The 57,327-nt window shown below is 70.4% G+C and carries 46 protein-coding genes and 1 riboswitch (2 of these 47 only partly in view); of the genes, 12 read left to right on the plus strand and 34 right to left on the minus strand.

Annotation, left to right across the window (positions count from 1 at the left end; all coding sequences use genetic code 11):
- The 3 genes in view from ACIRRS_RS04840 to ACIRRS_RS04850 are tightly spaced (at most 13 nt apart) and all read left to right on the plus strand, a layout consistent with a single transcriptional unit that may run on beyond the window.
- Positions 1 to 486: the 3' portion of a transcriptional regulator gene (locus tag ACIRRS_RS04840; protein WP_402965060.1), read on the plus strand. Its footprint begins 111 nt before the window's first position; only the last 486 of its 597 coding nucleotides appear in the window; its start codon lies off the left edge, out of view; its stop codon occupies positions 484 to 486.
- On the plus strand, positions 483 to 1,985 hold the full coding sequence (locus ACIRRS_RS04845; RefSeq protein WP_402965063.1) for a pyruvate, phosphate dikinase: 1,503 nt from the start codon (positions 483 to 485) through the stop codon (positions 1,983 to 1,985). Before ACIRRS_RS04840 ends, ACIRRS_RS04845 begins: the two co-directional genes overlap by 4 nt.
- A gap of 13 nt (positions 1,986 to 1,998) precedes the next feature.
- Positions 1,999 to 2,586 (plus strand): histidine phosphatase family protein, encoded by a 588-nt coding sequence (locus tag ACIRRS_RS04850; RefSeq protein WP_402965065.1) that lies wholly within the window; start codon positions 1,999 to 2,001, stop codon positions 2,584 to 2,586.
- A 13-nt stretch (positions 2,587 to 2,599) separates the two neighbouring features.
- On the opposite strand, the gene ACIRRS_RS04855 is transcribed toward ACIRRS_RS04850, so the two are convergent.
- From ACIRRS_RS04855 to ACIRRS_RS04870, 4 genes are read right to left on the minus strand one after another with little or no spacing between them, the layout of a single operon-like run.
- Complete coding sequence (locus ACIRRS_RS04855) at positions 2,600 to 3,310, minus strand: (2Fe-2S) ferredoxin domain-containing protein (RefSeq protein ID WP_402965068.1); 711 nt, start codon at positions 3,308 to 3,310, stop codon at positions 2,600 to 2,602.
- On the minus strand, positions 3,307 to 4,128 hold the full coding sequence (locus ACIRRS_RS04860; protein WP_402965070.1) for an ABC transporter ATP-binding protein: 822 nt from the start codon (positions 4,126 to 4,128) through the stop codon (positions 3,307 to 3,309). The genes ACIRRS_RS04855 and ACIRRS_RS04860 overlap by 4 nt, the downstream gene beginning before the upstream one ends.
- A complete protein-coding gene (locus ACIRRS_RS04865) occupies positions 4,125 to 5,204 on the minus strand; it encodes a FecCD family ABC transporter permease (protein WP_402965073.1) in 1,080 nt (359 codons plus the stop codon). The genes ACIRRS_RS04860 and ACIRRS_RS04865 overlap by 4 nt, the downstream gene beginning before the upstream one ends.
- The gene (locus ACIRRS_RS04870; protein ID WP_402965076.1) at positions 5,201 to 6,214 is read right to left on the minus strand and encodes an ABC transporter substrate-binding protein; all 1,014 of its coding nucleotides are present in this window, start codon (positions 6,212 to 6,214) and stop codon (positions 5,201 to 5,203) included. Before ACIRRS_RS04870 ends, ACIRRS_RS04865 begins: the two co-directional genes overlap by 4 nt.
- A gap of 88 nt (positions 6,215 to 6,302) precedes the next feature.
- Positions 6,303 to 6,508, minus strand: a riboswitch (cobalamin riboswitch).
- Between the two features lie 81 nt (positions 6,509 to 6,589).
- Between ACIRRS_RS04870 and ACIRRS_RS04875 the strand changes: the two genes are divergently transcribed.
- Positions 6,590 to 7,114: a GNAT family N-acetyltransferase gene (locus tag ACIRRS_RS04875; protein ID WP_402965079.1), complete on the plus strand. Its 525-nt coding sequence runs from the start codon at positions 6,590 to 6,592 to the stop codon at positions 7,112 to 7,114.
- On the opposite strand, the gene ACIRRS_RS04880 is transcribed toward ACIRRS_RS04875, so the two are convergent.
- From ACIRRS_RS04880 to ACIRRS_RS04940, 13 genes are read right to left on the minus strand one after another with little or no spacing between them, the layout of a single operon-like run.
- The gene (locus ACIRRS_RS04880) at positions 7,111 to 8,454 is read right to left on the minus strand and encodes a S8 family serine peptidase (protein ID WP_402965081.1); all 1,344 of its coding nucleotides are present in this window, start codon (positions 8,452 to 8,454) and stop codon (positions 7,111 to 7,113) included. The two genes, ACIRRS_RS04875 and ACIRRS_RS04880, sit on opposite strands and share 4 nt — an antisense overlap.
- Complete coding sequence (locus ACIRRS_RS04885) at positions 8,451 to 10,025, minus strand: amino acid adenylation domain-containing protein (protein WP_402965084.1); 1,575 nt, start codon at positions 10,023 to 10,025, stop codon at positions 8,451 to 8,453. Before ACIRRS_RS04885 ends, ACIRRS_RS04880 begins: the two co-directional genes overlap by 4 nt.
- Positions 10,012 to 10,617 carry an RBBP9/YdeN family alpha/beta hydrolase gene (locus ACIRRS_RS04890; RefSeq protein ID WP_402965087.1) on the minus strand — a complete coding sequence of 202 codons (606 nt, stop codon included), beginning with the start codon at positions 10,615 to 10,617 and terminating at the stop codon, positions 10,012 to 10,014. The genes ACIRRS_RS04885 and ACIRRS_RS04890 overlap by 14 nt, the downstream gene beginning before the upstream one ends.
- A gap of 6 nt (positions 10,618 to 10,623) precedes the next feature.
- Positions 10,624 to 10,914 carry an acyl carrier protein gene (locus tag ACIRRS_RS04895; RefSeq protein WP_402965089.1) on the minus strand — a complete coding sequence of 97 codons (291 nt, stop codon included), beginning with the start codon at positions 10,912 to 10,914 and terminating at the stop codon, positions 10,624 to 10,626.
- 1 nt (position 10,915) lies between these two features.
- Positions 10,916 to 12,454 (minus strand): coproporphyrinogen-III oxidase family protein, encoded by a 1,539-nt coding sequence (locus tag ACIRRS_RS04900; protein ID WP_402965092.1) that lies wholly within the window; start codon positions 12,452 to 12,454, stop codon positions 10,916 to 10,918.
- A gap of 32 nt (positions 12,455 to 12,486) precedes the next feature.
- Positions 12,487 to 12,792, minus strand: a complete 306-nt coding sequence (locus ACIRRS_RS04905) for a ferredoxin family protein (protein ID WP_402965095.1) — start codon at positions 12,790 to 12,792, stop codon at positions 12,487 to 12,489.
- A gap of 44 nt (positions 12,793 to 12,836) precedes the next feature.
- A complete protein-coding gene (locus tag ACIRRS_RS04910) occupies positions 12,837 to 13,922 on the minus strand; it encodes an aminotransferase class IV (RefSeq protein ID WP_402965098.1) in 1,086 nt (361 codons plus the stop codon).
- The gene (locus ACIRRS_RS04915; protein ID WP_402965099.1) at positions 13,919 to 15,148 is read right to left on the minus strand and encodes an acetyl-CoA carboxylase biotin carboxylase subunit family protein; all 1,230 of its coding nucleotides are present in this window, start codon (positions 15,146 to 15,148) and stop codon (positions 13,919 to 13,921) included. The genes ACIRRS_RS04910 and ACIRRS_RS04915 overlap by 4 nt, the downstream gene beginning before the upstream one ends.
- Complete coding sequence (locus tag ACIRRS_RS04920; protein ID WP_402965101.1) at positions 15,142 to 16,308, minus strand: GNAT family N-acetyltransferase; 1,167 nt, start codon at positions 16,306 to 16,308, stop codon at positions 15,142 to 15,144. The genes ACIRRS_RS04915 and ACIRRS_RS04920 overlap by 7 nt, the downstream gene beginning before the upstream one ends.
- Positions 16,305 to 17,543 carry an MFS transporter gene (locus ACIRRS_RS04925; RefSeq protein WP_402965103.1) on the minus strand — a complete coding sequence of 413 codons (1,239 nt, stop codon included), beginning with the start codon at positions 17,541 to 17,543 and terminating at the stop codon, positions 16,305 to 16,307. The genes ACIRRS_RS04920 and ACIRRS_RS04925 overlap by 4 nt, the downstream gene beginning before the upstream one ends.
- Positions 17,540 to 18,163, minus strand: coding sequence for a bacilysin biosynthesis protein BacA (locus tag ACIRRS_RS04930; RefSeq protein ID WP_402965105.1), 624 nt, complete (start codon positions 18,161 to 18,163; stop codon positions 17,540 to 17,542). The genes ACIRRS_RS04925 and ACIRRS_RS04930 overlap by 4 nt, the downstream gene beginning before the upstream one ends.
- Positions 18,163 to 19,281: a branched-chain amino acid aminotransferase gene (locus ACIRRS_RS04935; protein ID WP_402965108.1), complete on the minus strand. Its 1,119-nt coding sequence runs from the start codon at positions 19,279 to 19,281 to the stop codon at positions 18,163 to 18,165. The genes ACIRRS_RS04930 and ACIRRS_RS04935 overlap by 1 nt, the downstream gene beginning before the upstream one ends.
- A complete protein-coding gene (locus ACIRRS_RS04940) occupies positions 19,274 to 20,482 on the minus strand; it encodes a DUF6421 family protein (protein WP_402965111.1) in 1,209 nt (402 codons plus the stop codon). The genes ACIRRS_RS04935 and ACIRRS_RS04940 overlap by 8 nt, the downstream gene beginning before the upstream one ends.
- 420 nt (positions 20,483 to 20,902) lie before the next feature.
- Between ACIRRS_RS04940 and ACIRRS_RS04945 the strand changes: the two genes are divergently transcribed.
- Complete coding sequence (locus tag ACIRRS_RS04945; protein ID WP_402965113.1) at positions 20,903 to 21,988, plus strand: branched-chain amino acid aminotransferase; 1,086 nt, start codon at positions 20,903 to 20,905, stop codon at positions 21,986 to 21,988.
- Between the two features lie 79 nt (positions 21,989 to 22,067).
- Here ACIRRS_RS04945 and ACIRRS_RS04950 read toward each other — a convergent pair whose 3' ends face one another.
- Genes ACIRRS_RS04950 through ACIRRS_RS04960 form a run of 3 tightly spaced genes read right to left on the minus strand, consistent with a single transcriptional unit; the run spans position 22,068 to position 26,608 of the window.
- Positions 22,068 to 24,617, minus strand: coding sequence for a beta-glucosidase (locus ACIRRS_RS04950; protein WP_402965116.1), 2,550 nt, complete (start codon positions 24,615 to 24,617; stop codon positions 22,068 to 22,070).
- Between the two features lie 3 nt (positions 24,618 to 24,620).
- Entirely contained in the window at positions 24,621 to 25,325 is a 705-nt protein-coding gene (locus ACIRRS_RS04955; protein ID WP_402965119.1) for an alpha/beta fold hydrolase, read from the minus strand.
- A gap of 41 nt (positions 25,326 to 25,366) precedes the next feature.
- A complete protein-coding gene (locus ACIRRS_RS04960; RefSeq protein WP_402965122.1) occupies positions 25,367 to 26,608 on the minus strand; it encodes an MFS transporter in 1,242 nt (413 codons plus the stop codon).
- 167 nt (positions 26,609 to 26,775) lie between these two features.
- Between ACIRRS_RS04960 and ACIRRS_RS04965 the strand changes: the two genes are divergently transcribed.
- Both ACIRRS_RS04965 and ACIRRS_RS04970 read left to right on the plus strand, forming a co-directional pair.
- A complete protein-coding gene (locus ACIRRS_RS04965; protein ID WP_402965124.1) occupies positions 26,776 to 27,813 on the plus strand; it encodes a LacI family DNA-binding transcriptional regulator in 1,038 nt (345 codons plus the stop codon).
- A gap of 225 nt (positions 27,814 to 28,038) precedes the next feature.
- Entirely contained in the window at positions 28,039 to 30,585 is a 2,547-nt protein-coding gene (locus ACIRRS_RS04970) for a collagenase (protein WP_402965127.1), read from the plus strand.
- Between the two features lie 54 nt (positions 30,586 to 30,639).
- On the opposite strand, the gene ACIRRS_RS04975 is transcribed toward ACIRRS_RS04970, so the two are convergent.
- Complete coding sequence (locus ACIRRS_RS04975; protein WP_402965129.1) at positions 30,640 to 31,626, minus strand: Lrp/AsnC family transcriptional regulator; 987 nt, start codon at positions 31,624 to 31,626, stop codon at positions 30,640 to 30,642.
- A 206-nt stretch (positions 31,627 to 31,832) separates the two neighbouring features.
- Between ACIRRS_RS04975 and ACIRRS_RS04980 the strand changes: the two genes are divergently transcribed.
- On the plus strand, positions 31,833 to 33,353 hold the full coding sequence (locus tag ACIRRS_RS04980; RefSeq protein WP_402965491.1) for an MFS transporter: 1,521 nt from the start codon (positions 31,833 to 31,835) through the stop codon (positions 33,351 to 33,353).
- Between the two features lie 240 nt (positions 33,354 to 33,593).
- On the opposite strand, the gene ACIRRS_RS04985 is transcribed toward ACIRRS_RS04980, so the two are convergent.
- The 9 genes from ACIRRS_RS04985 to dndB form a co-directional block, all read right to left on the minus strand.
- Positions 33,594 to 34,061, minus strand: coding sequence for a DNA phosphorothioation-associated protein 4 (locus ACIRRS_RS04985; protein ID WP_402965130.1), 468 nt, complete (start codon positions 34,059 to 34,061; stop codon positions 33,594 to 33,596).
- Positions 34,061 to 36,118, minus strand: coding sequence for an AAA family ATPase (locus ACIRRS_RS04990; RefSeq protein WP_402965133.1), 2,058 nt, complete (start codon positions 36,116 to 36,118; stop codon positions 34,061 to 34,063). The genes ACIRRS_RS04985 and ACIRRS_RS04990 overlap by 1 nt, the downstream gene beginning before the upstream one ends.
- The gene (locus ACIRRS_RS04995; protein ID WP_402965135.1) at positions 36,115 to 36,291 is read right to left on the minus strand and encodes a hypothetical protein; all 177 of its coding nucleotides are present in this window, start codon (positions 36,289 to 36,291) and stop codon (positions 36,115 to 36,117) included. The genes ACIRRS_RS04990 and ACIRRS_RS04995 overlap by 4 nt, the downstream gene beginning before the upstream one ends.
- Positions 36,292 to 36,337: 46 nt before the next feature.
- Positions 36,338 to 38,485, minus strand: coding sequence for a DEAD/DEAH box helicase family protein (locus tag ACIRRS_RS05000; RefSeq protein ID WP_402965138.1), 2,148 nt, complete (start codon positions 38,483 to 38,485; stop codon positions 36,338 to 36,340).
- Positions 38,485 to 40,131 (minus strand): hypothetical protein, encoded by a 1,647-nt coding sequence (locus tag ACIRRS_RS05005; protein WP_402965141.1) that lies wholly within the window; start codon positions 40,129 to 40,131, stop codon positions 38,485 to 38,487. Before ACIRRS_RS05005 ends, ACIRRS_RS05000 begins: the two co-directional genes overlap by 1 nt.
- 226 nt (positions 40,132 to 40,357) lie before the next feature.
- Complete coding sequence (gene dndE / locus ACIRRS_RS05010; RefSeq protein WP_402965144.1) at positions 40,358 to 40,738, minus strand: DNA sulfur modification protein DndE; 381 nt, start codon at positions 40,736 to 40,738, stop codon at positions 40,358 to 40,360.
- Positions 40,728 to 42,755 (minus strand): DNA sulfur modification protein DndD, encoded by a 2,028-nt coding sequence (dndD, locus tag ACIRRS_RS05015; protein ID WP_402965149.1) that lies wholly within the window; start codon positions 42,753 to 42,755, stop codon positions 40,728 to 40,730. The genes dndE and dndD overlap by 11 nt, the downstream gene beginning before the upstream one ends.
- A gap of 4 nt (positions 42,756 to 42,759) precedes the next feature.
- Positions 42,760 to 44,322, minus strand: a complete 1,563-nt coding sequence (dndC, locus tag ACIRRS_RS05020; protein WP_402965152.1) for a DNA phosphorothioation system sulfurtransferase DndC — start codon at positions 44,320 to 44,322, stop codon at positions 42,760 to 42,762.
- Positions 44,319 to 45,500 (minus strand): DNA sulfur modification protein DndB, encoded by a 1,182-nt coding sequence (dndB, locus tag ACIRRS_RS05025; protein ID WP_402965154.1) that lies wholly within the window; start codon positions 45,498 to 45,500, stop codon positions 44,319 to 44,321. Before dndB ends, dndC begins: the two co-directional genes overlap by 4 nt.
- Before the next feature lie 182 nt (positions 45,501 to 45,682).
- Here dndB and dndA point away from each other — a divergent pair, with 182 nt between their 5' ends.
- Positions 45,683 to 46,876, plus strand: coding sequence for a cysteine desulfurase DndA (gene dndA, locus ACIRRS_RS05030; protein WP_402965156.1), 1,194 nt, complete (start codon positions 45,683 to 45,685; stop codon positions 46,874 to 46,876).
- Between the two features lie 43 nt (positions 46,877 to 46,919).
- Here the strand turns inward: dndA and ACIRRS_RS05035 are convergent, their stop codons facing one another.
- The 4 genes from ACIRRS_RS05035 to ACIRRS_RS05050 all read right to left on the minus strand — a co-directional run bounded on the left by ACIRRS_RS05035 (position 46,920) and on the right by ACIRRS_RS05050 (position 53,810).
- Positions 46,920 to 48,359 carry a DNA phosphorothioation-associated putative methyltransferase gene (locus tag ACIRRS_RS05035; RefSeq protein WP_402965159.1) on the minus strand — a complete coding sequence of 480 codons (1,440 nt, stop codon included), beginning with the start codon at positions 48,357 to 48,359 and terminating at the stop codon, positions 46,920 to 46,922.
- Between the two features lie 21 nt (positions 48,360 to 48,380).
- Entirely contained in the window at positions 48,381 to 50,096 is a 1,716-nt protein-coding gene (locus ACIRRS_RS05040) for a DUF262 domain-containing protein (RefSeq protein WP_402965162.1), read from the minus strand.
- A gap of 258 nt (positions 50,097 to 50,354) precedes the next feature.
- Positions 50,355 to 50,585, minus strand: coding sequence for a hypothetical protein (locus ACIRRS_RS05045; protein ID WP_402965164.1), 231 nt, complete (start codon positions 50,583 to 50,585; stop codon positions 50,355 to 50,357).
- 969 nt (positions 50,586 to 51,554) lie between these two features.
- Positions 51,555 to 53,810, minus strand: a complete 2,256-nt coding sequence (locus tag ACIRRS_RS05050; RefSeq protein WP_402965167.1) for an MMPL family transporter — start codon at positions 53,808 to 53,810, stop codon at positions 51,555 to 51,557.
- A gap of 364 nt (positions 53,811 to 54,174) precedes the next feature.
- Between ACIRRS_RS05050 and ACIRRS_RS05055 the strand changes: the two genes are divergently transcribed.
- From ACIRRS_RS05055 to ACIRRS_RS05065, 3 genes are all read left to right on the plus strand, one after another.
- A complete protein-coding gene (locus tag ACIRRS_RS05055; RefSeq protein WP_402965169.1) occupies positions 54,175 to 54,567 on the plus strand; it encodes a hypothetical protein in 393 nt (130 codons plus the stop codon).
- Between the two features lie 2 nt (positions 54,568 to 54,569).
- The gene (locus tag ACIRRS_RS05060) at positions 54,570 to 57,023 is read left to right on the plus strand and encodes a DUF4132 domain-containing protein (protein ID WP_402965171.1); all 2,454 of its coding nucleotides are present in this window, start codon (positions 54,570 to 54,572) and stop codon (positions 57,021 to 57,023) included.
- Positions 57,024 to 57,138: 115 nt separating this feature from the next.
- On the plus strand, positions 57,139 to 57,327 hold the beginning of the coding sequence (locus tag ACIRRS_RS05065) for an ABC transporter ATP-binding protein (RefSeq protein WP_402965174.1). Its footprint extends 582 nt past the window's final position; only the first 189 of its 771 coding nucleotides appear in the window; its start codon is at positions 57,139 to 57,141; the stop codon falls past the right edge of the window.

The raw sequence follows: 57,327 nt of genomic DNA on the forward strand, positions 1-57,327 counted from the left end.
CTCGGGGCCGGTGGCCTGGTCACCCGGCTGTCCGGCGGGATGCCGGTGTGGGGCCTGACGGAGGCCGGGCGTGCGGCGGACGCCGAACGGATCGCGGCCGAGCTGGAGTCGGCCGGGGCCCGTGGGCGGGTGACGGCGGCGTACGAGCGGTTCCTCGTCCTCAACCCGGAGCTGCTCGACCTCTGCACGGCCTGGCAACTGCGGTCCGTGGGCGGGGTGTTGAGCGTGAACGACCACGGTGACCCCGGCTACGACGCGCAGGTGCTCGCCCGGTTCGCGGACCTGGACGGGCGTGCCGCCGTGGTCTGCGCCGAGCTGTCCGCCGCCCTGCCCCGGTTCGGCCGCTACCGGGTCCGCCTCGCCGGGGCCCTGGAGCGGGCGGCGGCAGGGGAGTTGGCGTATGTGGCCGACGGCACCGGCTCGTACCACGTGGTGTGGGCGGAGCTGCACGAGGACCTGCTGGCCACGCTCGGGCTGGCGCGATGAGGTGGATTCGGAGGGTCTGCGCCGCGACGGAGGGGACGGCGCAGACCCTGGGCGGCAAGGCGCTCGGCCTGGTCGAACTGCACCGCCTCGGGCTGCCGGTGCCGGAGGGGTTCGTGGTCACGGCGGAGGCCTGCCGCGCGTTCCTGCGGGAGGGGCGCCTCCCCGAGGGGCTGGGGGAGGAGCTGGCGTCGGCCGTGGCCGACCTGGAGCGCTCGACCGGGCGGGTCTTCGGGGGGCCGGACAGGCCGTTGGCGGTGTCCGTGCGCTCCGGGGCGGGCGTCTCGATGCCCGGCATGATGACCACGGTCCTCAATCTGGGCCTCACGGCCGGGGCGACCGAGGGTCTGGCCGCTGAGACCGGCGACCGCCGGTTCGCGCTGGACGCGCGGCGGGGCTTCCTGGCGAGCTTCGCCTCCGCGACTGCTCAAGCGTCCGTCCCGGAGGACGCCGCCGGGCAGCTCGTGCGGGCGGTCGAGGCCGTCTTCTCCTCCTGGGAGACGCCCCGGGCGCACGCCTACCGGGAGTTGAACGGCATCCCGCACGACCTGGGCACGGCCGTGGTCGTTCAGCGCATGGTCTTCGGCAACCGCGACGAACGCAGCGGCAGCGGCGTCGCGTTCAGTCGCAACCCCAACACCGGCGAACAACTCCCGTACGGTGACGTCCTGTTCGGCCACCAGGGCGAGGACGTCGTCTCAGGGCGGGCGACGACCCGCCCCCTGCGCGAACTCGCCCAACGCGAGCCGGAGGTGTGGGCCGGACTGGTCGACGCGCTGCGGCGGATCGAGGGGCATCTTCGTGACGCCTGCTACGTCGAATTCACCGTCGAGTCCGGGGAGTTGTGGCTCCTCCAGGTCCGGCCCGGCCGGTTCACGGGGGGCGCGGCCGTGCGCGTCGCCGTCGAACTCGTCGACGAGGGGCTCATCGGACGGGAGGAGGCGCTGCTGCGGGTCTCTCCCGCCCACCTGCGGCTCGTCCGCACCCCGCGCATCGCCTCCACGGTGGAGGCCGACCACCTGGCGCGGGGGATCGGCGCGTGCCCCGGGGTGGCCACGGGCAGGATCGCGACCACGGCGGACGGCGCGGTGTGGATGGCCCGGTCCGGGCCGGTCGTCCTGGTCCGGCCGGAGACCTCGCCGGGCGACCTGCGCGGCCTCGCCGCCGCCACCGGCATCGTCACCGCGCGCGGCGGGCCCGCCAGCCACGCGGCGGTCGTCGCCCGCGCCATGGGCAAGCCCGCCGTCGTGGGCGTCGCCGGGCTCACCGTCGACACCGGCTCGGTGACGGCCGGGGGCCGCACCCTCCCCGAGGGCACGCTCGTCACCCTCGACGGCACCAGCGGCGACGTCGTCCTCGGCAGCCCACACACCGTCACCGACGCCGCCGACGAACACCTCCACCGCCTGCTCGCCTGGGCCGACGACGCCTCCGGCGACCCCTCCGCCCGCGACGAGGCCGGGCGCCTCGAAGCGGCCCACACCGCCCTGCGCATCCGCTGAACGGAGACCGACCATGGCGACTCGGCACGTGTACCTCGTACGGCACGGGGCGGCCGACCCCGTCGGCACCCTGACCGAGGCCGGGGAGCAGCAGTCGGAGCTGGTCGGCGAGCGCCTGGCCGGGCTCCCGATCGACACGGTCTGGCACTCGCCCCTGCCCCGGGCCGTGTACTGCGCGCGGATCGTGGGCACCCGCCTGCCGGACGCCGCCGTGCGCGAAGCACCCGAGCTGGTTGACCACATCCCGCACGTACCGGCCGACGTGCCGCCGCCCTGGGCCGCGTTCTTCGACGGCTACGGCGCCGAGGAGGCCGAGCAGGCGAGCCGCGCCGCCGACGCCCTGACCGCCAGGTTCGCGCGCCCCGCCGAGACCGAGACCCACGAGGTCCTGGTCACCCACGCCTACCAGGTGGCCTGGCTCGTCCGCGACGCCCTCGGCGCGCCGCCGGCGCGCTGGCTCGGGCTGAACTGCGGGAACGCGGCGCTCACCGTGATCGAGTACCGCGACGGCGACTTCCCGACGGTCCTGCTGTACAACGACATGGGCCACCTCCCCGCCGACCTGCGCTGGACGGGCTTCGGAGCCGGTACCCGGCCCTAAGGCCCGTCCGGCCCTAGCGGGCCCTCCGGTGGCGGGGGAGCCGGTGGGACTCGACCGGGCGGCCGCCGATGAGGTGCTCGGTGACGATGCGGTCGGCGGTGGCCGCGTCGATCCCTCCGTACCAGACGTCGTCCGGCTGCACGCTGGCGACGGGGGCCTGGTTGCAGGGGAACTGGCAGCCCGTCTGGGTGACGAGGACGTCGTCGTCGCCGAGGCCCTGCTCGGACAGCGTCCGGGCCAGGGCGCGCGCGCCCTCCTCCGCGCCCAGGGCCGCGCAGCGCGGGCCGCGGCACACCAGGACCTGGTGCCGGTGGCCGGGCACCTCCTCCCAGGCCGCCGAGGTGAGGCCGGGCTCCGCGCCGGCGATGGCCTTCGTCACTGCGGCCACCACGGGGACGGCCTCCGGGGAGTCGGCGAGGCGGGTCGCGACGAGGAGTTCGGGGCGGTGGCCGGTGCGCTCGCGCCACCAGTGCGCGGCGATCCGCCGCAGCCAGGAGTGGGCCGGGCCGGTGGCCGCGAGGCGCAGGCCGATCACGGTCACCGCCTCGACCCCCGTGTCGGCCAGCCTGGTCAGCTCGGTGGAGAGCGACGGGTCCGCCATCTGCAGGAAGGCGATCGAGGCGCGGTGGGAGGCCGCCGCGCGGAGGAGTTCGTCGCGGCGGACGGCCTCCTCGGCGGACATGCCCACCAGGAGCACGGCGCCGCCGGGGTCGGGCGAGGTCATGGCGAAGTCCCTTCGGGGAGCAGTCCGTTCCAGCGGATGTGCGGCCTGTCGTGGAGGGGGTGCCGCTCCACGGTGGCGTCGACGCCGTAGACGTCCGCGATCATCGGTGAGGTGAGCACCTCGGAGCTGCGCCCGTGGGCGACGAGCCGGCCGTCGAGCAGGACGGCGGCCTCGTCGCAGTAGGCGGCGGCGAGTTCGAGGTCGTGCAGCGCGGCGACGGTGGTGATGCCCAGCCCCCGTACGGTGGCGAGGAAGCCGAGCTGGTGGCGCAGGTCGAGGTGGTTGGTGGGCTCGTCGAGCAGGAGCACGTCCGGCTCCTGCACCAGCGCCCGCGCGAGCTGGACCCGCTGGCGCTCGCCGCCCGACAGCGTCGGCCAGGAGCGGTCGAGCAGGTGGCCGATGTCGGCCGCGGCGACGGCTTCGGCGATCACGGACCGCTCGTGGGCGTCGGCGGCGGAGTTCGGCGGCACGGGCCAGCGGCCCCGGTGCGGCGTGCGTCCGAGTTCGACGACCTGATGGACCGTCAGTGACAGCCGGGTGTCCGCCTGTTGCTCCATGAAGGCGACCCGGCGCGCCCGCCGGCGGGCGGTGAGCGCGTGGAGGTCCTCGCCGTCGAGGAGGACGCGGCCCGCGCTCGGCCGGGTCAGTCCGGCGACGGCGCGCAGCAGGGTGGTCTTCCCGGCGCCGTTGGGCCCGAGCAGGCCCGTGATGCGGCCGGGGGCGAAGGCGAGCGAGACCGAGTCGAGCAGGGTCGCCGCGCCGATGCGCACGCCGAGCCCCTCGGCGCGCAGGTCGACCGGTGGTGGCGTCCCCGTCACTGCGTCCTCCCGTCGGCCCGGCCCTGGCGCCACAGCAGCCAGGCGAAGAAGGGCGCTCCGAGCCCGGCGGTGACGACGCCCACGGGGATCTCCCGGTCGGTGAGGAGTGAGCGCGCCAGGATGTCGCTGCCGACCAGGAGGGACGCGCCCACCAGGGCCGACACGGGCAGCAGCAGGGCGTGGCGCGGGCCGCAGAGGAGGCGGACCACGTGCGGGACGACCAGGCCGAGGAAGCCGATGACGCCCGTGTGGGCGACCAGGCAGGCCGTCACCAGGGCGGCGGTGGCGACGAGGAGCCAGCGGGTGCGGTCGACGTGGACGCCGAGGGAGCGGGCGGCGGTCTCGCCGAAGGCGAAGGCGTCCAGGTCGCGGGCCGAGGAGGCCAGGACGGTGACGCCGGCCACCGCGACCGCGACCAGGAAGAGGGCGGTGGGCCACCGCACCCCGGCGACCGAGCCGAGCGTCCACTCCATGACGCCGCGCGCCGCGTCGCGGTCCCCGAGGACCATCACCACGAAGGAGGTGAAGGCGCCGCACATCTGCCCCACGGCGATGCCGGCGAGCACCGTCCGCGCGGTGGGCAGCGACCGGGTGCGCGCGCCGGCCAGCACCAGGACGACGACGGCGGCGAGCAGGGCCCCGGCGAAGGCCGCCGTCGCCACCGCGCCGGTGCCCACGGCGCCGGTCACGCCGACGCCGAGGACGATCACGGTGACGGCTCCGGCGGCGGCGCCGTCCGAGATGCCGAGGAGGAAGGGGTCGGCCAGGTCGTTGCCGGTCAGCGTCTGGAGCACCGCTCCGCAGACCGCGAGGCCCGCGCCGGTGGCGGCCGCCCCCAGGACGCGGGGCAGGCGCAGCTGCCAGACGATCTGGTCGTCCAGCAGCGTCACGTGCGGGTCGCCCAGCCCGAGGCGGCGCGCCACGACGTCGATCACCGTCCCGAGGGGCTCGTCCTGCGAGCCCACGGCCAGGCCGAGGAGGACCGTGGCCAGCAGCAGGGCCGCGCCGACGGCCAGGGCCGCCACCGCGCGGCCCGGACCGGGGCGCCGCACGGCGGGGCGGGGCACGGTGCTCATGACCCCGGGTGCAGTCGGCCCAGCCCGTCGGACACCCGGGCGCCGCCGTCGGCGAGCAGCACCCCGGGGGTCGACTCCGAGAAGGGCACGACCACGAAGGCCTTGCGCTGCACGGCGCCGAGCCTGCTCATCACCGGGTCGTTCTGCAGGTACTCGATCTTGGACTGTGCCGTGTCCCAGCCGGCGTCCGCGAGCACGATGACGTCCGGGTCCGCCGCGACGACCTTCTCCCAGCTGGTGTTCTGCCAGCCGCCGGGCAGGTCCGCGAAGACGTTGCGGGCGCCGACGGCGTCGAGCACGAGCTGGGGGCCGCCGTGGCCGGCGCCGACGAACGGGGTCTTGGTGTCCGAGTCGTACCAGAGGACCTTCAGGTCCTTGCCCGCGGCCTTCGCCTTGAACCCGGCGAGCTGCTGCTCCTGCTGCTGCTGGATCGCGGCGGCCCGGTCGGGGACGCCGAAGGCCTTGGCGACGTCGTTCAGCTCGCCCCAGACGGACTGCCAGGTGGTGGGCGCCGCCTTGCTCTTGTCCGAGCAGCCGAAGGGGGAGACGTACGACGGGATGCCCTGGCCGAGCAGCTCCTCCCGGGTGCCCGCGACCTTGTCGGTGAAGGCGCTGGCGTAGGAGGCGTACAGGAAGTCGGGGCGGGCGGAGAGGAGTTGCTCCTTCGTCGGGTACTTCTTGGAGAGCACCGGGACGGAGTCGTAGGCCGTCTTCCACTTCTCCGGGACGGCGTCGTCGAGGTAGGCGGTGCCGGCCATGCGGGACTGCAGGCCGAGGGCCAGGGCGACCTCGGTGGCGCCCTGGTTGAGGGTCACCAGCCGGGCGGGCGGCGCGGCGACCGTCACCGTCGTCCCGCAGTTCTCCACGCTGACCGGGGCGGCGCTGCCGGTCGCCCCGGCGGGCGCGTCGGGCGCGGGGGCGCTGGTGCAGGCTCCGAGCAGGCCGACGAGCAGGAACGCGGCCGTCGCCCGGCCGGCGCGGGCCGGGCTCGTGGGACGTACAGGACGCACAGGACGTATGGGACGGACGGGACGCGCGGAACGCATGGGTGCATGCGGGCGCGGCGATGCGCTGGGCACGTGTTCTCCAAAACCCTCGTGGAACATGTCGCGCCGTGGCCGGTCTCCTGGCTTCCGCATCGACGCGCCGCGGCCGACCTTCCCGGGCGGCTCTACCAGCCCGCCCAGTGGCCCTGACGGCTGGAACAGCCGGTCAGCGAGGGCCGCGGAACTCCGCGGCAACAGTGGCGAGGGCCGCACCGGAATCAGACCGGTTTCCCGAACACCACGGCCAGGGCAACGTATCAGGCGTGGTCAAGGGGGGTGGCGTCCGGCTCCGGGGAAAACCGCTGGCCGAGGACCCCTGCCGCACGCTAGCAATGTGACATGCTACTCGGCGAACACATCACCCTGAGGGCCCGGCACGAGGCCGATGTCCCCGTGCTCCAGGCGCAGTTGTACGAGGACGTCGCGACGCGCTCGCGCGCCGACTCGCGCCCCTGGCGGCCGATCCCACCGGACCCGGCCCTGTCCCCGTACGCGGTCACGGGGCCCTCCGAGGAGGCGGCCTGCTTCTCCGTGGTCGAGACCGCCACCGGCGAACTGGCCGGCGAGGCCCTGCTGTGGGGGATCGACGCCCACAACCGCAGCGCCCACCTGGGGCTGGCCCTGCTGCCGGGCCACCGGGGGCGCGGATTCGCGGCGGACGTCGTCGGAGCGCTGTGCCGGTACGGCTTCCTGGTGCTGGGCCTCAACCGGCTCCAGTTGGAGACGCTCGCGGAGAACACGCCGATGGTCCGCGCGGCCGTCAGGGCGGGCTTCACGGTGGAGGGGACGCTGCGCCGATCGGCCTGGGCGGACGGGGAGTTCAGGGACCAGGTCGTGCTCGGGCTGCTGGCCGGAGAAGCCTAGACGGGGGCGGCCGTGAGGAGGCCGTGGCCGACGGCCGGGGGGCAGGGGTCGCCGGTGATGGAGCGGCCCTCGGTGACGGGGAGGCAGTAGGGGGCCAGCGCGGCGGGGGTGGGGCGCAGGCCGCGCTGGAGGGCGAGGGCGGCGAGGCCGGCGGCGTAGGCGGTGGCGCCGGAGGTGCCGCTGGAGACGAGCCAGCCGTCGTCGGGGGCGGTGCCGTCGTAGGCGCTGTTGCGGCGGTCGAAGAGGCAGCCGGGCTGGGTGGGGAAGACGACGTAGTTGCCGTTGGGCAGCATCCCGCAGGGGCCGGAGAGGTCGGGGACCGCGCGGCCGGGGAAGACGGCGGAGCGGTAGCTGGAGGCGAGGTCGGCCGCGCGCAGCCCGCCCTCCGGGCCCTGGTGGACGCCGCCGACGGTGATGGTGCCGGGGGTGGCGACGGACTGGAACATGGCGGTGGGGCGGTCGGTGGAGCCGTTGCCGGCCGCGAACAGGACGGTGGTGCCCAGGCGCAGGGCGTTGGCCACCTCCAGGTGGAGGTGCGGTTCGGCGCGCAGGGTGCCCCAGCTGCAGGAGATCACCTCGGGCCGGAGGGAGACGGCCCGTTGGAAGGCGGCCACGGGGAAGGAGAAGCCCTCGTTGGCCATCTTCACCATGGTCAGGTCGACGTCGGGGGCGACGGCGAGGAGCAGGGCCGACATGGCGGTGCCGTGGCCGCGTTCGTCGACGGCCGGGTCGAGGGCGGAGAGCGCCGGGACGACCCGGGTGCGGTAGCCGTGGCGGCGGTGGTGGGGGTGGTCGTACAGGCCGGTGTCCACCATGACGACGCGGACGCCGGCACCCCGGTGGCCGGCCGCGTGGACCTCCTCGGCCCGGGCCAGCCGGACGGCGCCCTCGGGCAGCAGCAGGTGCCGGGCCGGATCGACGGGCGGCGGGGTGGGGCTGGGCGCGCCGAGCTCGAACCCCGAGCGCGGGGGCGCCAGTTGGGCGATCAGCCCGGGGTGGATCCGGGAGCGCAGCGGCCCCTGGGCGACGGGCTCGAACCGCCGGGTCTCGCGGATGTACCGGTTGCGCACCGGCAGCACGGCGCTGCCGAACACCTCGGCGAGCAGCTCGTTGCCGCCGCTGACGGTGAGCCCGACCTCGGTACGGGCCTCGACGAGCAGCCCCTCCCGGGTGAAGGCCTCGGCCAGGGTGTCGACGGTGGCCGGCGCCGGGAGGAACTCCTCGACGGGGTGGCGCAGCAGGGCCGCCGGGTCCTCGCCCAGGGCGCGGCCGGAGGCCGAGCGCGGGACCACCGTCAGCACGCCGCGCCGGGTGAACGCCTCGACCTCGTCCTCGATCACCGCTCCCCCCGCTCCGCCGCGAGCGCGCGCAGGTGCTCGCGGTCGAGCTTGCCGGTGGGCGTCAGCCCCACCTCGCCGTCCGCCAGCACGACCACCTGGGCCGGGACCATGTACGGGGGCAGGGTGGCGCTCAGCTCCCGGTGCAGCCGGGCCCGGACCTTCGGTTCCTCCTGGGCGCAGCGGACGAACAGGGTGATCGCCCGCCCGGTGAGCGGGTGTTCGGTCGGGACGGCGCAGCAGTCGTCGATCCCGTCCAGGGCGAGGGCGGCCGTCTCGACCTCGGAGAGGTGGACGAGGTTCCCGTTGATCTTCATGGCGTCGTCCCCCCGGCCGAGGAAGACCAGCTGCCCGTCGGCCCGGCGGCGCACCAGGTCCCCGGAACGGTAGTACCGGGTGCCGTCCCGTTCGACCAGCACCTGGGCCGTCCGCCCGGGGTCGTCGCGGTAGCCGTGCATCACCTGGGGCCCGCCGATGAGCAGTTCGCCGGCCGCGCCCTCGGGCACCGGCCGCAGCAGCTCGTCCACCACCTGGACCGTGACGGCGGGCAGCGGGGTGCCGATGGGCAGGAACTCCTCCTGCTGGGCGGCCAGGTCGGAGGTGAGGAAGAGGGTGGCGCTGTGGGTGGTCTCGGTCGGGCCGTACCCGTGCACGTACGTCAGCCCGGGCACCTGCTTGTCGAGGGCGCGCAGCAGGGGGACGGGGCAGGACTCGCCGCCGAACCAGATCCGGCGCCAGGCGCCGACGTCGCGCCGGCCCAGGTCGCCGAAGCGGCCGACCAGCATCCGGATCACGGAGGGGACCAGCAGGGTGTCGGTGATCCGCCACTGCTCCAGGGCCTGGGTGATCTGGGTGGCCATCCGCAGCCGGGGCAGCAGGTGGACGCTGCCGCCGACCAGGAAGGTGGAGTAGAGGTCGACCACCGAGGCGTCGAAGAAGAGCGGCGCCACGTTGAGGTAGCGCATGCCCTCCTCGAAGCCGACGACCTGCTGCACGCCGTCGAGCAGGGCGCAGACGTTGCGGTGGCTGATCTCCACGCCCTTGGGGCCGCCGGTGGAGCCCGAGGTGAAGATCGTGTACGCGTGGTCCTCGGGGCTTCGCTCGCCGTACCCCTCGGCGCGGTGCTCCGCCTCCGCCCGGACGTCCCAGCACGTACCGGTGTCGGACTCCCCGGCGCGGACGGCCGTGAGCACCGTGCCGGCCGGGGCGCCCGCGAGCAGCTCCCGGTACGGCGGGTGCACCACGGTGACGTCCGGGCGGCAGCGGTCGAGGACCAGGGCCACCCGGGCCGGCGGGAGGGACTCGTCGATCGGGACGTACCGCGCGCCGGCCCGCAGCGCGGCCAGCATGCAGACCACCGCGTCCACGGACTTGTCCAGCACCATGGCCACGGTGCCGTGCCGCCGGACGCCGTGGTGGCGCAGCAGGTCGGCCAGGGCCTGGACGCGCCGGGTCAGGGCGCGGTAGTCGACCTGCTCGCCGGTGGCCAGGTCGACCACGGCGGTGGCCCCGCTGTCGGCCCGGCCGTCCAGGACCTGGTCGACCAGTGCGAGCCCGGGCTCACTGCCCGTCATCGGCGCCTCCGTGCGCGGCCAGCTCCCGGCGGACGGCCGCCAGCAGCTCGGGGAAGGTGTCCATCTGCTGCTCGTAGGAGCCAAAGTGGCCCATGCCGTCCATGAGCGTGAAGTCGCTGCCGGTGAGCCGGTGCAGCTCCTCGGCGACGTCCACCGGCACCCACGGGTCGTCCTTGGAGTGGAACTGGACGATGAAGCGCTGGTTGCGCCGGATCGCCTCCCAGTCCCACGGCCGGTCGAAGAACCCGCTGCGGCGCTCGAGTTCGAAGCCGCAGTCGGTGTGGTGCCCGGCCACGGCGAAGGTGCCGAGCAGGGGGGCCGTCTCGGCGTAGCGCAGGGCCGCCAGGGCGCCGGAGGAGTGCCCGACGATGACGGTCCGCTCGTCGGGCCGGATCTCCTCGGTGAGGTACGGCAGCCAGTACCGCATCCGGCCCTTGATCGGGTCGGGGAACGTCCGGGCCACCACCTGGTGGCCCAGACGCTCCAACTCCCGTTTCAGGTACGGGAACCAGATGCCCTCCACGCTGGCGCCGGCGTTGCCGTGGATCAGCACGATCCGGATCGGCGGTCGGGTCGGCGGTCGAGTGGTCATCGCGGCTCAGACGTCCTGGTCCTCGTCGGCGAGCTGCTCCTCCAGCAGGGCGGCCAGCGCGCCGAGGGTGGCGAAGTTCTCCACCGTGAGCAGCTCCGGCTCCAGCTCGATGTCGTAGTACGTCTCGAAGGCCAGGGTGAGTTCGATCATCTGGGTCGAGTTGAGCGACAGCCCGCCGTTGAACAGCGGGGTGTCGGTGGTGAGTTCGACGTTCTGGTGCGGGAAGATCTGCGCCACGACGGAGCGCAGGTCGTCCTCGATCTGGGCCCGCGTCAGGGGCCCGGCCTGGGTGCTCACCTCAGTTGCCACCCTCCGACGCGGCCTTCGCCGTCTCGGGGGCCGCGGCGGCCGGCTCGGGCCGGCGCAGCTGGAGGTAGACGGGGGTGCGCGGGATGTTCATCTCGTCCTGGTGGAACGGGTTGCGCTTGTTCTTCAGCGACAGGTACATCGTCCGGCGGGCCCGGGCCTTCTCCTCGTCGGAGTAGAAGAGGAAGGCGATGTTCCCGGCGTTCTCCCGGCCGACCTCGGTCAGGGTGATCTCCTCGTCCGTCTCGACCGCGTAGCCGCCGCGGACCAGCCAGTCGATCTCCCGCCGGTACTTCTCCAGGTTGGCGACCTTCGCCTTCTTCACGCTCCCGAAGACGGGGAAGAAGACCATCACCCGGTTCTCGACCTCGTCCTCGCTGCAGATCCGGCCCTGCTCGATCGGGATGATCCCCTCCTCCACCTCCTTCATCCAGCGCTCGACGTCGGTGTGGTTGCGGAAGCTGCGCTCGCCCATGTAGTTCTCGGCGGCCGGCCCGATGCCCAGGGTGTAGCTGGCGCGGTAGCCGTTGCCGCCGCAGGCGTGGTCGAGGCCGATCTCGCCCGCGTCGTCCAGGTGGGTGAAGAAGTTGATCAGGAGCTGCTTGTCGTAGCCGTACGCGGCCAGGCTGTCCTTGATCTGCACGTACTGGTCGCGCTCGATGGAGCCCGAGGGCTTGACCTCGCTCACCTTGCCGGCCCGGATCTGCTGGTCGAGCCGGGTGCCCTCCCACTGGTTGAACCGGTAGGTCTGGACGAAGCTGGGGCGCAGCTCCGCGCAGATGCCCTCGACGTCGCGGGCCAGCACCGCCTCGTCCTGGGCGGGGAGGTTGTACATCAGGTCCAGCGCGAAGGTGCGGATGCCGGCCTTACGGATGTTCTCGGCCGTCTGGTACACCTGCTCGACGCTGGCCTTGATGGTGAGCTTGCGCCGGATGTCCTCGTTCAGCGTCTGCACGCCGAAGGAGATCCGGGTGATGCCCTGCGCCTTGAGCATCTCCACGTAGCCGTCCTGGCAGAGCCCCAGCGGGCTGCCCTCCAGGGAGATGCCGCTGACCTCGCTGAGGTCGAACTCGCGGTGCACGGCCTCCAGGATGGTGGCCATCGAGTCCTGCTCCAGCGCGGACGGCGTGCCGCCGCCGAACTGGACGTACTTGATCTTCGTGCCCTGGAAGTACTTCGACCGCGCGTTGCGCTCGATCTCCTTCACCATGGCCCGGACGAACCGCTTCTGGCGCTCGCCCTGGTACTTCGCCGCCGACTCCTTGAAGCAGGCGCAGAAGTTGCAGAACGCCTCGCAGAACGGGATGTGGAAGTAGAGCAGGATGTCGGTCTGCTCGGGGTGGCTCTGCCTGTCCAGGAAGGAGAAGTACTCGGCCTTCTGCGCCTCGTCGGTCAGCGCGTCCTGGAAACCGCAGATCTTGGGGTAGAACCAGGTGACGTTGGTGCGCTTCTCGGGGCTCTCGAAGTCGTCCTTCAGGTAGAAGTTCGAGTCCAGGCCCAGCATGAAGGCGTTCTCGATCTCGATGGTCATCTCTCGGCTCCCGCCTCGGTCGAACGGATCGGTCAGTCGGACTCGGCGGCGCCCTCGGTGGAGGGCTCGCCCTTGGTACCCCTGCTCTCGTAGATCACCGGGAACTGCTGGCTCATGTCCCCGTTGATCTGGATCCAGCCGAGCTTGTCCTCCGGCAGGTCGACGTCCGCCCAGATCGCCTCGGGCGGGCACTCGGAGACGCAGGCGTTGCAGTCGATGCACTCCTCGGGGTCTATGTAGAGCATGTCCGGGCCCTCGTGGAAGCAGGTCACCGGGCAGACGTCCACGCAGTCCGTGTACTTGCAGCCGATGCACTCGTCGGTGACGACATAGGCCATGGGTGTTGACTCCTTCCGCTGTCGTGTCGGTGTGCGGGGCCGGATCAGGCGCGGACGGCGGACACCTCGGTCAGCCGCCGCATCCAGCCGAACCGGTCGGTCTCCTCGCCGCGGCGGATGCCGTCCACCAGGGCGGCGTAGCGCCGCGTGACCGGGCCCGGGCCGTCGCCGAGCCGGTGCTCGACGCCCTGGTGGAGCAGGGCGCCGACCGGCAGGACGCCGGTCTCGTCGGAGGTGGCGAAGCACTCGGTGACCTGGCCGTCGGCGGCGCCCTTGAGCACCTCGGCCAGCTCCACGGCCCGCTCGACGACGGTGGCGCCGCCGTCCCGGGCCAGCTTGATCACCGAGTCCCTCAGGACGCCGGGAAGGACGCTGCGGTCCAGTGCCGGGGTGGTCAGCACGCCGTCGACGACGAGGAAGACGTTCATCCCGTCGATCTGCTCGATCGTGCGGTGCTGCGCCGCGTCCAGCCAGAGCACGTGCCCGCAGCCGTAGTTGGCGGCGATCTCGCCCGGCACCACGCAGCCGCCCCGGGTGCCGGCGGCGTTGACGTCGCCGAGGCCGCCGGGCCAGGCCCGGGCGTACTCCTCGCTCACCATCGCCCGCACCGCAGCGGCGGGGCCGCCGACGGCCAGGGGCGAGGCCACCACCTGGAGCAGTGCCGCCTCGGCGGGCGCCGGACGGGAGGCGGCGGCGTCGCCGTCCGCCGTCAGCACGCAGCGCAGCTGCAGCGCCGAACCGGGGGCCTCGGGCAGCCAGTTCGCGTCCAGCTCGACCAACTGCCGTACGGCGGCCCACAGCTGGTCGAAGTCGACCAGCGGCAGGGCCATCCGGCGGGCCCCGTTGTTGAGCCGCTTGACGTGGCTGTCGGGCCGGAAGACCGCGATCGAGCCGTCGTTCATCCGGTGGGCGTTGAACTCGTCGACCACGGTCTGCCCGAACCTGACGCCCGGGGCGGTGGGCCGCACCCGGGGCAGGTCGTCGCGGTCGGCGACGGTCAGCGCGTGCCAGGAGCGGCGCTTCGTCCAGCGCATGGACAGCGCGTGGTCGGTGAGGGCGGCCTCGCCCTCGGCCGGCTTCGGGCGGGGCTCGGCGGTCGGCCTGACGACCAGTTCGTTGTTCTTGCTCACGCGTGGATGCCTTCCTTGTCGGTGATGTCGACGCGGGCGTCCCTCAGGACGCCGGAGACCAGCCGCTGGACCTGTGCGAGGTCGCCCCGGAAGTGCACTTGGGCGACGCGGTTGTGGAAGATGTCGTCGGGGTCGAGCACCTCGGAGGCCTCGGCCTCCCAGACCAGGCGCTCGAACTCCGGTGCCCCGACGTAGGGTTCGAGACCGGAGACGGTGCCGGCGAAGACCCCGGGACGGTCGGTGGTGACGAAGGCCAGGCCGGCGCTGCGCCCGTCGGGGCCCGGCTCGGGGTGGCGGCGGCCGCAGGCGGCGTCCACCGCCGCGAGGCCGAGGTCGACGCCGGGGCCGGCCAGCACCAGCTCGGGGATGCTGTCCCCGGCGAGGCGGGCGCCGATCTCGATCAGCACCGGACGGCCGGAGGCGTCCACCCGGGCCTCCAGGTGGAAGGGCCCGGCCGTGAGCTCGAAGGCCGCCACCACCCGCTCGGTGAAGCCGGTCAGCAGCTCCCCGTACGGGGACTGCCCGGGCGGTGTGGCGATGTGGCCCGTCTCGAAGAACCAGGGCGGGGCGGAGACGTACTTGGTGGTGACGCTGGCGACGTGCGTGCCGCCCCCGTCCACCCAGCCCTCCACGGAGAACTCCGGCCCCTCCACGTACTCCTCGACCAGGGCCACCCGGCGCGGGTTGGGGTGGAACTTGACCTGGTCGGCGCCCGCGCCGTGGATCTCGGCGCAGGCGGCGGCGTACTCGGCGTCGCCGCGGGCCAGCCGCACCATCAGGCTGCCGCCGCAGTCCACCGGCTTGACCACCACGGGGTAGCGGAACGGCGCCGCGCCCACCGGCCCGGGTGGCACGGCCACCGAGCCGGGGACGGCGATGCCGCGCTCGGTGCACCGGGCCCGCATCAGGTCCTTCTGCCGTACGGCCTCGGCGCTGGCCCGGCTGAGCCCGGGCAGCCCGAGGGCGCGGGCCAGTTCGGCCGCCTCGGGCACCACGTACTCGAACCCGGCGATCACCCCGGCGGGCGCGGCCCCGGCCCGCTCGACCAGCTCCAGCAGCGCGGGCACGCCCGCCCCGGGCCGCCAGTCGACGACCTCGGCGCCCGCGTGGACCTCGGGCGGCAGCAGCTCCGGGAACTCGGTGGGTATCAGGCACGGATGGCCGGCCAGGACCGCCTGCCGGGCCAGGGCCACGCCGGCGGAGAGCGGTTGGACGATGACTAGCACGGGACGGCCTCCAGGGCGGGACGGGTGAGGAACCGCGCGTCGTCCCCGAGGAAGCCCCAGTCGGGGGCGAGCGCCGGCAGGCGGTCCGGCGAGGCGGCGACCAGGACCACCCGGCGGTTCAGCAGCCGGGCGCCGCGCAGCGACTTCGCGCGGTAGGAGGTGACGCCGAGGTGCAGCTCGGACAGGCCGAGCGCGAGCGCGTACCGGGCGGGGCCGTGAAGGGTGGCCTCGAAGTACTCGCCCGAGGCGCCGTGCCCGCCCGCGTAGTCGCAGCCGAAGACCCGCATGTACAGCGCGCGGCCGTGCCGGATGCCCAGGCTGAACGCGGCCAGGGCGCCGTCGGCGGCCAGCACCTCGGTGATGACCGCGTCCGGGCCGAGGCCGGAGCCCAGGCAGCGGCGCAGGTACCGTACGGCGCCCTCCTCGCTGAGGTCCTCGCCGTGGCGGCGCTGCACCTGGCAGACCAGCGGGGCGTACTGCTCGACGGTGGCCGGGTCGGCCGGGGCGGTGTGCGCGGTGTACCCGCCGGAGGCGACCCGGCGCAGGTCGCGGCGGACGAGGGCGCGGCGGGCGGCGGGCAGCCCGGCCAGGTGGTCCTCGAAGCCGCCCGGGGAGAGCGGGATCACGGCACTGGGCAGGCAGGGGGTGCTCGCGGTGGCGAAGCCCGTGAGCGCGGCCAGTTCCTCGGCCTCGGCGGCCGGCAGGTACCACCAGGAGACGTGGTCCGCCCCCGCCTCGCGGGCCCGGTCGAGGAGGTGGGCGGTGACGGCGGTGAGCAGGTCGGCGCGTTCGGCGGGGGAGCAGCCGGGGTGCAGCAGGATCCGGTTGTCGTAGCCCGTCCGGGAGCCGGCCAGGACCTGCACGCCGGGGTTGTCGGCGAGCACGGTGGTCTCGTTGTACAGCGGGTTGCTGTCCCCGCCGGCCAGGCGGTGGAAGGGGACCAGGGCGCGCAGTTCGCCGCCCGGGCCGCCGTGGCAGGCCAGGTAGCGGGTGTCGAAGCCGCGGTCGCCCTCCTGGGAGCGCGTCCAGCGCCGGGAGCTGTAGAAGCCAGGGCGGTCCAGCCAGGCGTCGGCCTCGCCCGCCTCGCCTCTACCGCCGGGCGCGTCCAGGGCGTCGATCGCCCGCTCCTCCCGGATCACGGGCACGGTGGTTCTGTTCATTCTGCGTTCCCCGTCGTGTAGGTGCCGCGGGCCAGGATCGCGGTGGCGAGCAGGCTGAGGGGGGCGGCGACGGCGGCCGCCACGGGTGCGGTGGTGACGGTGACCAGCAGGGCGGCCAGCGCGGAGCCGACCGGGATGCTGCCGTAGGCGAGGGTCCGGTAGACGGCGTTGACGCGGCCCAGCATCCCCTCCGGCGCCAGCTTCTGACGCCTCGTCAGCGAGTGGACGTTGTAGAAGGCGATGGCCAGTCCGTACACCAGCATGGTGGCGAGGAACAGCGGCTCGCCGTGGCGCACCCAGGTGAAGGACCACAGGGCCGCCAGCAGCGCCGCCTGGGAGAGGGCGAGCGCCCAGACCCAGGACCGGTCGCCGTCCCCGCCGCCGAAGCGGCGCGAGGCCCAGGCGCCGGCCACGCTGCCCAGGCCGGCGGCGCTGAAGCCGAAGCCGATCAGCGCGACCGAGCGGTCCGCCTCCCGCACCACGGCGACGAACAGCACGCTCAGCGCGACCTGTTCGGCCAGGTTGAAGAGCGTTCCGGCGGAGACCAGGCGGCGCAGCGGGTCGTTGCGCAGCACCTCGGTGAAGCCGTCCCGGATGCGGGCCGCGCCCCGGGCGGCCTTGTGCCGGGCGGGCCGCCGGCGCAGCCGCAGGGCCGCGCCGCCGCCCGCGTACGAGAGGGCGTCCACGCCCAGGGCCAGCACCGGGCCGAGGCCGGAGACCAGCAGGCCGCCGGCGGCCGGACCGGCCGACTGGGCCACCGCGTAGACCACGGCCAACTGGCCGTTGGCCTTGGTCAGTTCGGCGGGCTCGACGGTGTCGGGGACGTAGGCGAGCAGGGCGGTGTCGAACAGAGCGGTGCCCGCGCCCAGCAGCATGGAGGCGGCGAACAGCGTCCAGTAGTCGAGCCCGCCGAGCTCGGCCAGCACGATCACCGCGACCAGCAGCGCGAAGCGCGCCAGGTGCGAGAGGTAGAGCAGCGGCGCCCGGTCGTGCAGGTCGGCGAGCTTCCCGGCGATCGGGGTGACCAGCAGTGCCGGGAGGAACTGGGCGCCGCTGAGGAGCGCCAGTTGGGAGGCGCTGGCGTCCAGCTCCGTCGCGGCCAGGAAGGGCACCGCGATCAGGGTGAACTGCGAACCGGCGGCCGAGACGGCCTCGCCCGCGAGCAGGGTGCGGAAGGCGGAGGGGAGGTGCGGGACGGTGGGGGTGTGGGGGTGGGGCGGTGCGGTCTGCGTCATGCCTCGTCCCGGTCGGCGGCGGCCCGGCTGCGGTGCGGGGGTGCGGTTCGCGGGGCCTCGCCGTACGGGATGCCGAGGTGCAGGGTGAAGACCATGGGCACCGGTCCGAAGTCCTCGACCACGGTCAGTCCGGCCGCGCGGGCGGCCGGGCCGGTGGTCACGCAGGCGTCGTACCGCCCGGCGGCGCAGAGCGCGGCCGCCTGGGAGTTGCTGCTGGCGTAGCTGATCGGGCCGCGCGCGGAGACCAGGCAGCTGGGGGCGGGGTGGGTGACGATGGCGGACAGCGGGGTGTCGGCGGTGCGGCCGGCCAGCACCATGTGGTGGGTGTCCAGCAGGAAGCTGTCCACCATGACGAGCCGGTGCAGGTTGGAGAACACCAGGTCGTGCAGGCGCGGGTAGACGGCGCAGGCGAGGATCGCCTCGCTGCCGTCGAAGCGCATCGCGTCGAGGCCGTGCTCGACCTCGGCGTGCAGCACCACCGCGCCGGGCCGGTCGCGCTCGGCGAACCAGTGGTGCGCGGCCTTCTCCAGGTTGGTCCCGGTGGGCCCCAGGGTGTGGATGGCCGTCAGGCGTGACAGGTCCTCGGTCCCCACCGTCGCCCGGCCGTGGGCGGTAGTCATCACGAGCTCCCTCGTCGTCCTTCGGTCGTCGCTTCTCCGGTGGGAACGTTCGGTACGGGCCACAGCCAGCCGTGGGTGTCGGGCCGCAGCCCGTGCTGGTGCTCGATGAGCCTGCGCCGCAGCCGGGCGGTGACCGGGCCCTCGCCGCCGTCGCCGACGGTGTGCCGCCGGTCGGCCACGGTGAGGTCGCCGACGGGCACCACCACGGCGGCGGTGCCGCAGGCCAGCATCTCCGTCAGGCGGCCGGTGCGGACGCCCTCCACCACCTCGTCGACCGAGGTGGGCCGCTCCTCGGCCCGCAGGCCGAGGTCCCCGGCGAGGGTGAGCAGCGAGTCGCGGGTGATGCCGCGCATGATCGCGCCGGTGCAGGGCGGGGTGGTGAGCAGCGCCTCGCCGTCGGGCTCGCGCCAGACGAAGAACACGTTCATGGTGCTGAGCTCCTCGACCCAGCGCCGTTCCACGCCGTCCAGCCAGAGCACCTCGTGGAAGCCGGCGGCCATCGCCCTGTCGCGGGCCCGCAGGCTGGCCGCGTAGTTGCCGGCGCACTTGGCCTCGCCGGTGCCGCCGCGCACCGCGCGCACGTCCTCGTCGACGGCCAGCACCGACAGGGGCCGGAAGTCGCGCCCGTAGCAGGGGTCGGCGGGGGAGGCGAGGACGGTGCAGCGGTAGTGGTGCGAGGCGCGCAGGCCCAGTTCGGCCTCGGTGGCGAGCAGGATCGGGCGCAGGTAGAGGCCCTGCCCGGGCTCGCCGGGGATCCAGCGGTCCTCGGCCGAGGTCAGCTCGGCGCAGGCGCGGGTGAAGAGGTCGGCGGGCGGCTCGGCCATGGCCAGCCGGGCGGCGGAGGCGCGCAGGCGCCGGGCGTGGTCGGCGGGGCGGAAGAGGGCGGCGCCGCCGTCGGGCCGCCGGAAGGCCTTGAGGCCCTCGAAGACGGCCTGGCCGTAGTGCAGCACCATGGCGGTGGGGTCGAGGTCGAGGGCGGCGTACGGGCCGACGCCCGGGCCGGACCAGCCGGTGGCCGCGTCCCAGGCGAAGCCGCCCACGTGGTCGGTGCGCATCCGGCAGAAGCCCGGGTCCTTGAGGGCGGTGGCCAGTTCCTCGTCGGTGAGGCGCTCAGACATGGACCTCGCCTCCCCACAGGGAGAGCGGGGCGAGCGGGCCGCCGTAGCGCTGCTTCTTGCTGTCGGGCCTGGTCAGCAGCCTGCTGAACAGGAAATCCTCGGCCCCGGCGCGGTAGTCCTCGTCCTCCTCGCGGGTCTCGATCTCCTCGACGAGGGCGATGAGTTCGCGGGCGGAGGCGACGATCTCGGCCTTGCTCCCGAGCCGGCGCCGCCCCTGGCCGTCCACCCTGAACAGGCCCTGCTCGGACAGCCAGGTGCCGAGGGCGAATCCGGTGCCGGAGTCGAAGTTGCGCAGGGGGTCGGGCTGGGCCGGGTAGCGGAACAGGCGCTCCAGGACGACGTACTCGAAGACGATGTCGCCGTACGGGACCTGTTCCTCGGCGCAGGCCACGGCCGTCTTGAGGTCGACCTTGAGTTCTTCGAGGAGGCCGGGCCGCCAGGTGGTCTTCAGCGAGAGGTGCTGGTCCAGCGGGCGCGGGCCGGTGTGGTGGAAGTAGTCGTGCAGGTAGCCCCAGATACATCGGGCCTGGTAGACGGTCTCGGGGTCGACGCCCTCGGAGACCAGCCGCTGCTCACCGGTGAACGGCGAGCCGGGGCCGCAGAGTCGGGACACGATGCCGAGCGTGTCGGCGTAGATCCGCACGTGCCGGTTGAAGAAGAACCAGGCGAAGCCCTGGTCTACGCAGCGCTTCGCGGCGGGGATGTTCTCCGGGAAGAAGACCACGCAGTTGCCCTCGCGGAGCCCCTGCGAGGCCGAGAGTAACCGGGTCGACTGGAAGACGGCCTTGGGGTGCGGGTAGGTCCGCTGCAACTCGGCGGTGCAGTCGGGGTCCTGGCGCACCACGGTGAAGGCCTCCAGGGCCGCGCCGCGCCGGTCGCTGTTGGGCAGGGTGACCGGGCCGACGTAGGCGGCGGCCTCGCGGTCGCGCGGCGCGGGAACGGTGTCCCTGGTCGCGTCGAATCGGGGCGGCTCGGTGAAGTCGGTTCGCGCCCATTCGGTCAAATCGGCGACGGTGGCCTCGATCTGACGGTTCGTCATGAGACCGGAACCGTCGAGACGGCGCAGCTCCGCATGGAGCTCCTCGACCAGATTTCTCAACTCTTCGGGCTGGTCGGCGACTTGGTATCCCCGGATACGGTCGACCAGCGGAACGATACGGCGCTCGAATTCCACGATGCTTGCAAGAGTGCGCGGATGCACACATCCTCCCCCGCCCGCGGCACACCCGAAGGCCGCGGATTCTTGAGATGTTCACATCTAAAGCCCTGCCACGGCGGAGCCTAACACCCGATTCCACCGCAGATCGAGAGCGAATTTTCTCCCCGGAGCGGGGGAGTCAGGAGTGCCCGACCAGGGCGTTTCCGGCCACGGACGCGTGATCAGAATCCGCGCGGTGGCCGAGAGTTATCGGCCACGCGTCGATCCGGGCCGCACTTCCAGCTTGCCCCCACGCCACCGTCCGCTGTCAAGGGGTCCCGTCAAATGTCAAGCGCCGCGCACGAGTCGGACACGCGACGCCGCCCGGTCGTTGCCGCCCGGTGGCCCCGCCGTTAGGTTGGCCGCCCCGACCAGGACGGCCCGAGCCGCCGGCGCCGCCGTCAGCGAGAGGAAGCCACCGCGATGAGCCTGCAGTTCCCGATCGAGCTCAACCCGCGCCCCGTGACCCCGGAGCGCCGGGCCGAGATCCTCGCCGACCCCGGCTTCGGCAAGCACTTCACCGACCACATGGCCCGCGCGGTGTGGACCCGTACGGACGGCTGGCAGCAGGCCGCGGTGGTCCCGTACGGGGACATCTCGCTCAGCCCCGCCGCGGCCGTCCTGCACTACGCGCAGGAGATCTTCGAGGGGATGAAGGCCTACCGCCACGCGGACGGCTCGATCTGGACCTTCCGGCCGGAAGCCAACGGCGAGCGCTTCATCCGCTCCGCCCGCCGCCTGGCCCTGCCCGAACTGCCCGTGGCCGATTTCACCGCCTCCATGACCGCGCTGCTCCGGGCCGACGCGGCCTGGGTGCCCGGCGGGCAGGAGCAGAGCCTCTACCTGCGGCCGTTCATGTTCGCCTCCGAGGCCTTCCTCGGCGTGCGCCCCGCCGACGAGGTCACCTACCTGCTGATCGCCTGCCCCGTCGGCCCGTACTTCTCCGGCGGGGTCAAGCCCGTGTCGATCTGGCTCTCCACCGACTACACCCGCGCCGCGCGCGGCGGCACCGGCGCGGCCAAGTGCGGCGGCAACTACGCGAGCAGCCTCGCCCCGATGCAGGAGGCCGCCGCGCACGGCTGCGAGCAGGTCTGCTTCCTCGACGCGGCCGAAAACCGCTACGTCGAGGAACTCGGCGGCATGAACCTCTACTTCGTCACCGCCGACGGAAAACTCGTCACCCCCGAACTGGGCACCATCCTGGAGGGCGTCACCCGCGCCTCGATCCTCACCCTGGCCAAGGAGCTGGGCCTGGACGTGGAGGAGCGGCCGGTCGACATCGCCGAATGGCAGCAGGGCGTCCCCGCCGGCCGGATCACCGAGATCTTCGCCTGCGGCACCGGCGCCGTCGTCACCCCGGTCGGCCGCCTCGCCTGGGCCGACGGCGAGGCCGTCACCCCGAACGCCGGGGGCGAGGACACCGTCACCATGCGCCTGCGCCGCCGCCTCGTCGACATCCAGTACGGCCGCGCCGAGGACCCGCACGGCTGGATGCGCCGCCTGGCCTGACCCGGGCCCCCGTCCCCGCACGCCGGGCCACCCCGGGCGCGGGTGGGCGGCCGGGGTGGCGGGGGTGCGGAACGGGCGGTCAGGGGTGGGGGATGACGAGGGCCATGGTGAGGGGGCGGTGCGCGGCGTCGGGGCCGACTTCGAGGGTGTGGGTGCCGGGGTTGAGGCGCCAGGAGCGGGTGGTGGTGTCCCAGGTCTCGGCCGCGCGGCGGGGGAGGGTGATCCGGGCGGTGGCGACGGCGCCGGGGGCGGCCTCCACCACGGCGAAGCCCGCGAGTTGGCGGTCGGGGCGGGTGCGGTCGGAGCCGTCGGTGGCCAGGTAGAGCTGGACGGTCTCCCGGCCGGGGCGCCCGCCGGTGTTGCGCACCCGGACGACGACCTCGGCGAGCGCGTCGTCGGAGCCGGAGCCGGAGCCGGAGCTGAAACCGGAACTGGAACCTGAGCCGTCCGTCAGGCGCGCCTCCAGGCCCTCGTACGACCAGCGGGTGTAGCCCCGCCCGGTGCCGAACCAGTAGGCGGGTTCGGTCGTGGCGCGGCGCTGCCAGGCGCGGTAGCCGATGAACAGGCCCTCGGAGTAGTCGAGCCGTCCGTCCGTCGGCTCCACCTCCCAGACCGGGGAGTCCGCCTCCTCGGCGGGCCAGGTGGTGGGCAGCCGGCCGCCCGGTTCGACGGTGCCGAGCAGGACGTCGGCGAGGGCCTCGCCCGCCTGCTGCCCGGGGAACCAGGCGAGGAGGACGGCGGCGACGGATTCGCGCCAGGGCATCAGCACCGGGGCGCCCGCGTTGACCACCACGACCGTCCGGGGGTTGGCGGCGGCGACCCTGGCGACCAGCTCGTCCTGACGGCCCGGCAGGCGCAGGCCCGCCCGGTCGACGCCCTCGCTCTCCACCTCCTCGGTGGTGCCGACCACGACCACCGCGACCTCGGCGGCCCGGGCGGCGGCCACGGCCCGCTCGATCAGCTCGTCGGGGGAGGCGGTCGGCGCGGCGTGGCCGAGGGTGAAGGAGACCATGCCGAAGCCGGCGAGGTCGCCCGCCTCCGGGAGGGTGTGCGTCAGGGTGACGACGGTCTCGCGGCCCTCGGCGAGGTCGAGGTCGAAGCGGCGCTCCGGCGGGTTGAGGAAGGCGGCGGCCGGGTCCTCGCCCTCGGGCAGCAACCGGCCGTCGAAGAGCACCTCGCCGTCCGCCTCCAGGGCGAACCGGCCGACGCCCCGGACGGCCACCCGGTGCCGCCCGCCGGTGGTGGCCGTCAGGGCGCCGGTCATCCGGACGCGCCGGAGGTCGCCGAAGGCGACGCCGCCGGGCAGCGCGCCCAGCCAGCGCACGCTGCCGTCGGCGAGGGCGGCCGTGCCGAGCACCGACCCGTCGGCGCCGAGGAGTTCGGCGGTGCAGGGGACGGCGGCCGGGGGCAGGACGGTGCGCGGGTCGGCGCCGATCTCGTGGACGAGCGCGGTGTCCGGGCCGAGCGCGGCCCGCAGGCCGTCCAGCGGGGTGACGACCCGGGTCGGGAAGACCTGGGCGCTGCCGCCCCCGCCGATCCGGGCGTCGGCCGCCGCCGCGCCGATCAGCGCCACGGAGGCGGGCACCGGGCCGAGCGGCAGCACCTCGCCCTCGTTGCGCAGCAGGACGAAGGAGCGGGCGGCGAGTTCGCGCACCAGCGCCTCGCCGTCGATCGCGGCGGGCAGGTCCTCGGCCGGGACGGCGGCGGGCGCCCCGGCGAGCAGGCCGACCCGGGCGGCCAGCCGCAGGACGCGGCGGGCCAGGTCGTCCACCGCCGCTTCGGGCACCAGCCCTTCGCGCACGGCCCTGACCAGGTGCTCCCCGTAGACGGTGGCCGGGCCGGGCATCGCCACGTCGAGGCCGCCGAGGGCCGCCCGGACGGTGTCGCGTGCGCCCGTCCAGTCGGAGACGAGGACGCCGTCGAAGCCCCACTCCTCGCGCAGCACCGCGTTGTTGAGCTCCTCGTGCTCGCTCATGGTCGGGCCGTTGACGCCGTTGTAGGCGGCCATCAGGCCCCAGGGGCGGGCCTTGCGGACGATCGCCTCGAAGGGCGCCAGGTACAGCTCGCGCAGGGTGCGCTCGTCCACCCGGACGTCGACGGTGTAGCGGTCGGTCTCCGAGTCGTTGGCGACGAAGTGCTTGGGCGTGGTGCCGACCCCGCCGTCCTGGACGCCGGAGACCAGGGCGGCCCCGATCCCGCCGGTGAGCAGGGGGTCCTCCGCGTAGCACTCGAAGTGGCGCCCGCCGCGCGGGCTGCGGTGCAGGTTGACGGTCGGGGCGAGCACCACGTGGGCGCCCTTGCGGCGGGCCTCCTGGGCGAGGAGGCGGCCGGCGCGGCGGACGAGGTCGACGTCCCAGGTGGCGGCCAGGGCGGTCGGCGAGGGCAGGGCCACGGACGGGTCGTCCGCCGTCCAGTGCTCGCCGCGCACGCCCGCGGGGCCGTCGGACATCACCAGGCGGCCGAGGCCGATCTCCTCGTTCGCGGGCAGCGACCACATGTCGGCGCCGGCGAGCAGGGCGACCTTGGCGGGCAGGTCCAGCCGGACGAGGGCGAGGTCGACGGCGGCCTCGCGGCGGGCGTCGGCGGTGACGGAGGTGTCCTTGAGGTGGTGGTTCTCGCGGGGGGTCATGGCTCAGATCCACCCTTCGAGCGCGCTCAGGAAGCCGTCGTGGTCGTCCCGGTGGACGGTGTGGCCGGCGCCCGGGACGGTGCGCACCTCGAAGCCGCGCCCGCGCAGCAGGGCGGCGTCCTCGGGGCCGACCAGGAAGCTCCCGTCGGCGAGGACGACCAGGGAGGGCACGGCGGGGGAGGCCGGCAGGCCGCCCTCCTGTCCGGGCAGGGCGAGGGCGGTGTCCGGGTCCCAGAGGGCGAGGGTGGCCAGTTCGACCTCGACGTCGGCCTCCTCCCAGCGCGGGTTGAGGCCGACGACCTGCTCGCGGGTGGCGTGGCGGAACTCCACGAAGTTCGACGGCTCGACCCCGGCCCGCGCGAACTCCCAGGCGGGGTCGACGTAGACGGCGCGGGCGGGCTTCAGCCGTTCGACGGCGCGCAGCAGGGTGATGCCGCCGAGGGAGTGGCCGATGGCCAGTTCGGCGCCGACGGGCAGGGTCTCGACGAGGTCCTCGGCGTACGCGTCCAGGGCGTACGCCTCCTGCGGGGTGGCGCCGGTGCCGCGCGGGCTCAGGCCGTGGCCGCGCTGGTCGACGGCGATGACGCGGTAGCCGCGCTCGGCCAGGGCCGGGCCGATCCGGCGCCAGGTGCGGTGGTCGGACATGATGCCGTGGACGAGGAGGGCGACGCGGTCGCCGGTGCCCCACTCTCGGGTGTGCAGCTTCATCGCGGGGAGGCCTTTCCAACGGGGGAGGGGGGTTCGGGTGTTCAGCGGACGCCGCGGATGGGGCGGACCGCGAGGGCGCCGGCCGCCGCGAGTGCGGCGGCGAGCAGGAACAGGGGGGTGTAGCCGCCGAGGCCGACCACGGCGGAGGCCACGAAGGGCGCGACGATCTGCGGCCCGGCGTTGGCGATGTTGAGGACGCCCATGTCGCGGGCGGCGTCCTCGGCCCGGGGCAGCACCATCGTGACCAGGGCGGTGTCGACGGCCATGAAGCAGCCGAAGGCGAGGCCGTTGACCGCCGAGAAGACGATCATGGCGGGCCAGGTCGGGCTGATCACCGGGATCAGGAGGGAGACCCCGGAGAGCGCCGCCGAGAGCGAGACGAACAGCTTGCGGCGGTCCATCCGGTCCGAGAGCACCCCGCCGACGACGGTGGAGAGGGCCATCGCCACGGAGGAGACGGGGGTCAGGATCGCGATCGCGTGCTCGGGGGAGAGGCCGGAGGGCAGGCGGACGTGGTCCTGGAGGATGTAGAGCTGGTAGCCGACGACGGCGAAGTAGCCCAGCACCAGCAGCGCCCGGCCGATGAACGCCCAGCGGAAGTCCGGTACGCGCAGCACGCCGAGGAAGGCCGCGGCCTGCTCGCGCAGCGGCGCGGGCCGTTTGGGGGGCATGCGGCGCTCGCGGGCGAGGCCGCTGAACAGCGCGCCGGCGAGGGCGACCAGCAGGCCGAGCACCAGGTACCCGGTGCGGAGGTGCTCGGAGAAGGCGGAGGCCACCAGGACGCCGAGAGTGGAGCCGACCGGCAGGCCGAGCCCGACGGCGGCGGAGGCGGTGCCCCGGCGCTCGACGGGGACGCGGTCGGGGACGACCGAGGTGAGGGCGGCCTGGTAGAAGTTCATCGCCGCCTGGCCGAGGCACCAGGCGATGCAGACCAGCAGGACGGAGTTCACGCTGCCGAGCAGGGCCATGGCGGCCACGGCGGCGATGCCGCCGCCCAGGATCCAGGGGTTGCGGCGGCCGGAGCGGTCGGAGAGGGCACCCGCGAAGGGGTTGAAGAAGGTGGCGAAGATCGCGGCGACGCCGCTGACGATGCCGAGGTTGGCCACCTTGGCGGCCGGGTCGAGGTGCTCGACCTGGAGCGGGAGCAGGACGCCGCCGACACCGAGGTAGAGCGCGTACATGGCGGTGTTGCCGGCGAGGAGCAGGGGGAGCAGGCCGCGGGTGGCGGGAGGCCGCGTGCTCGTACGGTCGGTCGGCAGATCACGGGTGGGGGAAAGGGCCACATTGCCCTCCAGGGGGAGTGCCCGGCGGTCGGGTGGGGGACCGGGCGGCGGGTCGGGAATCAGGTTACACGTGTAACGGTTACTCGTGTAACCACGTGTTTAACAGGGGACTCCGCCCCACGGCCAGACCCGGCCGTGAAACGATTCGAACCGTTATGAACAGCGCCATGAGCAGTGACACGAGCAGTGACCGCCCCGAGACCGGCACCGGCGTCCAGCCGTGCACCAGCGCCGACGTCGCCCGGCTGGCCGGCGTCTCGCGCGCCACGGTGTCCTTCGTGCTCAACGACACGGCCGGCGGCCGGGTCAGCGAGCGGACCAGGGCCAAGGTCCGTGCCGCCGCCGACCAGCTCGGCTATGTCCGCCATGCCGCCGCCCGCTCGCTGCGGGCCGGCCACACCGGTCTGGTGCTGCTCGTCGGCTCCACCGCGCCGATCGGCCCGCTGTTCAGCGGCTTCCACCGCGAGCTCCAGGAGGCCCTGAGTCGCCGCGGCTACACCGGCGTCCTGCTCGGCCCAACCCCCGGCGGCGGGGACGCCGCCCGCGCCTGGGCGGAGCTCCGGCCCACGGCCGTGCTCTGCCTCACCCCCGGGCTCACCCCCGAGGGCGTACGGATGCTGCGCCGCTCGGGCACCCGGGCGGTGTTCGTGCTCGGTGCGCCGCCGGTGGACGGCGCGCACGAGCTGGCCATGGACCAGCACAAGGTCGGCGCCCTCGCCGCCGCCCACCTGCTCGAACGGGGCCGCCGCCGGATCGGCGTCCTCATGCCCGCCGACCCGTCGCTCGCCCCGTTCAGCGCGCCCCGGCTGGAGGGTGTTCGGGAGGCTGCCGCCTCGGCGGGGTCGGGTGTCCTGGTCGAGCCGCTTCCGGTGGAGTACACCGAGGAGTCGGCCGCCGAACTGGCCTCGCTTTGCCGGGGCTTGGGGCTGGACGGTCTGTTCGGCTACAACGACGAGTACGCGATGCTCGCGCTGCGCGCCCTCCAGGACGCCGGACTGGACGTCCCCGGTGAGGTGGCCCTCGTCGGCGCCGACGACCTGCTCCTCGGTCGGCTGCTGCGGCCCCGGCTGAGTACGGTCCGGATGCGGCTGCCCTCCGGGGAGGAGCTGGCCGAGCTGGTCGACCGCGTGGTGGCGGAGCCGGACGCGCCCTTGGTCAGCCGGGACACGATGAGCGTCGAGCTGGTCGCCCGCGACTCCTCGTAGGGTCACCCTTTCGCGTAAGAGTGTTGACGGACCGTCGGCGGGCGGTCGCTGAGGGCTCGCTGCCGCCCGGGAGTGTGACCGGAGACACATCGGTGACATGTCACACCCTATTGATGGGTTCATTCATCACATGAAACGGTTCGTCACGCGCACGGACGCCTCCACTCCCCCTTCACGGCGCGTTCACTCGCTTTCCCCCCACCCTCACCCCCTCAAGGAGCGACGTTGCGTCAGCTTCCTCGCCTGCCCGGACTGCTCGCCGCAGTCACCGCGGCGGGCGCCCTGCTGCTCGGTGTGTGCACCACGCCGAGCCTGGCCGCGGCCCCCACGCCTGCGGCCGCCGCCCCCGCCCCCGCCCCCGTCCCCGCGCACGGGGACCGCCTGCCTCCCGCAGGTGCCGCCGACGCGGACCCGGAGAGCCCGGCCGCGCCGCTGGACCACCGGCTGACGGCGGCCCAACTGCCTCCGCTCAGCCCGTCCGTGGCACCGACGGACACCCCGTCCGCGAAGACCCCGAAGTCGCGGGCCCTGGCCCTGGCGGCCCCGGCCGCCGCCGCCTCGTGCGCGGCGGGCGACTTCAGCAGCCGCTCCGGCGCGAGCCTGGTCGCCTTCATCAGGGCCTCGACGGTCGATTGCATCAACTCGCTGTTCACCAAAGGCAGTTCACAGGCCTACTGGACGTTCCGCCAGGCCCAGATGGTCACGGTCGCCGACGCCCTGCGGACCACCGCCGCCACGTACCCCGGTGACAACTCGACCGGCGTCCAGCAGCTCGTCCTGTTCCTGCGCGCGGGCTACTACGTGCACTACCTGTACCCCGACACCGTCGGGAAGTACGACGCCTCGCTCACCGACGCGGTGGCGCGCGGCCTCGACGCCTTCGTGGCCTCCCCGCACTTCGCGGACGCCACCGACGCCAACGCCCCGGTCGCCTCCGAGGCACTGGTCCTGACCGACAGCGCCGACCTCCAGGGCCGCTACCTCGCCACCTACCGGCAGGTGCTGAACGGCTACACCAGCGCCTACGACTCCTCCCGGCCGCTGGTGAAATCCGTCAACGACGTGTTCACCCCGCTGTTCCGGGGCCACCAGAACCCGGCCTTCGTCTCCGCCGTCACCGCGGACCCGGGCATCATCGACACCCTCGATGCCTTCGCCCTCAACCACCGGGACCTGCTGGGCGGCGCCAACTCCTTCCTCGCGTCCAACGCGGGTGTGGCGATGTCCCGCTTCGTCCAGTACCCGGCCCTCCAGGCCAAGGTCCGCCCCCTGATCAAGGGCCTGCTCGACGTCTCGGCGATGACCGGCCCGACCGCCCCGCTCTGGGTCGGCGCCGCCAACTCGGCCGCGTTCTACGACAAGGGGCAGTGCTCGTACTACGGCGTCTGCGACCTGTCGAAGCGGCTGATCAAGGCCGTGTTCCCGACCGGCCACACCTGTGACACCCGGACGATCCTCTCCCAGGACCTGACCGAGGCCGAGCTCGCCGCCGTGTGCGAGGACCTCAAGGGCGAGGACGCGTACTACCACCGCCTCGTCGGCGACAACGGCCCCATCCCCGGCCAGTACGAGTCGACCGTGCAGGTCGTGGTGTTCGCGAGCCGCGAGGACTACCAGACCTACGCCGGGGCGATGTACAACGTCCCCACCGACAACGGCGGCATCACCCTGAACGGCGACAACCCGGCGGACCCGGCCAACCAGCCCGTCACCCTGATGTACCGCCACCCCCAGGACAACGGCTTCACCGCCCGGATCTGGAACCTCAACCACGAGTACGCCCACGTGCTGGACTCGCGCTACGACATGAAGGGCAAGTTCTCCCAGCAGGTCGGCTACCCCGCCCTGTGGTGGATCGAGGGCTCCGCCGAGTACGCCTCGTACACCTATCGCAACGCCACCGACACCCAGGCGATGGCCGAGGCGGCCAAGCACCGCTACACGCTCAGCAGCCTGTTCCAGAGCACGTACAACAACAGCGACACCAACCGGACGTACATGTGGGGCTACCTCGCGGCCCGCTACATGATCGAGCACTACCCGACCACCGTGCAGACGGTGCTCTCGAAGTACCGCACGGGTGACTACGCGGGCGCCTACGACTACGTCAACTCGATCGGCACCCTCTACGACAGCGCCTTCGACAGCTGGCTCAACAACTGCGCGGCCGGCGACTGCCTGGCCGACGGCACGCCGACGGCCGACTTCGGCACGGCGGTCTCGGGCCTGAGCGTGCAGTTGACCGACGCGTCCACGCAGACCGGCAACGGCTCGATCGCCTCCCGCGCCTGGGACTTCGGCGACGGCACCGCCTCCACGGAGGCGAGCCCCTCGAAGACCTACGCCAACGCCGGGACGTACAAGGTCGCCCTGACCGTCACCAGCAGCACCGGGAAGACGGCCACCGCGAAGAAGTACGTCACCGTCGCCGTTCCCGTCCCGCAGCCCTGCACCGGCAGCAGCCGGCAGGAGATGGGGCAGAACTGCTACCGCACCGGCCGCTCGGCCCCCGCAGGTCAGCTGGACTACCTCTACGTCTACCTGCCGGCCGGCACCACGACCCTCGGCGTCACGACCACCGGGGGCACCGGCACCGCGTACCTGTACTACAACCCCGGCACCTGGGCGACGGGCGCCAACGCCACCGCGTCCTCGACGGCCGCCGGAACCGCCCAGAGCCTGACCGTCACCAACACGACGGCCGGGTACCGGTTCATCAGCCTCTACGGCGCCACGGCGTTCAGCGGGGTCACCGTCACCACGCAGTACTGATCCGCTCTCCCGTGCGGCCCGACCGGCTCCGGCCGGTCGGGCCGTCTCGTCGGGTCAGCCCGGGTGGATCAGGCGGCCGTGGTGGATGAGGGAGACGGACTGCTTGAGGCGGCGGACGCGGACGCTGATCTCGTAGCCCCGGACGCCGGGGATGCCGGCCAGGCGGGTGCTGAGGTAGCGGTAGAAGTCCGGGGTGTCCCGGCAGACGATCACGGCCATGAGGTTGTGGCGGCCGCTGGTCGCGGCCGTGAAGGCGCACTCGTCGTGGCGGCCGATCTCCTCGCCGATGCGGTGGAGCTCGGGCAGGTCGACCTGGAGCCAGAGGACGGCGTTGAGCTCGTAGCCGAGGCGCTCGGGCAGGATGTCGACGCCGTACGCGAGGGAGCCGCCCGCCTCCAGGGCCTCCAGGCGGCGGGCGACCCGGGCGGTGGACCAGCCGGTGGCCCCGGCCAGGTGGGTGTGGGAGGCGCGGCCGTCCTCCGCGAGGGCCTCGAAGAGCGGGAGGTCCTCCTCGGTGGGGGCGAGCGGTGGGCCGGTGGGCGCGGGGCGCTCCGCCGTCAGCCGTTGGACCTGCTCGTCGGTCAGGGAGGGCTCGCCGCCGGACCAGCCGACCGTGTCCGGGGTGCCGAAGGCGTGGATGAGGAGGTCGACGCTCATGTCCAGGACGGAGGCGGCGCGCGGGAGTTGGCGCAGCAGGACGTCGTCGCGCACCGTCCCGGCGGAGGAGCGGATCGTGCAGATGATCTCCGAGCCGCCGGAGGCGATGCTGGCGTAGCCGACCTCGGGCCTGCGGGCGAGGGACTCGGCGACGGGGCCGACGGCGTCCGGGCGGCACCGCAGCCGGGCGATCCACTCCGCCTGCCCGTGGGCGGCCGGGTTGCGCTGCCCGACCACGCGCAGGATGCCGCCGCGCCGCAGCGCGTTGTAGCGGCGGGCCACGGTCTGCTCGGAGGCGCCGACGGCCTCGCCGAGGTGGCGGAAGGAGGCGCGGGGGTTGCAGTGGAGTCCGTGGATGATTCCGCGGTCGATGGCGTCCGGCATGGAGGAATTCTCACATGGACAGCGATGCGGGTGAGGGTTTCCACGCCCTGGGGCGAACGGCCTGGGGATTTCGGGATCGCGGGGGCGAAGCTGGTCGCTGCTTGACCGGCCACCGGTGCCCGCGCGGCACCCCGCAGTCGAAGGAACCACTCGTGAACTCCGCAACGGTGCAGCGCCCCGGGGCCGGACGAGGCGTCACGCTCGTCATGGCCTGCCTGGGCGTCTTCGTCGCCTACCTGCCCGTGACCACCGTGTCGGTGAGCCTCCCGGCGATCCAGCGCGTCCTGGGCGCCTCGACCTCCCAGCTGTCCTGGGTGTCCGACGCGTTCGTGCTGCCGATGGCCGCGCTGATCCTCACCACCGGGGTGTGGGGCGACGTCCACGGCCGCAAGCGGGTCTTCCAGGCGGGCATGGCGTTCTGCGCGCTCGGCGCGGCCGTCTCCCTGACGGCCGACTCGGTGCAGCAGCTGTGGGTCGGGCAGGCCGCGTCCGGGCTGGGCGCGGCGGCGCTGCTGCCCACCACGCTGGCGCTGATCAGCCACGCCGTGCCCGACCACCGGGAGCGCGGGCGGTTCATCGGCCTGTGGGCGATGTCCATGCTGGCCTCGCTGGCCATGGGCCCGCTGATCGCCGGGCTGCTCCAGGAGCACGTGGCGGTGCGGTGGATCTTCCTGCTGCCGATACCCGTCTCCCTGGTCGTGCTGGCCGTCGCGGCCTTCCTGCTGCCCGACTCCCGGGCCCCGTACGGCCGTCGGCTCGACTGGCCCGGGCAGATCAGCGCGGCGCTCGCCGTCACGGCCGTCGTGTACGGCGTGATCGAGGGCGGCGCGAACGGCTTCGGGGAGCCCGCCGTGGTGGTGGCCCTGGTGCTCGCGGCGGTGAGCGCCGTCGCGTTCGTGGTGGTGGAGCGGCGCAGCGACAGCCCGATGCTCGACCTGGCGCTGTTCCGCAGCCCCGCCTTCACGGCGACCTCGCTGGTCGCGATGATCAGCTTCCTGGGGCTGATCGGCTTCTTCTTCGTGCTGAGCCTGTACTTCGGCCTGGTGCAGCACCTGAGCACCCTGGACGCCGGGCTGCGGATGGTCCTGGTCTCCGGGACGTCCCTGGTCGTGGGCGTGCCCGTCGGGCGGCTGATGCACCGGGTGTCGGCCCGGGTCATGATCACCGTCGGGCTGGTGGTGATGGCGGGCGCGCTGCTGTCGCTGACCGGGATCGACGCCGACACCTCGTACGGGTCGATCGCCTGGCGGCTGGTCCTGCTCGGCATCGGCATCGGCGGCGTCCTCACCCCGATGACGGCCGCGGCCGTCTCCTCCGTGCCGCACCACCTGGCGGGCATGGCCGCCGCCGGGAACAACGCCTTCCGTCAGCTGGGCGGGGCCCTCGGCCCCGCCGTGCTCGGCGCCCTGCTCACCACCCGCGCCGTCGACGCCCTGCCCGGCCACCTCGCCGACGCCGGTGTCCCGGCGGAGGCGGGCGGCCGCGTCCTGGCCGCCGCCCGCGAGCAGGGCCTCGGCGCGGTGGCCGGCCTCGACCTCGGCCCGGCCACGCGCCCGGCCCTGACGGCGCTGGGCGGCTCGTTCCTCGACGGGCTCCAGCTCTGCCTGATCGTCTCGGCCTCCCTCGCGCTCCTCGCCGCCCTCGCCTGCGCCCTCCTCCTCCGCCCGACCGCCACCGCCCCGCGCCCCGCCCCGGCCCCCGCCCCCGAACTCGTGCGCACCTCCTGACGGCCGGACCTGCCGGACCGCCCCTCGCGACCACGCGAGGGGCGGTCCGTGCTTGGAGGCCTCGGGCGGAGTAGCGGCCAGGGTGTGGAGGCCTCGATCATTGCGTTGTCCAAGGAGCACATCAGAAGCTTGAAACCCGACAGCCCCGTAATCAATGAACAGGAAATATCACCTGTCCACTGACCACGGGGTTCGGTCGATGATTCTGCCGAACGGTTCAGGTTCTTCCCTGAATCGTTGCTACCAATCCAGATCTGCTGAAGACATCAGATCACCGACTTCGTCGGTTTCCTTCGGCGTAGATGTCAAGGACTCGAGCACAAGACTTCCGATGACCTGGTCGAGGTCGCCCGATGTATTGGCATTGAGCATGCCGCGAATGTAGCTCAGTCCGCCATTGGCGTAGTTCTCGAAGATTCGAACGCGCTCGTCGAGCCGATCGTCTGCCAGGATTTTTGGATCATCCTGGACCTCTACTGCGGCGAGCATATCGATGAGGACATCGCCATACTGGCGGCCTTCCATCAATGCCAGCCGGATCGGCTCCCCGGCCTTTTCGAATTCTTCCTTCCGCCCCTTTCGCTGGCCGAGTGCGGCGGCGAACATCAGACATTCCACCAGAGTGCGGAACGGGGCGTTCTTGCCGTGGAGCTGGTTGAGGAGCTCATCATGCTGAGCGGGCCGCCGGAAGCGGTCGACGGAGGGCATCAGAACTTCACCTTCTCCAGAATGGTGTGCTCGAAATCCCCGTGGGAGACGTACGGGATCGCTCGGTTCTTGATCTCGATCGTCTCTTCCTTAGCCTGCCGGTTGGGGGTGATGGAGTGCAGGACGTACATGCTGGTCGCAGATTCCTGGAGGTTCTCCATGACCTTGCCGCGGGCCTGGGACTGCGACAGAAGTGTGACGATCTGCGAGGTGAGTTCGGGCAGGGCCCGGGAGATCTCCTCCTGGTAGGTCAGATCGAGACTCCCAAACGGGGCGTCCATGACCACGGGGTAGACGCTTCCCTTGCTGGAGAGCACCTCGTCCGTACCGTTCCGGCGGTCATGAAGATTCTTGGCGACTTCTGACACCGCCCCGACGAAGGAGAGGCCGAGGATCTGGTTCTCCCCGGTGGAGCGGATTGCGGCGCCGGCAGGCGACTTTAGCTGGAGGCCGAAAGCATCATCGATTTCGGGAGTGTAGGACTTGATGAAGATTCGCGAGAACACCTCCTTGATCTTTTGATCGAGCTGCTCGCGGACCTCCTCCGTCTTCAGGGCGAGGACCTCAGTGAACGCCTCCCTCACCTCTTCGACGAGGTTGATCTGCCGCTGGACCTTCCGGGACTTCTCGCTCACCCCCTCCTGCGTCTTGAAGTTGCGCCTGGTGTTGTCTATTTCCTTCTCGAGCCTGGCCTGCAGATCCTTGCTTTGTTGGTGCTCGACCAGTGCCTGCATTTTTTTATCGGCGTACGTCTTCCGGCGTTCCTCAAGGCGTTGGACGTCCTGGATGTCGACACCCTTGAGCTGGCGTTCGATCTCGCTCCGCTCGGCGTTGAGCCGATTGATACTCTCGTTCGCGAGTAGGACATCCTGGGCGTTCTGCTGGAGATCCGCGAGGAGGCTCGCGCGTTCGTCCCGAAGGTTCCGCATCTGCCCGTCGACGTAGAGCCAACGGGCTTCCACGTCCGCCAGGCCGGCGTTGTAACGCCGCTGCTCCAGCTCCGCGAACTCCGGAGTGCCTGCGTGGAGCGTTCGCCCGCACATGCACTTGCCGTCCTCCAAGAGCCCGTCGATGAAGCTCCGCTGGATGCCGGCGGGCAGCTCGCGTCGTTGGCGCATGCCTTCCGCGAGCTTCATTACGGTCTCGTCCGTGCCCTGGGTGAAGGCGATGAACCCGCTTCGGGAAAGCCGTTCGCGCTTGCGGACCTTCAGCTCTTCGACCTTCGCGTGCTCCTCTGTGATACTCCGGTTCAGACGAGCCCGCTGATCCTGAAGCGGGGCAGCTTGACTGTTGGCGCGCAGCGCACGTTCGGCCTCCTCGACCTCGCGCTGATAACTGCTGGCGTCCTTCGACAGCTGTAGACTCCTCGCATCCGCTTCGGCCGCCTGCCGCTCGAGACGCTCGATGGCTTCGGTGAGTTCACTCAGTCGGGCATCGCTCTTCTTGTCGATGTCGCGTGCCAGCTGCTTGGTGACCTTGGGGAGGTGCTGGTGGATGGCGCGTTCGATCGCTTCGAGGTTGAGGAGCGTTTTGATGGCACGCTTGACCTCGTCGTTGTTCTCCTCGCCGGTGAACATCTTCTCCATGCGCTCGCCATTGAAGAAGAAGAAGCGGCGCAGTCCCTCGGGGAGGATCTTCTCGATGCGGTCCTGCCCGTTGGTGACAGGTTTGCTCTCACCGTCAGCCGAGATCTCCGCAACTGTCAGCTCCGGAGCGGTGGTCGTCTGCTCGTCGGACTTCTTGGTGACCGTGACGTCCCGGGTGACGGAGAAGTGTGTTCCTTCGTGTTCGAAGTCGAGCCGGACGGAGGCGTTGATCGGCTCACCGAAGCCGGCGTCCGCCCACACCTTGTCGTGGATGATGCGGTGTTGCTGTTCCACGTCGTCGGAGAAGGTTCCGTACAAGGCCCAGGTGAAGGCGTTGAGAAGCGTGGTCTTGCCCGCGCCGTTGTTGCCGAAGATCAGCACCGCGGGCTTTTCTTCGTCGATTGTCAGGTCCAGGACCTGTTCGCCGTAGAACGTCCGGAAGTTCTTGAGGCTGAGCCTGCGCAACTTCACTTGACCAGCCTCTTCACCGCTTCGACGATGCCGGGAACGACCTGGGACGGGTTACTGATGTGCAGGTACTCCCGCTCCAGCTGCGTGACCGTTTGAGCGAGCTGGCGCGCCTCGGGCGAGAGCGCGCTCAGCACGTCACGGGCGGTGCGGTGAGGGATGGGCTCTGTGGTCAATTCGGCTCCAACTGAGAAGACAGGAGGTCTGGCGGGCTGAGGCTGGTCACGTGTCGAACAGACCGTAGCGCGTGCGAAGCGGACGCAGAAGATCGAGAGTGTGCGCTTCGTTCTCAGCGAGGTGCGCGAACTCTTCGACACGAGCGAGCTCGCCGCGAAGCATGCGGCGTTCGGTTTCGTGTTGAAGTGCGGTGGCACCGTCAGGAGGGACGACGATGAAGTCGATGATCTCGGCACGGTCCTTGTCGTCGGCTCGGCGGAGCACGCGACCGCGCCGCTGGATGAACTGGCGAGGGTTGGACGAGCTGGCAAGAAGGTAGGCGGTCCGGGCGGCCGGCACATCGACGCCTTCGTCCAGGCAACGCATCGAGACGATGGCTCGAAGACCTGCCCCGTCGGTGAAACGCCGGAGGACGTCCAAGCGGTCGGCTCGGCCGGTTTCGGAGGTGTAGCGAGCCACTGGCATGTGGAGCTCGCTTCCGGCCATGGAGATCACCTGGTCAAGTTGAGTGGGCTCATCGGCGTCGTTCTCGTACGAGAGCGGATGACGTCCTTCGGCGCAGTAGATGAGCTGGTGGGACTGTGCGTTCCGGCGGTCGAGTTCTTGCTTGAGGGCAGGTAGTTTGGCTCGGGCGTGCCCGAGGATGTTGGCGCGCTTGCGCAGCAGCGCGCCGAGCGGGCTGTCGTCGTCCAGCGGGTCATTTCCTCGTTGGGAGGCCATCAGCTTGGCGATCTTGCTGGTGACCGTGACGTACAACTCCGCTTCCTCGTCGTTCAGCTCGACCAGGACGGGCCAGTAAGTGTAGCGACAGAGTGCGCCGCGTCGGATCGCTTCGCCGATGCCCATCTCGAAGGCGATCTCCCCGAAATAGTCGGTGAGGGCCTCTGTACCGGCATCGTCGAACCAACGTTCCGGTGTCGCGGACAGCCCGAGGCGGTACTGGGCGTTCGATGGGAGCTTGGTCCGAAGGCGGGCGGCGCCGAGGTTGTGGGCTTCATCTGCGATGAACAGCAGCTGGCCGCCGTAACTGTTCAACAGATGCTGGAAGGTTTCCTCGCCGAACGTCTTGTTGGTCGTGATGATGACGCCTGCCGCAGCGACCCCCAGAGCGAGCCCGTGCTGAAGATCGGCGGCGCGCTGATTCCAGGTACTGGTCGATTCGTACGCCCGGACGGCTGTGATCCCGAACCGTGCAACGTCGTCGGCCCACTGGTCTACGAGGTGCTGATAGGGAACGACGATCACGGTCAACAGCGCTTGGTCCCTCTTCGCGAGCATCGCACTGAGTTGGGACGCAGCGGCCAATGCCGTCAATGTCTTGCCGGTCCCCGTGGCCATGCGGAACATGCCTCGTCCTCGGCGGGCGAACCAATTCTGTACGGCGTTCTTCTGGTAGTCACGGACCTGAAGATCCTGGGGAATGGTGAGCACTCTGCGTGCGTCGGTCGGCTGCTCGACGTCCAACGGCGCACCATCGGCCGGGAGATCATCAAGGTCGGGGCGGTTCGCAGTACCGCGGGAGGCCTGTTCGATGATGTGCTTGGCCGCCTCCGTGAACGGCAGTACGCGCAGCAACTGCGTGCGGTTCTGCCATAGGTCCTCGAAATCCTGACTGATGCGGAGGGCGCGATCTGCATCGCGCACGTCCCAGCTGCGGAATACCTCAATGGACTCGAAATTGCCGATAAGGCCCGAACGTGTTTCATTGGCACTGCCCTTGAACGCGACCAGGTCTCGGTCGTCACGGAATACGCCGATCTTCTCGTGATACATCCCTACCCGGTTGCCGTGGGACACGTAGGCCAGCTTGAACTCCACCTGCCCCATCGCGACGAGCCGGCCCAGTTTGCCCAGGCCTCGGGCCGCGCGAGGTTCCTCGATCGCCTGGTTCAGGTCTCTGAGCGCCGCACGTTCCAGAACCTCGCGCAGTGCATATCCGGCTTCGATGTCCGTGATGTCCTGGTGTTCGAGATAAGGGGAAGCGATGATGCGCATCACGCCCCCGCGCTCGGCGAAGTCGTCGAGGCCCTGGCCGAGCAACGCGAGGCTGGAGGACGTGAAGTACCCGACCGCCCGGTCGTAGCGGGTCGAGACCCGCAGCGCAGGCAGGTAGAAGTCTCGAACGATGTGGCTGCGGTCACTGCGGTAGTCCGGGCCGAAATCAGTGGCACGCAAACTGGTGTGATGGTTCATCAGATCAGTCCCAAGTCTTCGATCAGGTCGTCGACGCTGGGTGCGTCATGCTGGTCGGGAGCACTGTGATCGTCGGAGACGGGGGTGCTGGCTTGTTCCTCGGGTACGTCGGCCAGGCGGTGTACCTGGCCATTCCGGACGCTGAAGGGCGGGGTAGACATGACTTGGCGGAGGCTGGGCTCCTTGACTCCGAAATCCTTCACCAACCGGCGGATCACATAGTTGACATCGGCCGCGCCGTCGTTCTGGTCGATCAGATCACCGACGAGTTCCTTCATCGGTTTGTAGACGGGCATCCCCCATTCGCTGAGCGCCCACAGGTCCTTGGCCGCGCGGCGGAAGCGCGGATCGGCATCCAGCTTCTGCTTGAGATAGGTGGGCTGAATATCGAGTCCGGAGCGCTCCTTGAGGTCGACCGTCGATAGCGGACCTCCCACATTCGCGAGCACGTCCACTGCTTTGTCCAGCTGTGAGTGTGCCCTCCTCCTGGGCGCTGGCTGGTCAGGAGGCAGCAGCGCCAGGGCCCAGCTGTCGTATGCGGCCGATATGATCTCCTCGTCCTTCGCGAGGAGGTCACGGAGGGTCCGAAGCCGCACCCGACGATCGAGCCGACCGGCGATCTCCGGTGCGGTCAAGGGCGCGCGTGCCGCCAGCAAAACGGCCCGGACGTCCTCCTGGAGGGAGCGCAGCCACTGGGTCCTCGTGGAGTCCGAGCCGTCGTGCGCCGTGGCGGGTTCTTCGAGGGCATCGTGGGGCGAGCCCGCTGGCTCGGAGGCGTGGAGGAGTTGGGCGGCTCTCCGCGCGCCGGTACCGAGGGTCCAGGTAACAGCCTCGGTTGTCACCGCGTCACGGATGCTTCGTGCCAGCTGACCGAGCTCTCCCTCCACGGCGTCCGCAGTGTTCAGGAGCTCCCCCAACGTGATCGAAGCGGCTCTCTCGTGCTCGGAATGCAGGACCCTCGCAAGGCTGGTGAGGGCGTCCAGCAGCGACGGAGCGAAGTAGAGCGTTCTTTCGCAGCTTTCCGAGTCGACCGCTTCCTCGCGGAGTTCCGCGGGGACGGCATCGGGTTCAGGCGACCGGACGATCCAGCCCTCGGGCGTCTGCTGGAGTCCAAGTCCACAATGGGCGAGCCAGCGTTCGAGTTGTGGAGCATGGAGAGGCACGGGAGCGCCTGCCCGGGCCAGGCAGTGGCGGGCCGCTTCGATGCTCATGATCTGAAGAGGTTCAAGGTCAAGTGCTTCGAGGGTCATCGAGATACAAGTCCGAATGTCGCCGTCGAACAACCACGGACCGGTTCGGGCGTTGCGCCACCTCAGGCCAATGAGGACGTGCAGTGCCGTAATGTCGTAGCGGTCACTGATCGTCGCTCCGAGCCAGAAGTGGCGGGCGACCATCGTCTCCAACTCACTGGGAACGAGGAGCTCGTCGTCCAATGCGGTGACCAGGCCGAGTGTCACCGAGTCGAGGAGGACCGTGTCCTCCAGCGAGTGCCGAAGTTGGTCGTGAGCCTGCTGGACGACGGCCACAGGTCTGGAGTGAGCGTGCGCCAGATGGGCAAGGGACAGTGGCCTCAGGGCACAAAGGTGTCTGAGGATGAGGTCTTGCTCAAGAGGGGAGAGGCCGTCGAACCAGCCCTTGAGTGCCACCACAGCAGGATGGGATCGGGCACTTCGGTGGCGGTGTTCTGACATCAGGGGTTGCTTCCGGTCCTTGCTGTCGAAAGGGCATCGGTTGGACCGCTGTGGGTACGGGCATCTCCGAAACCTGGATGCGAAGGGTGACCGGCGTGGTCGCACGGTGCCTGGGCCACCCGCAGTGACCGGGTGCGGCTCGACGGTTCCTCGATTCCGAGGAGCCACACCCAGGTCAGCGTCAGACTGCTTGTGCGGCGCGGACCATGCCCTCGATCGTGGCCATCTCCTTGTCGGCTCCCAGATAGCCGATGCCGCGGTGAAGGTGCACCGTGAGCATCCGTCCGATGTTCTCCTCCGACGGATCCTCCCCGGCAGCCACACAGCGCTGCTTCAGCAACGCCAGGTAGATGTCACCGTGCTGGCCGGCAAAGGTCTTCCAGGTCATTTCGACGTTGGAGTCGGTGACGATGTCCTTCACCAAGGGGATCGAAGGGTCCTTCAGTGACATCATCAGTGCCCAACGGCACAGCACGTTCCACTGGGTGATTCCCGTGGTGCGCTTCAGATAGACCAATCGGTCCCTGGCAGGCTGTGAAAGGCGGACGTTGTCAACCGACATGCTGGGCTCCCTCGTTCCACCAGTAGCCCTCGACCACCTGGGTGGTGAACTCCTCGTCGTCGTGCACGAGGGTGTACGTGCGGGCGACGGACTTCCTCAACCGGCTCAACAGGTACTCATCGATCTCTTCATCGGTCGACAGCAGCAGTACCTGATCACTGGCCTGTGGGAAGTAGCGGGTGACGAGGTGCTCACGGTGCCGACTGTCGAGTCGACCAAGGGGCGTATCGATGACGCTGGGAAGGCGGTTCCCGGCGACCTTCATCAAGCCCCAGAGCAAGGACACTGCCAGGAGCTGGCGCTCACCAGCGCTCAGACGAGCGGGGTCGATCGGGTTACCAGCTGTGTCGCTGAGTGCGAGCGTGAACTTCTCCGTGTCGATGCGGAGCGTCTTGACCAGTCCCTGCTTTCGCATGAGGGTCTTGAAGCTCTCCAGTACGGCCCACTCCAGCTTGCCGATATGGCGCTGCAACAGAGCGACTCCGAACCGCTCAAGAGTGATCCGCGCCTTCTCGGAATACTTGAGGATGCGCTCGACCTCCTCCGCTTTGACCTTGGTGCGAACGAACTCGGAGTGTGCGCGTTCCAGCAAGGTCTTGACGTGCTCGCGGCGTCGCTTGAGCTCATTCACCCGGACGTCGGCGCGCTCACAGTCCACCTGACACTGCGCGACAACGACCAGCTGCTCCTCGCGGGCCTGTTGCAGGGCCTTCACCCTGTGCTGGTCCGGCACGCCGGCCAACTGCCTGTCGAGCTGGTCAAGTTGTTCGGAGAGGTCAGCCGCAGTGGCTAGCAGGCGTCGCCCTCGAGCGGTGTCCCGCTGCAGGACTTCCTGCAAGACACTGAGCTGTTCCTGGGAATCGTGCGGCAGTTGAAGGTCGACGTCGAGAACGGTGGACGCCGCACGGGAGGCACGGTCCGCTTCCAAGTGCGCGACTACGTCCGCGCGCGTGGCAGCGGTCAGCATGTTCAGGAGCCAGTTGTCACGCTCGTGCAGCACATCGAGGACGTGTGCCGACCTCCGGGCCTGCTCCTCCATCACTGCCTGCGTACGCAGATCCGTGAGGAGCTGGGTGGCCATGAGTAGCGGAAGCGGGCCGGCCGCCAGGTGGGTGAGGTCCGTTCGTACCTGGGCCAGCTGCTCGGCGATGCTCTTCTTCTCGTTCTCCAGCTCTACCCGGCGGTTGAAGAGGCCTCCTCCCTCCTTTTGGAAGGCTTCCTCCAGGCTCTCCAACGTGCGCTCGGCCTTGCGCAGGTTCGTACGACTCTCGCCCCGGTCCTGGTGCGCAACGTCGTAGGCTGCCTTCACTTCCTCCAGCTCATGCTCCTGCGACCGGATCTTGTCGAGGAGGTGCTGTTCCTCGCCGGAGAGCTTCTGTCGCCGCTGGAGGGCCAGAAGGTCGTTGCGCAGCTGCTGGACCGTATTGACGCCGAGTAGCGAGTGAACGGCCGACTCGATGACGGAGGCAGCCCGATCCGGGTCGGCAAGGGATTCGATCTTCTCACCATCGAAGAAGGCCAACGAGGCGATCTCCAACGGCAGCAACGACTCGATGTGATCAGCCCAACTCTCGCTGACGAGCCGGTTGTACTGGGGTTCCGGCTTCGCACTGTGGGAGGTCTTGGTGCGTTCCCCGTAGGCTTCGTCGATGTAGACGTTCAGGAATTCCTTGAGCGACTTGCCACTGGTGTGCCAGCTGCGGACGACGCGGTAGTAGTGCTCCTGTCCTCCGGTCATGGTCGTGAACTCAAGCGTGACCGCGGAGCCCCGTGCCGGGTCCGTCTTGCGATTGATGCTTTCGCGGAGGTAGGTCTCGTACGTCCTGGTCCCGCGGCCACTGCAGCGTGCGCGGTTTCCGTAGAGCACCAGCTGGATCGCGTCGAGCAGTGTCGTCTTGCCGCACCCGTTGAGGCCACCGATCAGGATGACCGGCTTGTTCTTCTTGGGGGTGAGGTCGAGCGACTGCTTTCCGCGGTAGGCCCCGAATTCTTCGAGGGTGATCTTGCGCAGGAGCATCGAGTTAGTTTTCGTCGTCGAAGGTCAGGTTCTCAGAGATGTCGTCTCGCCACTTCTTCTTGCGGGCAGCGAATTCGACGGCATCTTCGTGGTTCTCGTAGTAGCCCTTTTGGATGGCCTTTTCCAGGGCCTGGAACAGGCCTGACCGACGGGCCATCGTTCGGTACTGCCGTTCCACCTGAAGCAGTTCGCGCACCATGTCGTAGTGCAGCTCGTCGCCGCCGCAGACTTCCTTGAGCACGTCCATCTCGTCGGATCCCATGACGAGTTGTTCATCCAGAGGGCCACCGGGGAAGGGCGCGCCGGTGGTCTCCTGGTAGATCCGCGGCACGGTGTCCTCGACCTCGTGCTTGTCGAAGACCCAGATGCGTCGGATCTCATGCAGCTCATCCAGCGTGATCAGCTCGATGTTCTTCACGTGGTCCGGCGCGTGCTCGCGAATCCAGGTCTGCGCCTCGAGGAGTTCCCGTAGCCACTGCTCACGGTAGGCCTGCAGGTAGGGTCCGTGGATCGCGCCGTCGTTGAACAGCATCACGGAGCCGTTCATCCGGCGGAAATCCCGGGCCGGCTTGTCAGGCTTGGGGAAGGGCGCCTTGCGGCCGGGCGGAAGGTCGGGGTCGCCCTCTTCGTAGAATCCGAACGGTGCGTCCAGCTTGTCGCGCAGAGTCAGCAGTGGGAGCATCCACTCTTTCTCTTCGTCGTTCTGGATCATCGCGGACATGGACTTGTCCTGCTCCACGAGGGTGCAGGTCCAGCATCCGAATCGACTCGAACCGCAGGACGGGGTCGTGGAGTCGACGACGAGGGGGCACTCCCCGTCGCTGGAGGCGCCCTGATACATCGTGAGCAGGTCCTGATTGTTGTAGCCCCAGGGGTTGGGGACCTGCATCAGGAACTCCCACACATCGTCGTTGGTCCAGTCCTCGACCGGGCTGTACACGAGGGAGTTGGGGAGATTGGCATTGGGCGAGAGACGATCGCGCACGCGACGCTTCTCGTGCTTCTCCATGGCACGGGCTCGCGCATGGCTCTCCGCCTTGCGGATTCCGAGGACCATGATCGCTTCACCGTGGGCCGCAACGACACTGCGGATGAAGGCGTTCGACGGCTTGATCTTGAGTCGCTCCGTACACCAGCGGAACTTCGGCCGCGGAGCCGGGTACCCGCGCCCGATGAGGTTGACCCAGAAGGTGTCCTTGACCTCTGGTGTCAGCCGGTGAGGCTCGATGGGCAGGCCCTGCGTGATCGCGGCACCCTGCATCGTCTCGAGGGACGCTGAAACCCAAGCAGCCACCACGGGGTTCTCGACCAGAGTGTCAGTGCTGATGACGTGGACAGCCTTGGTTCGTTGCTCGGCAGGAAGATCGCAAAGGGCCATCCACACGAGTTGAAGGACGGCAGTGGAGTCCTTGCCGCCGCTGTACCCGATGACCCACGGAACCTGGTCGGCCGTGTACAGCTCGCGGATCTCACTCGTGAGCCGTTCGATCACCTCGTCCAAGGTCTGGCCGTTGAACGGCTTGCGCCGTACAGGGGTGAGCCCGAGATCGAGCGGAATGGTGCTCATGAATCGCCTCGCAAGTATGCGTCTTCCACGCGCTGTTCTTCGGAACTCAGTTCGAGACCGAGATGCCGACGCAAATAGTTGACAGTGAGCGTTACATTCTGATGGCTTTTGGAGACGCGACCGCCGACGATGGCTCGACCTTCCCAATCGGTGTTCGATCGGCTCCAGTCAACGCTCTTCAGCGAAGCCATCCCCTTCTTCCATTTCGCGGGTTTGATCGAATCCCGTAGAACTGCATTGCCGACCCTGCCCAGCGCATGGAGGGCAATTCCATGACTATGGATGAAATCTCGTCGCATCTCCTGGGCCGACAGGTTCCGGGAGCGTACCTGTCCCCATTCGGGAAGCATGCCGTCGACGAACTCCCAGAACTCTCCGGCCAGTGCGGTGGATTCTTCCTGGGGGAGTTCCAGCCCGCGCAGCAGCGACTGATTTCCGAAATACAAGGCGCTGAGCGTGAACATCTTGCGCGAGCGGGCGGAGAGTGTGCTCTTCTCCATCTCCACGAAGCCCTTGAAGATCGTGGACCGCTCCGTCAATGAGCGAGTGATCTGCGCATTGCCGTCGCGATGGTCGTACAGGACGCCAATGGAGCGCGCTGGTCGAATTGCATGACGATTGAGATCGGCGAACATCTGCTGGGAACGTGTGAGCCCGGCATCGCAGAAGAAGACGACGGCGATGGTCTCGTCGCCGAGGTCGGGATTCTCCTTCAGCGCGAGCTCGATGGCAGCACGACGGTGTTGCCCGTCGTTGATCAGGAAGCGCGAGTCCATGGGGATGCGGAGCTGCCCGGTGCGGTGCGCCACTCCTCCGTCGCCCTGGCTCTCGAAGACCATGTCTCCGTCGACCGAAGCGGTGAGGGCACTGAAGACGTAATCATCCGGATTGTCCAGGATGTAACGAGTAAGCGCAGGAAGGCGACTCTTGTTGAGAATTCGCTGGGCTCTCAGCTCCGCCGAAAGGTCTTCGTCGTCGAACAGGAAGATCTTCGGGATGAGCCTCAGGGGGCACATCGAGGCATAGAACTCCCGACCCGCCTGCACGCCACGGATGGCGGGGAAGGTGTATTCGAACCCTGTTGAAGCCGGTGAGGCGCTTCGCCTCACAGCTCTGACCGCCACTTCACTCTGCACCAATGAACTGTAGCGCACGTACGTCTTCTCGAAGACGTACACCGCCAGCCGCTCCACGTTCTGGTGGACGCGGAAGCCGGAGTACGCGGAGCACCGCGTCTGTTGGATGGGCACCCACGGCGCGTCGGAACAACGCTGGCGTCACAGCGCTTTGCCTTGCACAGCTGCGCGGCGCACGCGGGTCCGAACTCGTGCCGCGTGGCCTCAGCGTGTACGTTAAGCACTTGACGTACGAGGTGGGTACGGGACCGGTTCTGAGGCGGGTGAGCGCTGTGGTGGCGTATCTGGATGTGGCGGCGACGACGCGAGTCGATCCTCGGGTCGCGAACGTAGTGCTGCATTGGATGACGGAGGACTTCGGCAACGCCGGCAGTCGCACGCATGAGTACGGTGCTCGGGCCAAGAAGGCAGTGCAGCAGGCTCGCGCCTTCATCGCGCAGACCCTCGAGGCCAGGACGGAAGAGGTGATCTTCACCAGCGGCGCCACCGAGTCCAACAACATCGCGCTGCTGGGTCTGGCGCCGCACGGCGAGAAGACCGGTCGCAAGCACATCATCACTTCGGCGATCGAGCACAAGGCAGTCCTTGAGCCGCTCGTCCATCTCCGTGACACGCGAGGCTTCGAAGTCGAGTTCATCCATCCCGGTCCGTCGGGGCGCATCAGCTCCGAGGCGGTCCTGGAGCGGTTGCGTCCGGACACGCTCCTGGTGTCGCTTATGCACGTCAACAATGAGACCGGCGTCATCCAGCCTGTCGCCGAGTTGGCCCGGAAGTTGCAGGAGACGAAGACCTTCCTGCACGTCGATGCCGCCCAGGGCTACTGCAAGGTCCCTGGGGATCTGACCGCGCCGATCGATCTGATCAGCATCAGCGGTCACAAGATCGGAGCCCCCAAGGGCGTGGGAGCCCTCGTGACGCGGCGCCGCGGGTGGAACAAGGTGCCTCTGGAGCCCATCATGTTCGGCGGTGGCCAGGAGCGGAAGTTGCGGCCGGGCACGCTGGCCGTTCCTTTGATCATGGGGCTGTACGAGGCCGCGAAGATTTTCAAGGAGGGCCACGCGGCCTGGGAGCGTGAATCGCGGGCGATGCGGGAGCGGATCCTCGGAGCACTGAGTGCGACGCAGTTCCGGATCAACGGGGATTCCGAGCACTCGGTCCCACACATCCTGAACGTCAGCTTCGACCGACTCAATGCCGAGGCACTGATCGTCCGGCTCAAGGACGAGGTTGCCATTGCCACTGGCTCGGCGTGCACCAGTGCCTCCTACACCCCCAGCCATGTTCTGCAGGCCATGGGTCTGGACGATGATGTTGCCGCCAACGGGCTGCGTTTGTCCTGGTTCCCTCCACAAGCTGCGGACTTCGATGCCGCTGGAGTTGCCAAGACCATTGCTTCCATGCAGCCCGGGCATCCGTGAGGTATTGCTGTCCCTGCAGTACCGCGAGCAGCCGGTCCTCGCGTCACGTGTTACCAGGTCGTCGAACCAGGCGGTGTCCGCGTAGCTGACGTCCGCACCTGGCGAGTTCCACTTCCCAGCCGTTCTCCGTGCCGATGAGCTGAGGGTTTTGGTACAGCCCGGCACGCACCTCGGCTTCGGTCAGGCGTCGATAGCGTGGTGCGGCCGGGTCGTTCGGTTCGAGGAATTCGTGTTTCCGGTGCAGGAGGGGACGATTGGTCGCGTCCGAATAGGAGACGTGTTTTGCCTCCAAGGTCTGGAGATCCACTCCGTACGAAGACGAGATCCGGGGGTGTGGGTCTTGGTCGAACCTCGGATAGTCCAGCCATGACACCGCCCGGCCTTGGTGCCTGAGCTTTGCCACGGTCCACTCCGCCGGGCGGCCGGCAGCGATCGACGCACAGTGCTCGTACAGCCGGAGAACGGTCGGGATCTGTTCAAGAGCACGACGGTGGACGTACAGGGCAGTGGGTGTCAGTTTGCCGGCAAGGGAGGCATGCATCGCTCCCCGCACATACTGGTCGTCGCGAAGCTTCAGCAGGAGTCGATCGGATCGCCGACACGCCTCCTTGTAGGAGCTGAAAAAACTACGGATGTCTTGCTGCACACTCACTGGGAGGTTCCCGAAAGGGCCGCGACCGTTGAAGAGTTCCACCGCAAGGTACAGAAGCGTGTTCAACGTGGTGCGCTTCGCTCCCGCTGCGATCAGACCGGGGTCGGCCCCTTGGAGAGTCAGTCGACGTAGGTCCGCGGGTTTGAGATGTGCCAGCAGTTCTGCGGTTTTGCGGGGCATCTCTTCAATGCGAGGGAGGCGACCACGCTGCTGTGCGTAGTCGACCAGTGAATCCAGAGCAGAAGCGGTGTCTGCGGACATGAGCCACTCCGCGTCCGGCACCACTTTGTAGGCGAGGTAACTCAGGCGGGCCGCCTCATCCTTGAACGCATAGACGACACCGGGGGCTGCGGCGATCACCCGAGCCCCGGTCGCTTCCTCCACGTAGCGCCGTAACTCGGCTGCGGCGAACAGATGTTGGAAGGTCCGGCGACTGGTGAGCAGCCCGTCTCCGTACTCTCTTCCCTGCACCTTGGAACTCTCCCAGGTGAGTCGTGCCGAGACCACCAGGAGCGTTGAGGCCAGCTGCCACGCGTGTTGAAGGGTCTGAAGACGCTCTTCCGGGTCCTCGATGACGTTCAACACATAGGTCAGTAGCACGACATGACTCTTGGTGGGGCGGCTGTCCGGCCGGAAGTAGGGATCCCAGCCCTCTACGCAGCAGTCAAGGCTCTGCAGGGATCTGATGTCATCACCGCGGCCACAACCGTAGTCCAGCACTGTTCGCTCTGGCCGCAGTTGGCCATCGGCGAGGGCCTGGCGCGCAGGAACCGACAGTGCCACTCGACCGATGGCTGTGCGCCCGCGTGCGCTGGTCCAGTCCTGGCTCACCTGCGGACGCTCATCGGACGACTACCGCGGCCACGTGCGCACCGCGAGTGCCGCGAGTCGCTCCTGTCGTTGCTGGACCGCTTCCGGCGTCCAGGTGTCATGAGCACCGACCTCTCGGGTCAAGGTGAGCTGGGACAGCTTGAAGGTCTCGGCCTTGTCCTTGAAGGGCTTGTTGCCCAGCCGCGAGTTGGAGCCGGCGGGGAGCAGCACCATGTTTCCGAGCCGGTAGATCCAACTGTCGGCGTCCTCACGCTTCCCACTCGCGGTGATGAATTCGGACCAGTCGTCGGTCAGGGCATTCTGCGGGTAGACGTGTTCGAGGTTGACCTCGCTGGGGTTGTCATTGGGGACGAACTCCGGCTGGCCCTCCTTCAAGGCGGTCCGTTCCAGGGCGGTCAGGTAGTAGCGCGCGATCTTGCTGCCGTCGCCCCGGCCCAGAGAGGTGAGGGTGAACTGCGCCTTGAAGTCGCTGTCCGAGGGGATCAGGTCGTTCACGCGCTCCCGGATCTGGACGAGCGTGGTGATCTTCTGTTGACGGATCTCCATCGCGATCTGGGAATAGAGATCCTCGTACCGACCACGGTTGATTCCACCGGTGATCATGCCTCGTACCGACCAACCGATCATCGCTCGTAGGAGCTTGTCGATCTGGGTCGGCGGCAGGTGGTCGACGGCTGCCAGGAGGAGGATCTTGTTGGGAACGAGGTTGAACAGTGCCAAGCTGGAGAGCGAAGGCCTGTGAGTGGAGCACTTCTCTGCCCAGATCTCGTGGCCGGGGTCGGAGAGTGCTGCGTAGATTCGCGCTGCAGTCAGTAGTTCTTCCGAGAAGGTCAGAGCCTCCTGGCTACGGGTCACCTGCTTCCGCATCTGGGCGTACAGGTCCCGTTCGGTCACCTTGCCGACCCGTGAGCTCCAGTAGTGCCGCAAGAACTTGGTGAACTTCTCGTTCGCTGCCGTCAGGGAGAGGGCGCCGATCGCCTTGTGCCAGTTGTTGCGCACCGAATCCAGGTGCGTCTTGGCAGCGCCGAAGAGGTGGTTCTTCAGGAGATCCGCCGTGGTGAGGTCTGCACCACGGTTGTTGAGCGTTTCGAAGATGACGTACGCATCTGCTTCCGAAGGAGTCTCCACCACGGCGAGCTGAGCGCGGTGTTGGATGTACCGAACCCACTTCAACAACTCTCCTGTGGCTTCCGCACCGTATCGGGCGCTCAGGTTCTCCAAACTGCTGCGGAAGAAACCGTAGGCCTTGACGATGTCGGAGTCACCGCGCTTCGCCGGAAGGGTCGGCAGGGAAGCTCGGGTCACGATGCCGTGAAACGGCGGATTGTCATCCTCGTTGAGCTTGAGGTGAGGCTCGGTGCCCTCGGCGTCCCAGGCCTGGCTCGCCAGGAATTCGTCTCCGATCAACTGCGCGCGGGAGTGGTTCAGGCGATGCAGCTCGTCTCGGATAGCGGCGATCAGGAGGGAGGAAGTGACCAGACGCTGCTGGCCATCGATGATCTTCTTACGGCGTTCCGCGCCGTCCTGCGTGAGGACGATCGTGCCGAAGAAGTACTCCTCTTCGGTTCCGTCACGAATCGCGCGACTCAGGTCCGTCCAATAGTCCTGCACCTCCTGATCGACCTTCCAGCAGTAGGCCCGCTGGAACTGAGGGACGATCAGTCGCTCGCCGCGAAGTATCTCGCCGATTCCGACGAGGTTCAGCTGGAGCGTGGTACTTCCGTGACCCGATGCCATGCCGCGCAGTCTAACGTGCGTGGACGTGCGGCCGGGTGGCAAACTGCGGGAGTGCCCTTGCGTGTGGTAGGGCGGAAGGTACCCAGCCGGTGCGCTACTTGGGTCGACGGCGACCGGTCGTGTGGTGGAGGCGGAGTACGGCCCTGGTCGGCCACGAGCAAGCCCGTGGCCGACCAGGGGCGCTGGACGCGGGATGCAAGCCCCGGAGTGGCTGGTCGCCGCTAGATCGGTTCGGATGTCATCCGACCCAGGTGGCCGCTATGCGAGGAGGCGCCTCCGAAGCTCTGCGGCCAACAGTCCCCCGGTGGCCAGTGCGGAAAATGCATCCTGAAGCCGAAACCCCTTCAGCAGCAGCACGATCAAGGCGGCGAGCAAGGAGACGAGCAGGAGGACGGAGACGAGGGATTCCTGCCACGTCGTGACGCGCGTCGGGGAGGGGATGGAGCCCCCAAGCCCGGCGAGTGCAGGGGCGGAGATCGTCTGAGGCATGCGTGTTTCTCTTTTCACGAGATGTGGGGATGCTCCGGACGGAACACTTGAGCAACGGACAAGATGGTGCTCATCGCCGTCGGTTGCAGCCGATCAACGATCGCCTCAGAGTACCGAACTTATGAGCTCTTTCAATGCCGATCCAGGAGGAGATGTGCGATCCAGAAGTGGAAAGTGGGTCTCCGGTTAGAAAATTGACAAGGTGTCCACCTGGGCATCGGTCAAAAATTCTATGAGGCGTACCTTGCTGGACATTTCGGGCATCGAATGGAAAAGGTGGCAATTGGGCAGGTGTATCGCCGGATGCTTGCCGCGGAATTGCTCTAGGGGTTGTCTTATCCGGCTCATGCGGTAGCATCCATGACTGTGTTCGCGCGCGCATGCGCGCACGCGGGAAGTAATGGGTTCCAATGCTCCGGACGGTCAACTTGGAACTGGGAAGCTTCTGTTGCAGCAGGGCTTCCCCAAGTGGAAGGTGGCGTCGGCGTGGGAGTCGATCAGTTGCGTCCGTAGGTGCGGGACGCCCCGTGGACGCCACCTTCCCAGCACGGTGTGAGGCCCTCCCGGCAGTGGAGTTGACTCCCCGTGTGCCGCCGCACCGCCGTCTGCTCCTTGGGACCCTGCTTTGGTGAGCCGGGGAGGGCCGGTCGAGCCCGAGGGTTGAGCGATGATGGCGCTCGGCCAGCGCTGCCCGGTTGGAGCGGCGGCCTGGACACACTGGGGTCGGTCTGGCGGTCGTCGAGCAGCTCCACGGAGGCCTCGAGGCGAGTCAGGGTGAGTAGGGCGGTCGCCGCGGGCAGGAAGTTGTCGGCCTTGGCAGCACGAGGCCGCCCAGTTGTTCAGTCGCACGCCTGCGCGGCACAGCGCCGCCGCGAGCCGCGGCGTGGCCCTGGTTGGTTCCCTCTCCGGCCGTGAGTCGGAGGTGGGTGACAGGGGTCGCTCGGGTCGTTCTTCTGGGGCACCTGGCCCTTAGAGCTTTCGAGCTTGCGGGCGAGGTGAGGGTGATGGGTTCTCGGCTGCGGCGCAGGCGTCGGAGATCATCCGGTTGAGGCGCTTCAGCCATGCCGGTGCCCACCAGGCGGCGGCTCCGGCGAGTGCGAGGAAGGCCGGGAGCAGCACGCCGTGCAGGAGCAGGGCGTCGAGGAGTACGGCGAGTCCGGTGCCGAGGCCGAACAGTTCGGCGGGCGACACCCCGGAGACCGCCGTCGAGAAGAAGGACACCGCGAGGACCGCGGCGGCGGTCATGACGACCGGCCCGCCGGAGCCGAGGCCCGCCCGCGCCGCGAGGCGGGCCTCGCCCGTGCGGTCGTGGTGCTCCTTGATCCGGGAGAGGGCGGACAGCGCGTGGTTCATGGACAGGGCGTAGGCCACGCAGAGCAGCAGCGCCGGGACGGTGACGGCGATCGGGGCGGGGGTGATGCCGAACAGGCTTGCCAGGTAGCCGGTTCGGGAGAGTGGGACGGTCGCGCCGAGGGCGGCGCCGAGGCCCAGCAGGCTGAACAGCACCGCCGCGGCCGGGAGCAGGACGCTGCCGGTCGCCAGGGCGAGCAGCACCAGGGTGAGCAGGGCGGCCAGGCCCGCGGCGAGCGGGAGGCGGGCGCCGATCGAGGCCGTCGCGTCCAGGCCCCGCGCGGGCGGGCCGCCGACGAGGACGCGGTGGCCCGCCGGGACGGGGGCGGCCCGGACGGCGCGCACCAGCCGTTCGCCGTCGGGGGAGGAGGGGGCCGTGTCGTGGCCGACCAGCAGGAGCGTCGCCCCGCCCGCCGTGAGGCCGGGCATCGGCCCGGCCGTGTCGGCCGGCACGCCGTGCTGGAACCGGCCGGCGGCGCTGGTCACCGAGGTGACGTGTGGGAGGGTGGACAACCGGGCGGCGTAGCCCGCGAGTTGGCCGTCCGGGGCCGAGGGCCAGTCCTGGCTGACCAGGGCGAGGGAGCCCGCGCCGTCGTCGGGGAACCCCGCGCGCAGGAGGTCGGCGACCACGCGGCTCTCCGCGTCCCGGGGCAGCGCGCGCTCGTCCGGTATGCCGAACCGGGCGCCGGTGAGCGGCCAGGCCGTGGCGGCGAGCGCCGCGACCACCAGGGCGCCGGCCACCAGCGGCCGTCGCATGACGGCGCCCGCGAGCCGCCCCCAGAAGCGGCCTTCCGGGGGCGTCGGTTCGGCGAGCGCCCGGGAGCGGCGCCGGCGCCGGCGCGGGCTCCGGGAGGCCGTGACACCGGCGATCCGGTCGCCGACCAGCAGCAGGGCGGCGGGCAGGGGGAGCAGGGCGCACAGCACCGTGACCGCCACGACGGCCACCCCGGTGCAGGCGAAGGAGCGCAGGACGTACTGGTCGAAGACCAGGAGCGTGGCGAGCGCCGCCGCCACGGTCGCGCCGCTGAGCACCACGGTGCGCCCGGCCGTCCGCAGGGTGACGGCCACCGCCTCGGGCCCCGTCCGGCCCTCGGCCCGCTCCTCCCGGTAGCGGGAGACGATCAGCAGGCCGTGGTCGACGGCCAGGCCGAGGCCGAGCGCGGCGGCCAGGTCGACGGCGAACACCGGGACGGAGGTCAGCTGCCCCAGTCCGCGCAGGACGGCCAGGGAGGAGGAGACGGACAGCAGGCCGACGAACAGGGGCAGGAGGGCGGCCAGGACGCTGCGGAGCGCGAGGGCGAGCAGGATCAGCAGCAGGGGGAGGGCGACGGCTCCGGCGAGGGCGAGGTCGTGGCCGGTCCGGTGGACGAGGTCGACGTCGACCTGGGCGGCGCCGCCGAAGCGTACGGTGATCGGCCCGGCCGGGTGCGCGAGCCGGCGGTGCAGCCGGGCGGTGGTGCGGGCCACGGCGTCTTGGTCGCCGCCGACGCTGACGGTGGTCAGCGCGATGCGGCCGTCCGGGGAGCGGAGGCCGGGGTCGGCGGAGGTGAAGTAGCTGGCCACGACCTGGACGGAGGGCTGGGCGGTCAGGGTGTCCAGCAGGGCCTTTCCGGCGGCGGTCACCTGCGGGGAGTCGACGGTGGCGGCGCCGTCGCCCTGGACCAGCAGCACGAGGTCGGCCTGGCCGGCCGGGAAGTTCGCGGCGACCAGCCGCGCCGCCCGGGCCGAGTCCGATCCCGGGTCGTCGAACCCGCCGCTCCTCGCGGCCGAGGGCGCGCCGACCGCGAGCGCCCCGGTCAGCAGCAGCACCAGCGCGCAGGCCCAGAACACCAGGCGCGGATGGCGCAGCGCCGCGGGCAGTCGGAATGCGGACACGGTGGCCAACTCCTGGTATGCGTCGGCGTGCGGAAAATCGGCGGGGATTTTCCTTGGAAAACGATGAAGGATTCCGGTGACCGGGTTCCGCGCAATTCCCGATCGCTTGTCGGCCCCGGCCCGGCTGCAAGCTAGCAGGCATTTTTGAGGCCGGGCAACCCTGGATCGGCGCCCCGCCGGAGGGTGGGGAGAATTCCTGTACGGACGATTCGTGTCATGACGACTCCCGGGCCAACGCGCTGTGAATGGATTGCCACGATCACCGCTCGCCGCTTGATTTCCGAGGCGTTGTCGATTGAATGGAAAGCGCTGTGCGCGCCTTCCCGGCACCCTGCTGTCACCGGGGCGCCGTACTGTCCACGCCATGGGAATCGTGATGGTCGTCGACGAGACGACGTCGGGGCACCGCAGTGCCGGGTGGGGGCTGGAGATCGCCGAGGAACGGCTCACCGTCGGTGAGCTGATCCGGCGGCGGGTGTTCCAGGAGGTCGCGGAGTACAACGCGCGGACGCCGGAGGTCTTCCGGGGGCTGGTGCAGCCGCAGGAGGCCGAGCGGGTGCTCAACGGGTACGCGCTGCGCACGCCCCGGCGGATCGACCCCGAGGTGCAGACCGGGCTGGCGCTGAAGGCCTTCGCGGGGAACGGCTTCCTGGTGCTGGTCGGCGAGCGGCAGGTGACCGGTGTGGACGAGGAGGTCGAGCTGGTGCTCGGCACCGAGGTCACGTTCCTGAAGCTCGTGCCGCTGGTCGGGGGCTGAGCATGGACCTGAGGAAGCTGAGGGACCTGCTGCGCCGGTGCGCCGCCTCGCCGGCCGAGGCGGAGCGGATCGCCGCCGAGCTGTGGCCGGTCGCGGCCGAGGCCGAGGGGGACTGGGCCCGGGAGACGGAGGCGATGTCGCCCGAGGTGCGGGCGATACCGGACGGGGCCCGGGGCGTGCTCGCGGACGCGCTGCTGGCGGCCGGGCAGGACGCCGGGGGGAACGTGCTGACCCTGGCGGCCGTCATCGAGCGCGGGCTGCCCGGCCGCTCCGGGGAGGCGCGCGCGAAGGCGCTGGCGGAGGCCGGGCGCTGGTACACCCTCTGGGAGGGGGAGCGCTTCCTCGTCCTGGCCGAGATCGCATGCGAGGAGGACCGGCCGATCGCGCCCGAGGCCGTCGCGATGTTCCGGCGCTCGGCGACGGACGCGTACGGCGGCGAGCGGCTGCAGGCGCTCGCGAAGGCGCTCACCGAGCCCGTGCTCAACGTCGGCGAGGCGTGGGCGGAGCGGGCGCTGCGGGAGGCCGAGGAGGCGCCCGGGTGGGACGCCCTGCTGCGCCACGCGCTGACCGCCCGGGCCGCCAGGCCGACCCGCGCGTGGGAGAAGCGGGCGCGGGCGCTGGTCGAGCCGCTGGGCGAGGACCGGGTGCGGGACGCCGTGCTGTCCTGGCTCCCGCTGGCCGGTCGGCGGACCTTCGCGCTGGAGCGGCAGGAGTGGGACCACGACGTCAACGGCGGCTACGACCCGTACAACGCCACCGCCCTGCGCGGGCTGGTGTGGACGCTCGGGCTGCTGCCCGCCCGTCCGGACACGGCCCGGGCGCTCGGGGCGCTGGTCGAGAACGCGCTGAGGAAGGCGGCCGGGCTCGGCCCGCGCAACGTCAAGGTGGCCAACGCGGCCGTCAACGGGCTGGTGGGGCTGGACGGTGAGGCGGCGCTCGCCGAACTCGCCCGGCTGGCGGCCCGGGTGACGCACAAGGGCACGCTCAAGCTGCTGGAGTCCGTGCTGGAGGAGCGGGCGGCGGCGCTGGGGCTCTCCCGCGAGGAGATCGAGGAACTCGCCGTCCCCGCCTACGGGTTGACGGAGGTCGGGCGGGCCGAGTTCGCGCTGGGCGAGACCACGGCCCTGCTGGAGGTCCGGGGTGCGAAGGCCGTGCTCGGCTGGCGCACGGCGGCGGGCAAGGCGGTCAAGAGCGTCCCGGCGGCCGTCAGGCGGGACCACGCCGAGGAGCTCAAGGAGCTGAAGGCGGCGGTCAAGGACGTCGACAGGATGCTCTCCGCGCAGAGCGAGCGGCTGGACCGGCAGTTCCTGGCCAACCGCCGCTGGCAGTACGCGAGTTGGAGGGAGCGCTACCTGGACCACCCGCTGGTCGGGACACTGGCCCGGCGGCTGCTGTGGACGGTGGACGGCACGGCCGTCGGGTACGCGGAGGGCGAACTGCGCACCCTGGCGGGCGATGCGGTGCGCGACGGGGGCGACGTCCGGCTCTGGCACCCGGTGGGCCACGCGAGCGCCGAGGTCGTCGCCTGGCGGGACTGGCTGGAGCGGCACGCGATCACCCAGCCCTTCAAGCAGGCCCACCGCGAGGTGTACCTGCTCACCGACGCCGAGCGCGCCACCGGCACCTACTCCAACCGCTTCGCCGGGCACATCGTGCGCCAGCACCAGTTCAACTCACTGGTGGCGATCAGAGGTTGGCGCAACAAGCTGCGGCTGATGGTCGACGACTCCGCCCCGCCGGCCACCCGCGACCTGCCGCAGTGGGGGCTGCGCGCCGAGTACCGGATCCACGGCGAGGGCCGGGACTTCCGCGCCGACACCACCGACTCCGGCAGCTACCTGCGGCTGAGCACCGACCAGGTCCGCTTCTACCCGATCGACGCCCCGCAGAACTGGGCGCCCTGCTGGGGCGGCGAGTACACCATGGCGATGCCGCGCCGAGGGGCGCGGGTGGAGCCGGTGCCGATCGCCGACATCCCGCCGCTGGTGCTGTCCGAAGTCCTGCGGGACGTCGACCTGTTCGTGGGCGTGGCCAGCGTCGGCAACGACCCGACCTGGCAGGACGGCGGCCCCGAGGGGCGCTACCGCGAGTACTGGACGGCGTACGGCTTCGGCGAGCTCAACCAGGGCGCCGAGACCCGCCGCGCGCTGCTGGAACGCCTGGTGCCGAGGCTGGCCATCGCCGACCGCTGCACCCTGGAGGGCCGCTTCCTCCACGTGCGCGGCGAGCGGCGCACGTACAGGATCCACCTGGGCTCGGGGAACATCCTGATGGCGCCCGACGACCAGTACCTGTGCATCGTCCCGAAGTCCGACCCGACCGCCCCGCAGACCGGCTACCTGCCCTTCGAGGGGGACCGCACGCTGGCCGTCATCCTCAGCAAGGCGATGCTGCTGGCCGAGGACGACAAGATCACCGACCCGACGATCCTCAGCCAGCTCGGGGCGCAGCGGTAGTAGAGGAACCTCTACCACCGATACGCCATGCAGTGGCAATGTGCCCGGGCCGCCCGGTTCCTAGCGTGGAGGGTGTGACCGCGCGAGGGGCGCGGCCCGGGTTCCGGGGGTTGCGGTGGTACTGGTGGACGACGGGCGGCGCGTGGCGGCCGTGCGGTTGGAGGAGGTCCGGAAGGTCTACGGCACGGGCGCCGGGGAGGTGGTCGCCCTCCGGGGCCTGAGCGTGGAGTTCGGGAGCGGGAGCTTCACGGCGGTGATGGGGCCCTCGGGCTCGGGCAAGAGCACCTTCCTGCACTGCGCCGCC

This window comes from Kitasatospora sp. NPDC101183, assembly GCF_044767945.1.
Classification (GTDB): Bacteria; Actinomycetota; Actinomycetes; order Streptomycetales; family Streptomycetaceae; genus Kitasatospora.

Excerpts from the sequence above, each read along its gene's own strand:
- ACIRRS_RS04845 (WP_402965063.1), top strand. The coding sequence starts at position 483 with ATGAGGTGGATTCGGAGGGTCTGCGCCGCGACGGAGGGGACGGCGCAG.
- ACIRRS_RS04850 (WP_402965065.1), top strand. The coding sequence starts at position 1,999 with ATGGCGACTCGGCACGTGTACCTCGTACGGCACGGGGCGGCCGACCCC.
- ACIRRS_RS04855 (WP_402965068.1), bottom strand. The coding sequence starts at position 3,310 with ATGACCTCGCCCGACCCCGGCGGCGCCGTGCTCCTGGTGGGCATGTCC.
- ACIRRS_RS04865 (WP_402965073.1), bottom strand. The coding sequence starts at position 5,204 with ATGAGCACCGTGCCCCGCCCCGCCGTGCGGCGCCCCGGTCCGGGCCGC.
- ACIRRS_RS04875 (WP_402965079.1), top strand. The coding sequence starts at position 6,590 with ATGCTACTCGGCGAACACATCACCCTGAGGGCCCGGCACGAGGCCGAT.
- ACIRRS_RS04885 (WP_402965084.1), bottom strand. The coding sequence starts at position 10,025 with ATGACGGGCAGTGAGCCCGGGCTCGCACTGGTCGACCAGGTCCTGGAC.
- ACIRRS_RS04890 (WP_402965087.1), bottom strand. The coding sequence starts at position 10,617 with ATGACCACTCGACCGCCGACCCGACCGCCGATCCGGATCGTGCTGATC.
- ACIRRS_RS04900 (WP_402965092.1), bottom strand. The coding sequence starts at position 12,454 with ATGACCATCGAGATCGAGAACGCCTTCATGCTGGGCCTGGACTCGAAC.
- ACIRRS_RS04905 (WP_402965095.1), bottom strand. The coding sequence starts at position 12,792 with ATGGCCTATGTCGTCACCGACGAGTGCATCGGCTGCAAGTACACGGAC.
- ACIRRS_RS04920 (WP_402965101.1), bottom strand. The coding sequence starts at position 16,308 with ATGAACAGAACCACCGTGCCCGTGATCCGGGAGGAGCGGGCGATCGAC.
- ACIRRS_RS04925 (WP_402965103.1), bottom strand. The coding sequence starts at position 17,543 with ATGACGCAGACCGCACCGCCCCACCCCCACACCCCCACCGTCCCGCAC.
- ACIRRS_RS04930 (WP_402965105.1), bottom strand. The coding sequence starts at position 18,163 with ATGACTACCGCCCACGGCCGGGCGACGGTGGGGACCGAGGACCTGTCA.
- ACIRRS_RS04935 (WP_402965108.1), bottom strand. The coding sequence starts at position 19,281 with ATGTCTGAGCGCCTCACCGACGAGGAACTGGCCACCGCCCTCAAGGAC.
- ACIRRS_RS04945 (WP_402965113.1), top strand. The coding sequence starts at position 20,903 with ATGAGCCTGCAGTTCCCGATCGAGCTCAACCCGCGCCCCGTGACCCCG.
- ACIRRS_RS04950 (WP_402965116.1), bottom strand. The coding sequence starts at position 24,617 with ATGACCCCCCGCGAGAACCACCACCTCAAGGACACCTCCGTCACCGCC.
- ACIRRS_RS04955 (WP_402965119.1), bottom strand. The coding sequence starts at position 25,325 with ATGAAGCTGCACACCCGAGAGTGGGGCACCGGCGACCGCGTCGCCCTC.
- ACIRRS_RS04965 (WP_402965124.1), top strand. The coding sequence starts at position 26,776 with ATGAGCAGTGACACGAGCAGTGACCGCCCCGAGACCGGCACCGGCGTC.
- ACIRRS_RS04975 (WP_402965129.1), bottom strand. The coding sequence starts at position 31,626 with ATGCCGGACGCCATCGACCGCGGAATCATCCACGGACTCCACTGCAAC.
- ACIRRS_RS04980 (WP_402965491.1), top strand. The coding sequence starts at position 31,833 with ATGGCCTGCCTGGGCGTCTTCGTCGCCTACCTGCCCGTGACCACCGTG.
- ACIRRS_RS04985 (WP_402965130.1), bottom strand. The coding sequence starts at position 34,061 with ATGCCCTCCGTCGACCGCTTCCGGCGGCCCGCTCAGCATGATGAGCTC.
- ACIRRS_RS05000 (WP_402965138.1), bottom strand. The coding sequence starts at position 38,485 with ATGAACCATCACACCAGTTTGCGTGCCACTGATTTCGGCCCGGACTAC.
- dndE (WP_402965144.1), bottom strand. The coding sequence starts at position 40,738 with ATGTCGGTTGACAACGTCCGCCTTTCACAGCCTGCCAGGGACCGATTG.
- dndD (WP_402965149.1), bottom strand. The coding sequence starts at position 42,755 with ATGCTCCTGCGCAAGATCACCCTCGAAGAATTCGGGGCCTACCGCGGA.
- dndC (WP_402965152.1), bottom strand. The coding sequence starts at position 44,322 with ATGAGCACCATTCCGCTCGATCTCGGGCTCACCCCTGTACGGCGCAAG.
- ACIRRS_RS05040 (WP_402965162.1), bottom strand. The coding sequence starts at position 50,096 with ATGGCATCGGGTCACGGAAGTACCACGCTCCAGCTGAACCTCGTCGGA.
- ACIRRS_RS05045 (WP_402965164.1), bottom strand. The coding sequence starts at position 50,585 with ATGCCTCAGACGATCTCCGCCCCTGCACTCGCCGGGCTTGGGGGCTCC.
- ACIRRS_RS05055 (WP_402965169.1), top strand. The coding sequence starts at position 54,175 with ATGGGAATCGTGATGGTCGTCGACGAGACGACGTCGGGGCACCGCAGT.
- ACIRRS_RS05060 (WP_402965171.1), top strand. The coding sequence starts at position 54,570 with ATGGACCTGAGGAAGCTGAGGGACCTGCTGCGCCGGTGCGCCGCCTCG.